This is a genomic window from Amphritea sp., assembly GCF_048266285.1.
Classification (GTDB): domain Bacteria; phylum Pseudomonadota; class Gammaproteobacteria; order Pseudomonadales; family Balneatricaceae; genus Amphritea.
Genome location: NZ_JBLWZV010000003.1, coordinates 1 through 57,671, shown reverse-complemented (window position 1 = coordinate 57,671; position 57,671 = coordinate 1). Strand labels below are relative to the sequence as shown.

At 48.2% G+C, this 57,671-nt stretch carries 45 protein-coding genes and 7 tRNA genes (1 of these 52 running past the window's edge); 35 read left to right on the top strand and 17 right to left on the bottom strand.

From position 1 onward, the window contains the following. The 16 genes from ACN0T0_RS05625 to ACN0T0_RS05550 form a co-directional block, all read left to right on the top strand. Nucleotides 1-2,477: the 3' portion of an ATP-binding protein gene (locus tag ACN0T0_RS05625; RefSeq protein WP_417224092.1), read on the top strand. The gene continues 1,018 nt to the left of window position 1, outside the view; the window shows 2,477 of its 3,495 coding nt (coding positions 1,019-3,495); its start codon lies beyond the left edge, outside the window; it ends in the stop codon at nucleotides 2,475-2,477. After that, a complete protein-coding gene (locus ACN0T0_RS05620) occupies nucleotides 2,474-3,397 on the top strand; it encodes a response regulator (RefSeq protein WP_417224090.1) in 924 nt (307 codons plus the stop codon). Before ACN0T0_RS05625 ends, ACN0T0_RS05620 begins: the two co-directional genes overlap by 4 nt. Before the next feature lie 533 nt (nucleotides 3,398-3,930). After that, nucleotides 3,931-5,217, top strand: coding sequence for an urea ABC transporter substrate-binding protein (urtA, locus tag ACN0T0_RS05615; RefSeq protein ID WP_417224089.1), 1,287 nt, complete (start codon nucleotides 3,931-3,933; stop codon nucleotides 5,215-5,217). A gap of 233 nt (nucleotides 5,218-5,450) precedes the next feature. Next, nucleotides 5,451-7,046 (top strand): urea ABC transporter permease subunit UrtB, encoded by a 1,596-nt coding sequence (urtB, locus tag ACN0T0_RS05610; RefSeq protein ID WP_320137151.1) that lies wholly within the window; start codon nucleotides 5,451-5,453, stop codon nucleotides 7,044-7,046. Continuing rightward, entirely contained in the window at nucleotides 7,043-8,236 is a 1,194-nt protein-coding gene (gene urtC / locus ACN0T0_RS05605) for an urea ABC transporter permease subunit UrtC (protein WP_417224087.1), read from the top strand. Before urtB ends, urtC begins: the two co-directional genes overlap by 4 nt. Then, nucleotides 8,233-9,066 carry an urea ABC transporter ATP-binding protein UrtD gene (urtD, locus tag ACN0T0_RS05600; protein ID WP_417224085.1) on the top strand — a complete coding sequence of 278 codons (834 nt, stop codon included), beginning with the start codon at nucleotides 8,233-8,235 and terminating at the stop codon, nucleotides 9,064-9,066. Before urtC ends, urtD begins: the two co-directional genes overlap by 4 nt. Then, nucleotides 9,063-9,758, top strand: a complete 696-nt coding sequence (gene urtE / locus ACN0T0_RS05595; RefSeq protein WP_417224083.1) for an urea ABC transporter ATP-binding subunit UrtE — start codon at nucleotides 9,063-9,065, stop codon at nucleotides 9,756-9,758. Before urtD ends, urtE begins: the two co-directional genes overlap by 4 nt. Nucleotides 9,759-9,761: 3 nt before the next feature. Next, nucleotides 9,762-10,664 carry an urease accessory protein UreD gene (locus tag ACN0T0_RS05590; RefSeq protein WP_417224082.1) on the top strand — a complete coding sequence of 301 codons (903 nt, stop codon included), beginning with the start codon at nucleotides 9,762-9,764 and terminating at the stop codon, nucleotides 10,662-10,664. A gap of 53 nt (nucleotides 10,665-10,717) precedes the next feature. Continuing rightward, on the top strand, nucleotides 10,718-11,020 hold the full coding sequence (locus ACN0T0_RS05585; protein ID WP_215953378.1) for an urease subunit gamma: 303 nt from the start codon (nucleotides 10,718-10,720) through the stop codon (nucleotides 11,018-11,020). A 12-nt stretch (nucleotides 11,021-11,032) separates the two neighbouring features. After that, entirely contained in the window at nucleotides 11,033-11,359 is a 327-nt protein-coding gene (locus tag ACN0T0_RS05580; protein ID WP_320137152.1) for an urease subunit beta, read from the top strand. Then, nucleotides 11,356-13,062 carry an urease subunit alpha gene (ureC, locus tag ACN0T0_RS05575; RefSeq protein ID WP_417224080.1) on the top strand — a complete coding sequence of 569 codons (1,707 nt, stop codon included), beginning with the start codon at nucleotides 11,356-11,358 and terminating at the stop codon, nucleotides 13,060-13,062. Before ACN0T0_RS05580 ends, ureC begins: the two co-directional genes overlap by 4 nt. Before the next feature lie 43 nt (nucleotides 13,063-13,105). After that, complete coding sequence (gene ureE, locus ACN0T0_RS05570) at nucleotides 13,106-13,552, top strand: urease accessory protein UreE (RefSeq protein WP_417224078.1); 447 nt, start codon at nucleotides 13,106-13,108, stop codon at nucleotides 13,550-13,552. Continuing rightward, a complete protein-coding gene (locus ACN0T0_RS05565; RefSeq protein WP_417224076.1) occupies nucleotides 13,530-14,210 on the top strand; it encodes an urease accessory protein UreF in 681 nt (226 codons plus the stop codon). Before ureE ends, ACN0T0_RS05565 begins: the two co-directional genes overlap by 23 nt. 52 nt (nucleotides 14,211-14,262) lie before the next feature. Continuing rightward, entirely contained in the window at nucleotides 14,263-14,910 is a 648-nt protein-coding gene (gene ureG / locus ACN0T0_RS05560; protein ID WP_417224500.1) for an urease accessory protein UreG, read from the top strand. A gap of 105 nt (nucleotides 14,911-15,015) precedes the next feature. After that, a complete protein-coding gene (locus ACN0T0_RS05555) occupies nucleotides 15,016-15,606 on the top strand; it encodes a HupE/UreJ family protein (RefSeq protein ID WP_417224074.1) in 591 nt (196 codons plus the stop codon). A gap of 193 nt (nucleotides 15,607-15,799) precedes the next feature. Then, nucleotides 15,800-17,356: a GSCFA domain-containing protein gene (locus tag ACN0T0_RS05550; protein ID WP_417224072.1), complete on the top strand. Its 1,557-nt coding sequence runs from the start codon at nucleotides 15,800-15,802 to the stop codon at nucleotides 17,354-17,356. Between the two features lie 79 nt (nucleotides 17,357-17,435). On the opposite strand, the gene ACN0T0_RS05545 is transcribed toward ACN0T0_RS05550, so the two are convergent. Continuing rightward, on the bottom strand, nucleotides 17,436-18,377 hold the full coding sequence (locus ACN0T0_RS05545) for a LysR family transcriptional regulator (protein ID WP_417224070.1): 942 nt from the start codon (nucleotides 18,375-18,377) through the stop codon (nucleotides 17,436-17,438). A gap of 107 nt (nucleotides 18,378-18,484) precedes the next feature. Here ACN0T0_RS05545 and ACN0T0_RS05540 point away from each other — a divergent pair, with 107 nt between their 5' ends. After that, nucleotides 18,485-19,495, top strand: coding sequence for an NADP-dependent oxidoreductase (locus ACN0T0_RS05540; protein ID WP_417224069.1), 1,011 nt, complete (start codon nucleotides 18,485-18,487; stop codon nucleotides 19,493-19,495). Nucleotides 19,496-19,584: 89 nt separating this feature from the next. Continuing rightward, nucleotides 19,585-20,265: a type 1 glutamine amidotransferase domain-containing protein gene (locus tag ACN0T0_RS05535; RefSeq protein ID WP_417224067.1), complete on the top strand. Its 681-nt coding sequence runs from the start codon at nucleotides 19,585-19,587 to the stop codon at nucleotides 20,263-20,265. 83 nt (nucleotides 20,266-20,348) lie between these two features. On the opposite strand, the gene ACN0T0_RS05530 is transcribed toward ACN0T0_RS05535, so the two are convergent. The 4 genes from ACN0T0_RS05530 to ACN0T0_RS05515 all read right to left on the bottom strand — a co-directional run bounded on the left by ACN0T0_RS05530 (nucleotide 20,349) and on the right by ACN0T0_RS05515 (nucleotide 24,971). After that, nucleotides 20,349-21,200: an ABC transporter permease gene (locus ACN0T0_RS05530; protein WP_417224066.1), complete on the bottom strand. Its 852-nt coding sequence runs from the start codon at nucleotides 21,198-21,200 to the stop codon at nucleotides 20,349-20,351. 4 nt (nucleotides 21,201-21,204) lie between these two features. Then, nucleotides 21,205-22,476, bottom strand: coding sequence for an ABC transporter permease (locus ACN0T0_RS05525; RefSeq protein WP_417224064.1), 1,272 nt, complete (start codon nucleotides 22,474-22,476; stop codon nucleotides 21,205-21,207). A gap of 177 nt (nucleotides 22,477-22,653) precedes the next feature. Next, a complete protein-coding gene (locus tag ACN0T0_RS05520; protein WP_417224062.1) occupies nucleotides 22,654-23,694 on the bottom strand; it encodes an ABC transporter substrate-binding protein in 1,041 nt (346 codons plus the stop codon). Nucleotides 23,695-23,870: 176 nt separating this feature from the next. After that, complete coding sequence (locus tag ACN0T0_RS05515; protein ID WP_417224060.1) at nucleotides 23,871-24,971, bottom strand: ABC transporter ATP-binding protein; 1,101 nt, start codon at nucleotides 24,969-24,971, stop codon at nucleotides 23,871-23,873. Nucleotides 24,972-25,743: 772 nt separating this feature from the next. Between ACN0T0_RS05515 and ACN0T0_RS05510 the strand changes: the two genes are divergently transcribed. Genes ACN0T0_RS05510 through ACN0T0_RS05500 form a run of 3 tightly spaced genes read left to right on the top strand, consistent with a single transcriptional unit; the run spans nucleotide 25,744 to nucleotide 29,615 of the window. Then, complete coding sequence (locus ACN0T0_RS05510) at nucleotides 25,744-26,640, top strand: HAD-IIB family hydrolase (protein ID WP_417224058.1); 897 nt, start codon at nucleotides 25,744-25,746, stop codon at nucleotides 26,638-26,640. Continuing rightward, nucleotides 26,633-27,859, top strand: coding sequence for a glycosyl transferase (locus tag ACN0T0_RS05505; protein WP_417224056.1), 1,227 nt, complete (start codon nucleotides 26,633-26,635; stop codon nucleotides 27,857-27,859). Before ACN0T0_RS05510 ends, ACN0T0_RS05505 begins: the two co-directional genes overlap by 8 nt. Nucleotide 27,860: 1 nt before the next feature. Beyond that, the gene (locus ACN0T0_RS05500; RefSeq protein WP_417224055.1) at nucleotides 27,861-29,615 is read left to right on the top strand and encodes a sugar phosphorylase; all 1,755 of its coding nucleotides are present in this window, start codon (nucleotides 27,861-27,863) and stop codon (nucleotides 29,613-29,615) included. Nucleotides 29,616-29,718: 103 nt separating this feature from the next. On the opposite strand, the gene rnr is transcribed toward ACN0T0_RS05500, so the two are convergent. The 10 genes from rnr to ACN0T0_RS05450 all read right to left on the bottom strand — a co-directional run bounded on the left by rnr (nucleotide 29,719) and on the right by ACN0T0_RS05450 (nucleotide 36,286). Next, nucleotides 29,719-32,067, bottom strand: a complete 2,349-nt coding sequence (rnr, locus tag ACN0T0_RS05495; RefSeq protein ID WP_417224054.1) for a ribonuclease R — start codon at nucleotides 32,065-32,067, stop codon at nucleotides 29,719-29,721. Between the two features lie 703 nt (nucleotides 32,068-32,770). Then, complete coding sequence (locus ACN0T0_RS05490) at nucleotides 32,771-33,694, bottom strand: sulfotransferase (RefSeq protein ID WP_417224052.1); 924 nt, start codon at nucleotides 33,692-33,694, stop codon at nucleotides 32,771-32,773. Between the two features lie 236 nt (nucleotides 33,695-33,930). Continuing rightward, entirely contained in the window at nucleotides 33,931-35,067 is a 1,137-nt protein-coding gene (locus ACN0T0_RS05485; protein ID WP_417224050.1) for a diguanylate cyclase, read from the bottom strand. Between the two features lie 451 nt (nucleotides 35,068-35,518). Continuing rightward, a tRNA-Pro gene (locus ACN0T0_RS05480) sits at nucleotides 35,519-35,595 on the bottom strand. A gap of 68 nt (nucleotides 35,596-35,663) precedes the next feature. Further along, a tRNA-Pro gene (locus ACN0T0_RS05475) sits at nucleotides 35,664-35,740 on the bottom strand. Next, nucleotides 35,741-35,817: transfer RNA gene (locus ACN0T0_RS05470), tRNA-Pro, on the bottom strand. Between the two features lie 48 nt (nucleotides 35,818-35,865). After that, nucleotides 35,866-35,942, bottom strand: a tRNA-Pro gene (locus tag ACN0T0_RS05465). Between the two features lie 79 nt (nucleotides 35,943-36,021). Then, nucleotides 36,022-36,098, bottom strand: a tRNA-Pro gene (locus ACN0T0_RS05460). An 11-nt stretch (nucleotides 36,099-36,109) separates the two neighbouring features. Then, nucleotides 36,110-36,185 (bottom strand) — tRNA-Asn (locus tag ACN0T0_RS05455). Between the two features lie 25 nt (nucleotides 36,186-36,210). Beyond that, nucleotides 36,211-36,286, bottom strand: a tRNA-Asn gene (locus tag ACN0T0_RS05450). 282 nt (nucleotides 36,287-36,568) lie between these two features. On the opposite strand from ACN0T0_RS05450, the gene ycaO reads away from it, so the two are divergent. The 4 genes from ycaO to ACN0T0_RS05430 all read left to right on the top strand — a co-directional run bounded on the left by ycaO (nucleotide 36,569) and on the right by ACN0T0_RS05430 (nucleotide 44,170). Continuing rightward, nucleotides 36,569-38,299: a 30S ribosomal protein S12 methylthiotransferase accessory factor YcaO gene (gene ycaO / locus ACN0T0_RS05445; protein ID WP_417224048.1), complete on the top strand. Its 1,731-nt coding sequence runs from the start codon at nucleotides 36,569-36,571 to the stop codon at nucleotides 38,297-38,299. A gap of 218 nt (nucleotides 38,300-38,517) precedes the next feature. Continuing rightward, a complete protein-coding gene (locus tag ACN0T0_RS05440; protein WP_417224047.1) occupies nucleotides 38,518-39,924 on the top strand; it encodes a Wadjet anti-phage system protein JetA family protein in 1,407 nt (468 codons plus the stop codon). Beyond that, complete coding sequence (locus ACN0T0_RS05435; protein ID WP_417224046.1) at nucleotides 39,924-40,733, top strand: DUF4194 domain-containing protein; 810 nt, start codon at nucleotides 39,924-39,926, stop codon at nucleotides 40,731-40,733. The genes ACN0T0_RS05440 and ACN0T0_RS05435 overlap by 1 nt, the downstream gene beginning before the upstream one ends. Continuing rightward, on the top strand, nucleotides 40,730-44,170 hold the full coding sequence (locus tag ACN0T0_RS05430) for an SbcC/MukB-like Walker B domain-containing protein (RefSeq protein ID WP_417224044.1): 3,441 nt from the start codon (nucleotides 40,730-40,732) through the stop codon (nucleotides 44,168-44,170). Before ACN0T0_RS05435 ends, ACN0T0_RS05430 begins: the two co-directional genes overlap by 4 nt. A 74-nt stretch (nucleotides 44,171-44,244) precedes the next feature. Here ACN0T0_RS05430 and ACN0T0_RS05425 read toward each other — a convergent pair whose 3' ends face one another. Next, nucleotides 44,245-44,982, bottom strand: coding sequence for a hypothetical protein (locus ACN0T0_RS05425; RefSeq protein WP_417224042.1), 738 nt, complete (start codon nucleotides 44,980-44,982; stop codon nucleotides 44,245-44,247). A gap of 65 nt (nucleotides 44,983-45,047) precedes the next feature. Here ACN0T0_RS05425 and ACN0T0_RS05420 point away from each other — a divergent pair, with 65 nt between their 5' ends. From ACN0T0_RS05420 to ACN0T0_RS05395, 6 genes are all read left to right on the top strand, one after another. Continuing rightward, complete coding sequence (locus ACN0T0_RS05420) at nucleotides 45,048-45,401, top strand: hypothetical protein (RefSeq protein ID WP_417224041.1); 354 nt, start codon at nucleotides 45,048-45,050, stop codon at nucleotides 45,399-45,401. A 93-nt stretch (nucleotides 45,402-45,494) separates the two neighbouring features. Beyond that, nucleotides 45,495-46,832, top strand: a complete 1,338-nt coding sequence (locus tag ACN0T0_RS05415) for a DUF3422 family protein (RefSeq protein WP_417224039.1) — start codon at nucleotides 45,495-45,497, stop codon at nucleotides 46,830-46,832. A gap of 17 nt (nucleotides 46,833-46,849) precedes the next feature. Then, nucleotides 46,850-47,167 (top strand): BolA family protein, encoded by a 318-nt coding sequence (locus tag ACN0T0_RS05410; RefSeq protein ID WP_417224037.1) that lies wholly within the window; start codon nucleotides 46,850-46,852, stop codon nucleotides 47,165-47,167. 66 nt (nucleotides 47,168-47,233) lie between these two features. Beyond that, complete coding sequence (locus ACN0T0_RS05405; protein ID WP_417224035.1) at nucleotides 47,234-49,018, top strand: ABC transporter ATP-binding protein; 1,785 nt, start codon at nucleotides 47,234-47,236, stop codon at nucleotides 49,016-49,018. Nucleotides 49,019-49,089: 71 nt separating this feature from the next. Continuing rightward, nucleotides 49,090-50,217, top strand: a complete 1,128-nt coding sequence (locus tag ACN0T0_RS05400; RefSeq protein ID WP_417224033.1) for a phospholipase D-like domain-containing protein — start codon at nucleotides 49,090-49,092, stop codon at nucleotides 50,215-50,217. Nucleotides 50,218-50,348: 131 nt separating this feature from the next. Next, the gene (locus tag ACN0T0_RS05395) at nucleotides 50,349-50,810 is read left to right on the top strand and encodes a glycine zipper 2TM domain-containing protein (RefSeq protein WP_417224032.1); all 462 of its coding nucleotides are present in this window, start codon (nucleotides 50,349-50,351) and stop codon (nucleotides 50,808-50,810) included. A gap of 126 nt (nucleotides 50,811-50,936) precedes the next feature. Here the strand turns inward: ACN0T0_RS05395 and ACN0T0_RS05390 are convergent, their stop codons facing one another. Continuing rightward, the gene (locus ACN0T0_RS05390) at nucleotides 50,937-51,530 is read right to left on the bottom strand and encodes a YecA family protein (RefSeq protein ID WP_417224031.1); all 594 of its coding nucleotides are present in this window, start codon (nucleotides 51,528-51,530) and stop codon (nucleotides 50,937-50,939) included. A gap of 128 nt (nucleotides 51,531-51,658) precedes the next feature. On the opposite strand from ACN0T0_RS05390, the gene recQ reads away from it, so the two are divergent. From recQ to ACN0T0_RS05370, 4 genes are all read left to right on the top strand, one after another. Then, a complete protein-coding gene (gene recQ / locus ACN0T0_RS05385) occupies nucleotides 51,659-53,800 on the top strand; it encodes a DNA helicase RecQ (RefSeq protein ID WP_417224029.1) in 2,142 nt (713 codons plus the stop codon). Between the two features lie 98 nt (nucleotides 53,801-53,898). After that, nucleotides 53,899-54,225 (top strand): YqaA family protein, encoded by a 327-nt coding sequence (locus tag ACN0T0_RS05380; protein WP_417224027.1) that lies wholly within the window; start codon nucleotides 53,899-53,901, stop codon nucleotides 54,223-54,225. 74 nt (nucleotides 54,226-54,299) lie between these two features. Then, a complete protein-coding gene (locus tag ACN0T0_RS05375) occupies nucleotides 54,300-55,085 on the top strand; it encodes a hypothetical protein (RefSeq protein ID WP_417224025.1) in 786 nt (261 codons plus the stop codon). A gap of 473 nt (nucleotides 55,086-55,558) precedes the next feature. Then, a partial coding sequence (locus ACN0T0_RS05370) for a retention module-containing protein (RefSeq protein WP_417224023.1) occupies nucleotides 55,559-57,671 on the top strand: 2,113 nt, incomplete at its 3' end.

The window sequence follows — 57,671 nt, the reverse complement described above, 5'->3', positions numbered from 1 at the left end:
ATGCCGGCTCGATCGCATGGTCGAACTTCTTCTCCCGCTTAACTCACAGTCACCCCGGTCGGGTTGTGTGGTTGGTGTTTAATGTCACCATCGCCCTGATTCTGATGGAGCTGGGTATCTATCAGGCATTGGAAGCGATTTTAGGAATCTTTGCCATTATCGCCATAAGCTGGCTGGCATCCCTATCGGCGGATCTGTTAATCAATAAACCGTTGGGGTTAAGCCCACCGGAAATCGAATTTAAACGGGGTCATCTATACGATATCAATCCGGTGGGGATGGGGTCGATGGTGATCTCCACCGCTTTGGGGATGCTCAGTTATCTCGGTCTGTTTGGTGAGGTGGCGCGTAATCTCTGCCATTTTGTTAGTTTGGCCAGTTGCTTTATCTGTGTGCCATTGATCGCTTGGTTAACGGGTGGGCGCTACTATATTGCCCGTACCAATGAAGAGTTAAACCAGTATATCCGCTTGGTGCCGGTGTCGGGTCAGGCGCGTAATGTTTCGGTGGTGAACTGCGGTATCTGTGAGAACGATTTTGAACGGGAGGATATGAGTTACTGTCCGGCTTATGATCTGCCGATCTGCTCCCTCTGTTGCTCGTTAGATGTACGCTGCCTCGATAGCTGTAAGCCGAAGGCGCGGATGTCCCGTCAGGTGATGGAGATGTTACATCTATTTTTGCCGCGCCGTGGCGTTAAGCTGGTGAGTTCCCGGTTGGGCAAGTTTATCGGCCTATTGCTGGTGGTGAATTTGGTATTGGGGGCTTTGTTAGCGGTTATCTATCGTCAGTTAGCACCGGAAAATCCAGAAGAAACGGCGCTGGTATTGCAGACTATTTGGACGCTGTTCTTCACTCTCTTTATCGCCTCTGGGGTGGTTACTTGGTTGTTTTTGCTCACCCATGAGAGCCGTTTGGTGGCGCAGCAAGAATCCAACCGGCAAACGATGAAACTCACCCGTGAGATCGAAGCGCATGAGCAAACCGATCTGGAATTGCAGGAGGCGAAAGAGCTGGCCGAACGGGCCAATGCGGCTAAGAGCCGCTATTTATCCGGCATCAGCCATGAACTGCGCACACCGTTACAGTCGATTTTGGGCTATGCCCAGCTGCTGCGGGAACGTTCAGATTTGCAGGAAGATCAGCAACGGGGGTTGGATATTATCCACCGCAGCGGCCGCTATCTAACCGATCTGATCGAGGGGTTGCTGGATATATCGAAGATCGAGGCGGGGCGGTTAGATCTTTATCGTAATCAGGTTAATCTGCCTGAGCTGATTGAACAGTTGGCCGAGATGTTCCGTTTGCAAGCGTTACAAAAAGGCATCGCGTTTAACTGTCATATTGCCAACCCGCTACCGCAACGGATCGTCACGGATGAAAAACGCTTACGGCAAATTCTGATTAACCTGCTCTCCAATGCGGTGAAATATACACCGAACGGGCAGGTGGATTTTGATATTCGTTACCGTAATCAGGTGGCCGAGTTTTCGATTCGGGATACCGGGCCGGGGATCGATGAATATCAGATGCAGCGAATCTTCTCGCCCTTTGAACGCATTCGTAACCGTGATACCGCACATCTGCCGGGTACTGGGTTGGGCCTCACCATCGTTAAACTGCTTACCGAGATTATGGGCGGCGATCTGCAGGTGGACAGTCACCCCGGGCAGGGCAGTTGTTTTCGTATCTCAATAATGTTGCCTTGGGTTAGCAGTGAGGCACTAACACCGATATTACAGGAACAGCGGATTATCGGTTTTGAAGGTTATCAGCGCACGCTGTGCTTGGTGGATGATGACCCTGTATTGCGTGGCTTGTTGGCGGATATTCTGGTGCCCTTAGGGTTTGCCATTCTCGAAGCGCAGGATGCTGAAGCCTGTTTAGATCTGTTGCAGCACAGTGAGCCGGACCTCTTTCTGCTGGATATCTCGATGCCGGGAATGTCGGGCTTAGAGCTGGCCGCGCTACTGCGCCAACGCAATGTTGCGGGGCGTATTGTGATGCTATCGGCGGATGCGCGGGAACTCTCGGTCGGTGCTGAGGGGCACGATAGTTATGATGATTATCTGGTTAAGCCGGTGGCGAATCATCGCTTGCTAGAAAGCTTGGGCCGTCACCTTGAACTGAAATGGATCTACCGGGGTGAATCCGAACCAAGCGCGACAGAATGCGTTGCGAACGAGGACGTAAACAGCTGCGATGCTCCTACATCCGGTATGAGTCACACAGGGCAGAGCCCTGTGACTGACGCCGGTGACAATCCCCCGAAGAGCTTGTTGCAGCCGGATCACCCGTTGCTGCAAGAACTAAAAAACTGTGCCGAATTGGGTTATCACAAAGGGGTTATGCAGTGTTTGAAAGAGATCGAACCCCTCGACATTTTGTCGCCGGGGGCATTAACTCATTTGCGACAACTGAGTGAAAACTTTCTGTTTGGTAAGCTGGTGATGTATCTGGAGACGCAGCGTCAATGAATATGAGTGAATCTGTATCAACCCGAAATGATGTGGTGCTGGTGGTGGATGATTCCCCCAATGCTTTGAGCCTAATCAACGATGCACTGGAAGGGGCTGGACTGGATATTCTAGTGGCCTTGGAAGGCCGTCAGGCATTGACCATCTGTCAGCGTATCCGCCCCGATATTATTCTTATGGATGCCGTGATGCCGGTGATGGATGGTTTTGAAACTTGTCGGGCGCTGAAAGCCGATCCCAATCTGGCCACCATCCCGGTGGTGTTTATGACCGGCTTGACCGACACCGATGATATTGTCCGTGGCCTCGATAGCGGCGGGGTCGATTATCTCACCAAACCGATCAGCCCCAATGAGTTGTTGGCTCGTATTCGGGTGCATCTCGGTAATGCGCGCCAGACCAGCAGTGTTCACAGTGCCTTAGACAGTACCGGGCAACACCTGTTAACCGTAACCCAGGATAGCTTGCTACGTTGGGCGACCCCTAGAGCTTATGCTCTACTTGGTCGAGCAGGGGTGACCGAGCAGCTGCAAGAAAGCTGTTTACTACCGCAAATTCGTCGCTGGCTGTCTCATAATCCGTTAGAGCAAGAACGCCTACCAGTGAAGGATATCGATTATCCTCTGATGCTTAAATTAATCGGCTATCAGAGCAACGGTGAGGTGTTGATGCAATTGATCGATGGCAATAAACCCACCGGAGCCGAACTACTAAAATTAGAGCTGGAACTCACCGAGCGGGAAGCCGAGGTACTGTATTGGCTGGCTAACGGTAAAACCAACAGAGAGATCGCTGAAATTTTGGAGATCAGCCCGCGCACGATTAACAAACATTTGGAACAGATCTTCCCTAAACTCGGGGTTGAAAACCGCACCGCGGCGGCAGGTGTAGCGTTGCGATTGATTGCCAGTCACGAGTAAAACACCGTTGCTCGAACGTAACAACGAGCGAGAAGGACGCTTGCCACTCACCTTGGTGTTGCTGCATCGACGTTAAACCCTGTCGTTAAAGGTAAGAGTGCTGTTACGTCGGAAATGGCGCTACGGTTATCTAAGGAACAGGGAGAACTCCAGAAAGTTGGCTCAGTATGCAAGGCAACTTTGAACTTTGGTAAGCGAAACAAAACGTCAATTTAGACAATATTAAACCTTTAGACTTGGATGCGCGTAATAAGATATTTCGATTAGTGGTGTAAGCCCTCAGCGCATTAATTTTCAACTTCCTACCTATAGCTCTTGGCTTTGTTTTTTCTAACAAGCGAAGCTAAGAGCAACTATCCACAAACGATGAATTCACCCCCTATACGTCATTTGACGTATAGGGGTGCGTTAATCACCCCATACCGCCGTGCAGCGTATTTCCTAATAATGATTGTGTGACGTTCATCAATGACCGGGGCTTTTAGTTCCACCCGGAAAAGAATTGAAGTTTAACCTCAATAAGGGAAGTGGATATGAAGATCAAACATCTGGTTACGGGTATTGCTTTATCGATGGGTGCTACGGTATTGAGTGTCAGCGCGATGGCAGGGGATACAATCAAAGTGGGTGTGTTGCACTCGCTGTCCGGCACCATGGCGATCAGTGAAACGACATTGAAAGACACGGTTCTGATGATGGTTGAAGAGCAGAACAAGAAAGGCGGTCTGCTGGGTAAGAAATTGGAAGCGGTGGTGGTTGACCCTGCCTCTAACTGGCCTCTGTTTGCTGAGAAAGGCCGTGAGCTTTTAACCCAAGAGAAAGTCGACGTCATTTTTGGTAGCTGGACATCGGTTTCCCGTAAATCGGTTCTACCGGTATTAGAAGAACTAAACGGTTTAATGTTCTACCCGGTGCAGTATGAAGGTGAAGAATCCTCTAAAAATGTATTTTATACCGGTGCGGCGCCAAACCAACAGGCCATTCCTGCGGTTAACTATCTAAAAGATGATCTTGGGGTTGAGCGTTGGGTGTTAGCAGGTACCGATTATGTTTATCCACGTACCACCAACAAAATCTTAGAAGCCTATCTGAAAGCCAATGGTGTGGCTGAAGAAGATATCATGATCAACTACACACCCTTTGGTCATTCTGATTGGCAGTCGATCGTTTCCGATATTAAAAAATTCGGTAGCGAAGGTAAGAAAACAGCGGTGGTTTCAACTATCAACGGTGATGCAAACATTCCCTTTTACAAAGAGCTGGGTAACCAGGGTATCTCGGCAGAAGACATTCCCGTGGTTGCATTCTCGGTGGGTGAAGAAGAACTATCCGGCCTAGACACCAAGCCTTTGGTCGGTCATCTAGCGGCATGGAATTACTTCCAGAGTGTTGAAAGCGATGCCAATACTGACTTTATCGCTAAGTGGAAAGCGTTCACGGGTAATCCTAAACGTGTGACTAACGATCCTATGGAAGCCACTTATATCGGTTTCAAAATGTGGACTCAAGCGGTCGAGAAAGCCGGCACAACTGATGTTGATTCAGTTGAGCAAGCGATGATTGGTCAGGAAACGGAAAACCTCACCGGTGGCATGGCTTATATGAATAAGAACCATCACCTGAGCAAGCCGGTATTGATTGGTGAGATTCAGGAAGATGGTCAGCTTGAAGTGGTTTGGGAAACCGAAGGCTTAGTGGCCGGTGATGCTTGGTCTGACTTTCTGCCGGGTTCTAAAGATCTGATGGCTGATTGGACCGCACCGATCTCTTGCGGTAACTACAATGTTGTCACTAAGACCTGTTCAGGTCAGACCTATTAATCTTTAGCGCTTAACATCTTCATCCGCAGGCTTCGTGATAGAAGCCTGCTTTTTTTCAAGCGTGAATCAACAGAGCTTATAAAAAAAGCTGACCTAGATGAATGGCGCTGCCTTTGATATGGGCTAACAGCCTTTTTTATAAGCGCTTTTAAAGAGCAAAAGTCAGAACGGACTCAAGCGCTGTGAGTGCTTATCCGCCTTAATGTGAACGGAGAACGCCTGTGAGATATTTAATGGCTATCGGTGGCTTCTTGTTTAGCTTGCTGGTGAGTACCAGTGCGCTGGCCGAGCCGCCATCCACGGCTCAGCAGCCTCTACTGATGCAACTGACCGAGGTGAAACTGAGCAAAGCGTTACCGGTTTTGCAGCAACTGGAAACATCAACCGGCGCCGATATGATGGTTCTGTTCAAGACGATGTTGGCCGGTAAACTGTACTATGTGAAAGAGGACCGCAGCCTGATCGTGGTCTCTAAAGAGGCGGGCGAGACGCGCTATAGCGACCTGTTCTCGGCGGAACCGCGACATGACCTGAGTAAAAAACAGGTCAAGAAGATCAAGGTGAATAACAAACTGCGGGGGTATCTGCGTGAATCTATTGCGCGGATGCAACTGCATCACACCGACCCAGAAGTGCGTGTCGAGGCGGTGCGTTCACTGTTTTCTGATCTTGATAAGCCGACCATTGAGTTAATTCGTACTGCTAGGCTAGATGAGCAGAGCCGTTCGGTGCAGGCGGTGATGGATGTGGCGCTGGCACTGTATCGCGTTAAACATGCCGAAGACGCCACCGAACGTTTAAAAGGTGTGAATGCGTTGCAAGGTAGTTTAGAGCCTGAAGTGCGCAATCAGTTAACACTGTTGGTGGCGAATGATCCGGCCCGTAGTGTCCGTAAAGCGGCGCAAAAAGGCTTGGATAAAATTGCTCAACAAGCTGAAATGTATGGCTTTATTAATCAGCTATTTTTTGGCCTGAGCCTCGGTTCGGTGTTGTTGCTGGCGGCGATCGGTTTGGCGATCACTTTTGGCGTCATGGGCGTGATCAATATGGCCCACGGCGAGATGATTATGCTGGGCGCCTATACCACCTATGTGGTGCAGCTGTTGCTGCCGGAGATGATTGAATATTCTCTGTGGATCTCAGTGCCGCTGGCCTTTTTAGTGTCCGGGCTTGCCGGTGTGCTGCTTGAACGCTTAGTGATTCGTCATCTGCACGGTCGTCCTTTAGAAACCCTGCTAGCTACCTTTGGTATTAGCCTAATTTTACAGCAGTTAGTGCGCACCGTGTTCTCGCCGCTGAATCGTCAGGTGGCAACGCCCGAGTGGATGAGTGGTTCTATCGAGATTAATCCATTGCTCAGCCTTACGCTCAACCGTTTATATATCATTGCTTTTGCGCTACTGGTGTTTATGTTGCTGCTGCTGGTGTTAAAGAAAACCTCGCTAGGGCTGAATGTTCGGGCGGTGTCGCAAAACCGAAATATGGCAAAAGCAATGGGGATTCGCACCGACCGGGTCGATGCGATGACCTTCGGGCTCGGCTCGGGTATTGCGGGTATTGCTGGTGTGGCGTTAAGTCAGCTCACTAATGTGGGGCCAAACCTTGGACAGGCATACATCATCGACTCCTTTATGGTGGTGGTCTTTGGTGGAGTAGGTAATTTATGGGGCACGCTGGTGGCAGCCTTTACCCTTGGGATCGCAAACAAGTTTTTGGAACCGGTTACCGGTGCCGTACTGGCCAGCATTCTGGTGTTGGTGTTTATCATTCTGTTTATCCAGAAACGGCCTAAAGGGTTGTTTCCACAAAAAGGGAGGGCTGCAGAATGAGTACCTTGTTGCAACATGTATTCGGCAACGCCAAGGGCTTTGCCCGGCTTAACGGCGAAAGTAAGGTGGCGCCCTTTGTGGTGTTGTTGCTGGTAGTCACGGTGCTGGCATCGGCCTGTAACCTGTTGCTGCCGCAGGATTCTATCTTTTATGTTTCCACCTACACCATCACACTGTTAGGTAAATATCTCTGCTATGCCATGTTGGCACTGGCGGTGGATGTGATTTGGGGCTTCTGCGGCATCCTCAGTTTGGGGCACGGCGCTTTCTTCGCCTTAGGCGGCTATGCCATGGGGATGTATTTGATGCGTCAGATCGGAGATCGGGGTGTCTATGGCAACCCGGAACTGCCCGACTTCATGGTGTTTCTTAGCTGGAATGAGCTGCCGTGGTTTTGGCAGGGGATGGATCAATTCTGGTTGGCGATGCTGATGGTATTGCTGGTGCCTGGATTATTAGCCTATGTGTTTGGTTGGTTGGCGTTTCGCTCTCGGGTCACCGGGGTGTATCTGTCGATCATGACCCAAGCGCTAACCTATGCGCTGTTGCTGTCTTTCTTCCGTAATGAGATGGGTTTTGGTGGCAACAATGGCTTAACCGACTTTAAAGATATTCTCGGCTTTGATCTGCAATCGGATAACACCCGAGTGACGCTGTTTATTATCACCGCGCTGATGTTATCGGGCTTGCTGGTGCTGAGCAAAAAAATCATGCAGACCCGTTTCGGTAAAGTGGTTGTGGCGATCCGTGATGGTGAAAGCCGGGCTCGGTTTATTGGCTATCGTACGGAAAACTATAAAGTCTGGTTGTTTGTCTATTCCGCCATGATTGCTGGTATCGCCGGGGCGCTCTATGTTCCTCAGGTGGGTATTATCAACCCCGGTGAGTTCTCCCCAATTAACTCGATCGAGATCGTTATTTGGGTCGCGGTTGGTGGGCGTGGCACCTTGGTTGGCGCGGTCATCGGCGCGATTTTGGTGAACTACGCCAAGACGAAATTTACCGCCATCATGCCAGACGGTTGGTTGTTTGCATTGGGGGCGATGTTTGTATTGGTTACGCTCTATCTACCCAAAGGGTTGATGGGGCTGTGGTCGCAGTTTAAAGGTGAGCAACCTGCAGCGCCGACACCCGTTAATCCGCCGAATGAAACACCGACAAGTCATAATCCAGAGGAGGGCCGCGCATGAGCTTACTCGATACCACCCGTGAAGTGATGCGCCGAGATCAGGTTTGGCCATTTTTACAGGACGATACCACCACGGTGGATATCTCCCATCAGGTGTTGCTCTATGTCGAAGGCTTAAATCTGAGCTTTGATGGCTTTAAAGCCCTGAATGACCTGAACCTGTATATCAATGATGGTGAACTGCGCTGTTTGATCGGCGCTAACGGTGCCGGTAAAACCACCCTAATGGATGTGATTACCGGCAAAACCAAGTGCGATAGCGGCACGGTGTATTTTGGTCAATCACTTAACTTGCTGGAAAAAGATGAGGCGGAGATCGCACAACTGGGTATTGGCCGTAAGTTTCAGAAACCGACGGTGTTTGAAGCCCATACGGTGATGGACAATCTTGAGTTATCCCTGAAAAGTAATAAATCGGTGATCCCAACTCTGCTGGCCACCCTGACCGGTGAAGAGTATGACCAGATGGATCAGGTACTCGAAACGATTGGCTTGAAAGGTGAACGGATGATGTTGGCCGGCTCACTATCTCACGGTCAGAAACAGTGGTTGGAGATCGGTATGCTGCTGATGGCTAATCCGCGCTTATTGCTGGTGGATGAACCGGTGGCGGGTATGACAGTGCAGGAAGGTGAGCGCACCGCCGAGCTGTTAACCTCCTTGGCTGGTGAGCGCACCGTGGTGGTAGTAGAACATGATATGGAGTTTGTTCGCAGTATCGCCCGCACCGTGACGGTGTTACATCAAGGCTCGGTACTGGCGGAGGGTAGTATGGATGAGATTCAGAATAATCCCGATGTTATTGAAGTGTATCTGGGAGAAGCGCCATGATCAGTATTAAGAACGTTAATCAGTTTTACGGTGGCACGCAGATACTCTGGGATCTTAACCTAGAGATTAAAGCGGGCTCGTGCACCTGCATTATGGGTCGTAACGGCGTGGGTAAAACGACCCTGTTGAAATGTCTGATGGGGTTGTTACCGGTCAGTAGCGGTGAAATTTTATTGCAAGGTGAGCCGTTGCAAAGCAAAAAAGCGGAATACCGAGCACCGGCGGGGATCGGTTATGTACCGCAAGGACGGGATATCTTTCCACTGCTGACCGTGGAGGAAAACCTAAAGGTCGGTTTGCCAGTGCGCAAAGATGGTGCAAAAGAGATTCCGGATAAGATCTTTGAGTTGTTTCCGGTGTTGCAAGAGATGTTGCAGCGTCGCGGCGGTGATCTTTCCGGTGGTCAGCAGCAACAGTTGGCTATTGGTCGGGCACTCGTGATTGATCCCAAGGTACTTATTTTGGATGAACCCAATGAAGGGATACAACCAAATATTGTTAAACAGATCGGCGATGTTATTCTAAAGCTCAATCAAGAAGAGGGCTTGACCGTGATACTTATTGAGCAAAAATTGGGCTTTGCCCGCCGCGTAGGTGAAGAGTTTCGACTCATGGAGCGGGGACGGGTGGTCGCCAGTGATCGGATGGACAACCTCAGCGAGGCGTTAATCCGTCAATATTTGGCGGTGTAGATGATGACCTTGGCACAACCAATAACCGAGATTGAAGCACCAGGCTCCGCCTCTGCTTGGAACGCCGAACTATTTCTGCAGTTTGCACGCACAGCCCGAGGCACGGTGCTACAGCGGGCTGAACATCAGGGGCCGCTCTATGTGCAGAAAGCGTTTTATCCCGAAGGGCCAGATCTGGCTCAGGTTTATCTACTCCATCCACCGGGCGGTATGGTCTCCGGTGATCGTTTACAGGTCAGGGTTGAGTGTACCGCGGACAGTCACGCACTGTTAACCACGCCGGGGGCGGGGCGGGTTTATCGGGCTAGGCCTGATCGCAGCCTGCAACATCAAACCAATACCCTCAATGTGAGTGCCGGCGGCTCGATCGAGTGGTTGCCGATGGAAACGATCCTCTACCCTGATGCCTGCACGCGACTAGATACCCATGTCAATCTGGCTGACAACGCCCACTATATTGGCTGGGAGGTCACCAGTTTAGGTATGCCCAACCGTGATCAGCCGTTTAGCACCGGTAACTTGGCGCAAACGTTGCAGATTAATCGAGGTGATCGAATTCTGTTGCGTGAGCGACTACAGATCGACGATCATAATCGTGCCCTATTAGAGGGCCCAGCAGGGCTGCGCGGGCACCCTGTGAATGGTTTGATGGTTGCTGGGCCTTTTGAAATGGCAGGTATGCAGGCGGAAAATACCCAAATAAGTGCATTGGTGGATAAGTTACGTCAGGTTGTGAGTGGTTGTGGTGCGTTAGCGTCTGTGAGTTTGACTGGTGAGTTTATAACGGTTCGTTATTTGGGACAGCAAACCGATCAGGCGATGCAACTGTTTATTCATTGCTGGCAGGTGATCAGGCCGTTATTACTCGGGCGTGAGGCGTGTGAACCCCGTATCTGGGCAACCTGAATGCAAGAGGTGTTAGTTGCGCCATCAATGAGATAGGTTAAAAAGGATAGATTATGGAACTGCTTCCAAGAGAGAAAGACAAGCTGCTGGTCTTTACCGCAGCATTGCTGGCCGAACGGCGTCTGAACCGGGGCTTGAAATTAAACTACCCCGAAGCGATGGCTTATCTAACCATGGAAATCATAGAAGGCGCACGGGATGGTAAAACCGTTGCCGAGTTGATGGGGTATGGCAAAACGCTACTGACCGCTGACCAGGTGATGCCTGGCGTGGTGGAGCTGATTCATGAAGTTCAAGTGGAAGCGACCTTTCCCGATGGCACCAAACTGGTGACCGTACACAACCCGATCTGCTGATAGGAGAATATGATGATTCCCGGTGAAATTCAGTCTGTTAAAGGCGATATCCAGCTTAATGAGGGGCGTAAAACGGTGTCTCTGCGGGTCGAAAACCGCGGTGACCGTCCGGTGCAGATCGGCTCTCACTATCATTTTTTTGAGGTTAACCCCGCGTTGGAGTTTGATCGCTCTAAGGCTCGAGGCTTTCGTCTTAATATTGCCTCCGGCACCGCGGTACGCTTTGAACCGGGGCAGGGACGCAATGTCGAGCTCGTCGAATATGCGGGTAGCCGCACGATCTATGGCTTTCGTGGTGAAGTGATGGGTAAGCTGGATGCCGAGGAGACAGACGTATGACTAAGATTGATCGGGCGGCTTATGCGCAGATGTTTGGCCCTACCACCGGTGACCGGGTACGACTCGGGGATACCGAACTGTGGATAGAGGTCGAGAAAGATTTCACGACCTATGGTGATGAGGTCAAGTTTGGCGGCGGTAAAGTGATCCGCGACGGTCAGGGGCAGAGCCAGTTTTGTAATGATATCTGCGTCGATCTCGTGATCACCAACGCACTGGTACTGGATCACTGGGGCATTGTGAAAGGCGATGTCGGTATCCGTGAAGGCCGTATTTTTAAAGTCGGTAAAGCGGGTAATCCAGACACTCAGGACAACGTCGATATTGTGATTGGCCCAGGCACCGAAGTGATCGCCGGAGAAGGTAGTATTCTCACCGCCGGTGGTATCGATGCCCATATCCATTTTATCTGTCCTCAACAGATCGATGAGGCATTGATGTCCGGTGTTACCACTATGCTCGGTGGCGGTACTGGCCCAGCGACCGGCACGAATGCGACTACCTGTACGCCGGGGCCGTGGAATATCGGCAAAATGTTACAGGCAACCGATTCGATGCCGATGAATTTTGGTTTTCTTGGCAAGGGTAATGGTAGTTTGCCAAAACCACTGGAAGATCAGTTGGAAGCGGGTGCCTGTGGTTTGAAGCTCCATGAAGATTGGGGTACTACGCCGGCCTCGATCGATAACTGCCTATCGGTGGCCGATAAATATGATGTTCAGGTAGCGATTCATACCGATACCCTGAACGAGTCAGGCTTTGTTGATGATACCTTGGCGGCCTTTAAAGACCGAGTTATCCACACCTATCACACTGAAGGGGCGGGCGGTGGTCATGCACCGGATATTATCCGTGCCTGCGCGTATCCCAATGTGCTACCGTCATCGACCAACCCAACTCGGCCCTTTACCCGGAATACCGTCGATGAACATCTCGATATGCTGATGGTGTGTCACCATTTGGACAGTAATATCCCCGAAGATGTGGCCTTTGCCGATTCCCGTATTCGGAAAGAAACCATCGCCGCTGAAGATCTCTTCCATGATCGCGGTGCGTTTAGCATGATCTCCTCGGACTCGCAGGCGATGGGACGCGTGGGTGAGGTCGTGACCCGTACTTGGCAAACAGCTCATAAGATGAAAACCCAGTTTGGTCTGTTGCCTGAAGATGAGGAGCGGGGCTGTGATAACTTTCGGGCACGCCGCTATATTGCTAAATACACCATTAATCCGGCGATTGCCCACGGTATTTCCCATGAAGTCGGCTCTATTGAACCGGGTAAACTCGCAGATCTGGTGCTATGGAAGCCCGCTTTCTTTGGCGTGAAACCCTCGTTGATTATTAAAGGGGGGATGATTGCCGCGGCGCCGATGGGCGACCCTAATGCATCGATTCCAACCCCTCAGCCGGTACATTACCGGCCGATGTTTGGATCCTATGGGCAGGCACCGGCTAAAATCTCAGTCACTTTTGTATCGGGTGCTGCATTGGAGCGGGATATTGGTACGCAGTTGGGCTTGAATCGTCGGCTGGTGGCCTGTTGTAACACCCGCAATATCGGTAAGAAAGATATGATTCACAACAGCTGGATGCCGACCATTACCGTTGATCCGCAGACCTATGAGGTGCGGGCGGATGGTGAGTTACTCACCTGTGAACCCGCCGACGTGCTGCCGTTGGCCCAGCTATATAACCTGTTTTAATCATGAAGACCGTTTTTAAGCGAATTAGCAGTAAGGAGATCGGATGCTTGAAGTATATGAGCGTTTAGGCGATCACTGTCATGGTGTGGTGTATACCACTGTGATATTGAATCAAGAACAACGTGATCGTGGTCGGCTGAAGTTGACCGGTGAGAATGGCGAAGAGATTCGGTTGTTTTTGGAACGGGGCAAGCCGTTACAGGTGGGCGAATATTTAAAAACCCGCTGCGGTAAATATATTCAGGTGGAAGGCGCAGTCGAAGCGGTCACCTATGCGGAGTGTGACGATTGGCATACCTTCGCTCGGGCCTGTTATCACTTAGGTAACCGCCATGTGAAACTGCAGGTGGGCGATCGCTGGTTAAAGATGCAGCCCGATCATGTATTGGAAGAGATGCTGGTGTTGTTGGGACTTAAATTGACCCATCAACAAGCGGTATTTGTACCCGAATCGGGAGCCTATAGTCATGGCGGCCATCACCACCACTGATACCTCGTTGTTACGGCTGATGCAGCTAAGCAGTGTCAGCCTGCCGGTGGGTGGCTATGCTTTTTCACAAGGGCTGGAATTCGCCATTGAACGTGGTTGGATTCGCAATGCTGTTCAGGTGTCTGAATGGTTAGAACAGCAGTTGCTTTATTCGGTGGCACAAACCGATCTGCCGCTGTTACAACGGGCGATGCTGGCGACTGAACAGCAAGATTATCAACGCTTGCAATGGTGTAATGATCTAGCTTTGGCATGTCGTGAAACCCGTGAACTGCGGTTGACCGATAGCGCGATGGGTGAGGCGATGAACCGCTTACTCGTTAGTCTCGGTCAGCCCCAGCCACTCCCCACCGCAGAAGATGTCAGCTTTGTCGTGCTGTTTGGTGTGGCGGCGCAAAATTGGCAGATTGATTATCCAACCACCGCCTTAGGATTTCTTTGGTCATGGTTGGAAAATCAGGTGGCGGCGGCCACTAAGCTAGTGCCACTCGGTCAGACACAGGCGCAGCAGTTATTAGTTGAGTTACAACCGCTGTTACCTCAAGCGGTGAGTCAGGCGGCGTTGATCGCCGATGATGGTATAGGTAATGGGCTACAGGCATTGGCGATTGCCAGTGCAGGCCATGAGACACAGTATTCAAGATTATTTCGTTCCTGATCGAAACACAGGGCGAGTGGTGATATTCAGGAGAGTGACAGTGAGCACACAGATAGCGACACCAAAACAAACTTTGCGGGTGGGGGTTGGCGGCCCAGTCGGTTCGGGCAAAACCGCATTGTTACGTTCACTCTGTTCGGCGATGCGTGAGCATTATGATATCGCCGTGGTGACCAACGATATTTATACTCAGGAAGATGCTAAGTTTTTGACCGAACATGAAGCGCTCGATGCGGACCGGATTATCGGTGTTGAAACCGGTGGTTGTCCACATACGGCGATTAGAGAAGATGCCTCAATGAACCTTGCGGCGATTGACCAGCTGATCGCACGCCATGGTGAACTCGATGTGGTGTTTGTTGAGAGCGGTGGGGATAATCTCAGCGCAACCTTTAGCCCAGAACTGTCGGATTTAACGATCTACGTTATTGATGTGTCTGCCGGTGATAAGATTCCCCGTAAAGGTGGCCCGGGTATTACTCGTTCAGATCTGCTGATTATCAACAAAACGGATCTAGCACCGCTGGTAGGTGCGTCACTAGAGGTAATGGATGTGGATGCGAAACGGATGCGCGGTGAGCGTCCCTTTGTGTTCTCCAATCTTAAAAAAGCTGAAGGGTTGCAACAAATCATAGAGTTTATCGTCTCTGAAGGGATGCTGGATTTGAAGCCTTTACCTCCGGTTAAGGCCGTTGTTTGATTGCATTAGAAATGTTTAATTATTGTTAGAAAACTTGGTTGTTATAAACCAGTTTGATTGTTATTAGCATGTTTAATTGTTACTAAAAAGTTTAAGGATCACATCATGAATAAACGCAATCAGTTACGTCTGTTAACCTTAGCTGCGGGTCTAGTACCGCTGTCAGCAATGGCGCATACCGGCCATGAAGTGTCTGGTTTTGTACAGGGGATGCTGCACCCCTTGTCTGGCGCTGATCATCTGTTGGTGATGTTAGCGGTTGGATTATTGGCGGCGGGTCGCACTCGTCTGAGCCACAACCGTGCCGGTATGGCGATGGCCGGCGCATTTCTGTTAACAATGGTGGGTGGAACCTTGCTGGGACTGGCCGGCGTTGCGGTGCCGTTAGTCGAGCAGGGAATTTTAGTCTCTGTGATAGCAGGTGGTATTCTGTTAAGCCTTGCTGTGCGTCTTTCATTAACCACCGGCATTTCCGTCGCGGCAGGCTTTGCGCTGTTTCATGGATTGGCACATGGTGCGGAATTGCCGTTGGCTGCCAGCCCATTCGCTTATATTGCCGGCTTCCTTATCAGCACCTCCGCATTGTTATTTGTGGGCACTTGTTTAGGGCAACTGGCTGATCACTACCGTATGGGAATGTTGACCCGGCTAGCGGGTATCGGCATGGCGACCTTTGGTGTGTTAGCGGCACTGTGATTAGTGGATAAACTCCCCGCGCCTAGCGGGGAGCTTTTTACTGTAAGATGCATGCATCTTTAATGATAAGCAGGGTTGGTCATGCCGTTTTGAACGTTGGTGAGTCGATTCAGTTTTTAGGACATTGAGTCTAATGCCTGTTAATATCCATCAGGTTTTTGAAATTTATTACGTTTATAGATCTAGGTAAAAAATGGCGATTGAAATCATCTCTGGTGAAACGGCATGGTTAAGGAATAACCAGCGTAACAAAACTCAACGTTGGCCTACTAGGCGAGATCCAGACCGTATTTATCCTATAGCGACACCCGTCGCAAAGACTAGCTTTAATATTAATCTGGATGAAAAAGTGTTTTGTATCGGCTCATGTTTTGCTAACGAAATAAGCCAAGCATTGCATCGACTTAATTATGATGTATTGTCGATATTTCATGATCTGCCAACACCATCTGACCGTCAGCTTAATACTGATTCAGTATTCCATAAATATAATGTTGCTTCTATCTACAATGAGCTAGCCTGGGCGTTAGATTCATCGAAGCCTTACAGCCATGATCAGGCATTAATTCATGCAGGTAAGGATAATATTCAGGATTATCAGTTAACAGGAAAGCAGCGTAGCTATAGTGAAGAGTTTGCCAAAACTTTTCGTAATTCTTTTAATTCAGCTTTTGCAAAAGTTAAGGATGCTGATGTTGTTATATTAACGTTGGGTGTCAGTGAAGTCTGGTACGATAATGAAACCGGACTGTATTTGAATGTTGCTGTCCCCCACAGTCTAATAAAAAGTTATCCAGGACGTTTCGAGCTCCATGTGTTTGATTACGAAACGACATCGTTTTTTTTGACGGCAATTTATGACCTGCTTAAAGCTAATTTGAACTCAGGTTTTAGGTTGTTAGTGACTGTTTCACCTATACCATTGACTTATACTTTTCGAGAGCAGGATGTTTTTATATCGAATAGTTATTCAAAAGCGGTATTACGTGTTGCTGTTGAAGAGCTCGTTAGTGAACATAATAATATTAATTATTTTCCAAGTTATGAATTTGTTACTCTGAGTAACCCTTCATCCGTTTGGCGTAGTGATGATTTTCGCCATGTAGACTCTAGCTTTGTTGATTACATTATGGGTAATGTAATGGCTCAGTTTACAGAGGATTCAGATGCGGTGAGAGGAAATAATTTATTGTTAAAAGTGAAGTCTTTGTATTATGGAGGCTTTGTTAAAGAGGCGAAGGTATTATTACGATCTCTAAGAAACAACGATAGTGTTAGTTCTAAAGAAATGCTTATGCTTTGGCTCGCGATGCAAACGGGGCTTAGTGGGAAAGTTAAAGTATTTTTACTAAAATTATCTACATATTTTAAGACATATAGCCACCTGAGTATCGTTCAACATATTTATTCTGTTCCGGACTTTTTCAAAAAAATAGCTAGGGATGCGTTTGTTGGGCATGTTGATCAATGGGATGGTCAGTGTTTGAGTGGTTGGGCATGTAACCAAAAAAGCTCTAAACCTATAAAAGTTAAGGTTTTATTGGGGAGTGACGTGATCACAACGGCGACGGCAGAGGTTGCCCGTCCAGATGTTGCTCGACATTTGGGTGTTAAAAGTGCGCAGCTAGGTTTTAAAATCCCATTAGACTTAAGCAAAGTTGAAGGTCAACTTGTGCGTGTTGTTTTTGCTGAGACCGGAGAAGATTTGAATTTAAGCCCTATTTATATTGATGCCAAGGCTAACGACTAAGGGTTTTGCTACGTTTGGAATTAAATTCTAAACTATTTTTTATTTTGGCTGACTGTGCCTGTTTTACTGCGTTATCGTTTTACGAGACTCTAAAGCCGACATTGAGCGCTTCTAAAGTGTGGGTTAACTCTTCAAAAACTAGATTTCTTAACCACATATGCGCTGGATCTTTGATGTAGCGCTCATGCCAGATAATCGAATAGGTAAAGCCTTTTTGTGGCATCGGAAAGGGCAGAATTTTTAACTGATATTGTTTGGCGAAGCTGCTCGCTAAGCCGTAGGGCACGGTGAGAATCATGTCACTTTGTGAAATGATGGCCAGCGCCGCAACAAAGTGCGGCACGCGCAGGGCGATACGTCGTTTTAGCCCACGTTCCTCCAATAGATAATCGATAGCGCCTTTGCGTGCTCCGCCCATGGTGATTAAAGCATGGGGATAGTTAGCGTAGTGTTCTAAATCCAGTGGTTGTTCAGCGGCGGGATGGTTGTCTCGCACCACACAGACAAACCGATCACTTCCCACACCACGGCCATGAATCGCGGCCGGGGCATCTTCCACCGTGCAGGTGGCCAGATCAATATCATGTTGATACAGTTCCTGTAAGAGGCTCTCTTGCCAGGGCACAATTTCTAAATTGACCCCCGGTGCTTCAGTGCGCAACCGTTTTATGACCGGTGGTAAAAGTACCTGTGCGCCGTAATCGGTGGTGGCTAATCTGAAGTTTTTGGTTGCGCTTTCAGGTGTGAAAACGGCAGGGCTGATTAGGTGACTTAAGTCTTGTAACGATTGGCGTAACTGCAATGCGAGCATCTCTGCGCGAGGTGTTGGGATTAAGCCTTTTGGAGTGCGGGTAAATAACGGGTCGTTAAAGAGTGTTCGCAGCCGCGCTAGGTTGCGGCTGATAGCGGGTTGGGTCAGGTTTAGTCGGCCTGCCGCTCGAGTGACACTGCGTTCTTCAAGGAGCACTTGAAAAACAGGCAGAAGGTTGAGGTCGGTAGTCGTTAGGTTGTTTATGTTCATTCATGATTTCTATTTATGTTAGATATTTACCCAATGCATTGGATGCATGTAGAGAGGAAGCATAGACTAATCGACATTATCAGACAATGTTCTACGTAAGGTGCCGCATGTATATTGAATCTAATCGTGAAATCCAACTTGTTCGTCGTCCTGTCGGTATGCCGACTAAGGATGATTTTCAGCTCGTTAGCCACCCGGTACCTGAGTTAAAAGAGGGTGAAGTGTTGGTTAAGAATCTATGGCTGTCGGTGGATCCTTATATGCGGGGTCGGATGATGGAGCGTGCAAGTTATATCGAACCTTTCGCTCTGAATGCCGCACTTGGTGGTGGTGCGGTAGGTGAAATTGTTGAATCTCGTAACGCTGATTTTACCGTGGGCCGTAAGGTGTCCAGTATGAATGGCTGGCGGGAATATTTTACCTCCGCTGGTGATGATATTCAGTTGTTACCGCAAACTGAGATTGCCGATCAAGCTTTTCTAAGTGTGCTGGGGATGACGGGTATGACGGCATTTACTGGATTGACTAAGATTGCCGAACTCAAGGCAGGAGACCGAGTCTTTGTTTCAGCGGCGTCTGGTGCTGTTGGTGCGATGGTGTGTCAGATCGCTAAACTGAAGGGTTGCTACGTGGCTGGCAGTGTAGGTTCTGAGGCTAAAGCCCGTTATCTGCTAGATGAACTGAATGTCGATGCGGTGGTTAACTATAAAACCACTGACGATCTGCAGGACAGCATTGCCAAGGCTTGCCCTGAAGGCATTGATGTCTATTTTGAGAATGTCGGCGGTGCTCACCTAGAAGCAGTATTAAACCTGATGAATGATCATGGGCGTATCGCTGTTTGCGGCATGATCGATCAGTACAACGCCACCACGCCACAGGCTGGGCCAGTGAACTTATCCCAATTGATTATTAAGAAACTCAAAGTTCAGGGCTTTATCGTGTTTGAGCATTGGGATGGGTATCCCGCGTTTGTTGAGCAGATGACTCAGTGGATCGAAGCGGGAAAAATCACTTGGAAAGAAACGGTTTATAACGGTATTGAACAAGCGCCCGATGCGTTTATTGGCCTATTTAAGGGTGAGAACACCGGCAAGATGTTGGTAAAACTGGCTTAGGCAGTCTGTGGTTCAGTTGAGCATTCGATGATTAATTAAAGTGTGGGCTGGTCTGAAATTTGATCGCCCGACAGAAAGGAAAGATTACGATGAATATTTTATTTGTACTGACGTCACATGATGAATTGGGTAATACCGGTGAGAAAACGGGTTTCTGGGTTGAGGAATTTGCTGCACCTTATTACGTTCTAGCGGACGCTGGCGTTAATATTACCTTGGCGTCGCCTGCCGGTGGTCAACCACCGATCGATCCTAAAAGTGCACTGGAAGATTTCCAGACCGAGGATACTCGTCGTTTTGATCAGGATGCTGAGCTGCAACAAAAGCTGGCCAACACGTTACCATTAAGCAGCGTTTCTGCCGATGATTACGATGCAATCTTTTATCCCGGTGGCCATGGGCCAATGTGGGATCTGACTCAGAATAAAGCTTCTATTGCCTTGATTGAAACCTTTGCTCGTCAAGGCAAGCCTGTGTCAGCAGTCTGTCATGCACCGAGTGTTTTGTTAAACACCAAAGATGAAGCGGGCGAACCGCTGGTTAAGAACAAGAAGGTTACAGGCTTTACGAATACTGAAGAAGCAGCGGTAGGCTTAACAGAGGTAGTGCCATTCCTGTTAGAAGACGAGCTGAAACAGCGCGGCGGTGTTTATTCTCAGGGACCAGACTGGGGGCCCTATCTGATTGAAGATGGTTTATTGATTACCGGCCAGAACCCAGCCTCTTCAACGCTGGTAGCGAAGGCAGTGTTAGCCCGCTTGAGAAAATAGCTATTTAATAACGTGGTGATATAAAAAAGTCACTGGGAGCGAGAGCTGCCAGTGACTTTTTTGCTTTAAGCTGAAATCAGTGATTAATGCGCGCTGATACCGCGAATCGCTTCGGAGCGACGACGTAGGTATTCCACAGTGCTTAGCAGCAAGATAGACATACAAACCAGCAAGGTTGCAACAGCCAAGATCGTTGGGCTAATTTGCTCACGAATACCTGCCCACATCTGCATCGGTACAGTTCGCTGTTCAGCGCCCGCAATAAAGATCGCGACAACCACTTCATCCACTGAAGTCATTAGGGCGAACAAGCCGCCTGAAATAACACCGGTCATAATTAGCGGTACAGTGATTTTAAAGAATGCATAGGTTGGAGAAGCACCAAGGCTGTTAGCTGCTCTGACTAAGTTATAGTCAAAGCCGCTGAGTGTCGCTGTCACCGTAATCACCACAAAAGGAGTACCTAGTGCTGTATGAGCAAGGATTAAGCCCAGATAGCTCTGTGATACACCCATTGATGAGTAGAAAAAGAACATACCTGCAGCTGAAATAATCAACGGTACGATCATCGGGGAGATCAGTAATCCCATGATCAGACCTTTAAAGGGTAGTTCTGAACGACTCAAGCCTAATGCAGCCAGGGTACCCAGCACCATTGAGAGGAAGGTCGAGCAGATCGCCACAATAAAGGTGTTCTTGATCGCTGCCATCCAACGCTCACTGCCAAAAAACTCCTCATACCAACGAAACGAATAGGCATCAGGGTCGAACGCCAACATCCCTTCAGTAAAACTGAAGTAGGGCTCGATATTGAATGACAATGGGATGATGATCAGCAATGGCGTGATCAGAAAAATAAACACCATGCCGCAAAAAACACGAAACGCATAGTACCAGAATGTTTCTAAGGGGCCGGCATATGATGGAAGAGCCATAATCTTACCTCAACGTCATCTGATTGTTTCCGCCAAAGAGACGGCTGTAAAGGGCATAGATACCTAAGACGAGTGCTAGCAGTACCACACCGAGTGCGGCAGCAAGACCCCAGTTAAGCGAACTTTGCATATGGTATGCAATCATATTGCCGATAAACTGTCCGGTTTGACCACCCACCAATGCAGGGGTGATGTAGTAACCAATCGCGAGAATAAACACCAAGATGGCACCCGCAGAAATACCGGGCACTGATTGAGGTAGGTAAACCTTAACGAATGCGGTAAAGGGGGTTGCACCAAGGGAACGGGCGGCCCGCATATAGCTTGGTGGAATCGTCTTCATCACTGAATAAAGAGGCAGAATCATAAACGGCAGCAGTATATGAGTCATAGCGATGACGGTACCGGTGGCGTTGTAGATCATACTCAGCCGGCTCTCATCATTGACTAGGCCGAACCAGACGAGAATGTCATTAATTACCCCTTGGCCCTGAAGTAACGCGATCCAGGATGAGGTTCGTACCAACAGAGAGGTCCAGAAGGGGAGTAGTACCAAGATCATCAGGGTGTTGGCTACGCGCATGGGAAGTGATGCCAGCAGATAGGAAACCGGATAGCCGAGCAGCAAGGTCAATAAGGTGATGACCACGGACATCCAGACGGTTCGCCAGAGCATCTGCAGATAGACACGCTGATTCTCCGGTAGCATTCTGATTTCACCCTCGGGGGTGGTTTCCATATCGAATGCTGCAATGTAATACGACGCGGTATAGGGTTTAGATTCGCGTTTAATGACTCGCCAGTTGTCAATATCGCCCCAACCTTTGTTGATTTTGATCAGTTGGGCTTTGTATGGCGGTTTGAGTCTAGCAGCTTTACGCGCGGTGCCTGTTAACAGGCTACGCATCTGGCTTTTTTCATAATTAAGTCGGGTAGCCGCTTTACCAATGGTATGGTTTTTACGACCCACTACCAAGTCTTCAACCAGTGCGGCATAGGTTGCTTCATCTGGTAGTTCGTTGCTATCACCATCCCAGTCAGCTAATGCTGCGGTGGTGTTCGGCATATACTCGGAGACCTGAGGGTTATCTATCGACCGGAATAGCATGGTTGCGATAGGTGAAACAAAGGTGACCATGATAAAGATAAGCAGCGGTGCTACCAGAAACAGGGCGCGGATTTTTTTGCGGCGCAGTGAGCGATGCATATCCGAGGTTAAGCGTTTCTGTTCGTCCGGGGTTAATTGGCCTTCGGCCTCGACAGTATTTGCCATCATGAGGAATACAAACCCTTTTTTGAAGATGAATTAAAATGGCGGTTGATTGTGCGTCTTATCGTTGATAATAATGAATCATCATCTGATCGTGTGGTTAGATGATCGATCAAATCATGACTCGAAAATCAGCCTTTAACTCATAAAGGGGGGCTTGGCAGCCCCCCAACATTTACGTTCTTATTGTACTAACCAAGCGTTAAAGCGTTGACGTAGTTCGTCACCGTTATCAGCCCAGAATTCAGCATTTTTCTTAATAGGAGTCTTGAAGTTAACTGGCGTAGTTGGCATGTGGGGAGCCATTTCTACACCGGTTTCCGCATGAGTAGAAACCAGTGGTGCAGAGGATTTACGCGCTGGACCGTAAGAGATGTATTTAGTCTGGTCGGCTAGACGTTGCGTGTCAGTAGCGAAACGTAAGTAGTCCATTGCCGCTTTCTTATGTGGCGCACCTTTTGGAATAATATAGCCATCTAGCTCATAAACCTGACCGTCCCAAATAATAGTGAACGGCTGGTTTTCTACAACTTGAGCGTTAAAGATACGACCGTTATAAGCAGACGCGATTGCAACTTCACCATCGGCTAGCAGTTGTGGTGGTTGAGCACCAGCATCCCACCAGATGATAGAATCTTTGATGGTATCCAGTTTAGCGAAAGCACGTTCTACGCCTTCAGGCGTGCCGAGTACATCGTAAACTTGATCATAAGGTACGCCATCAGCGGCGAGAGCCCACTCTAGGTTAGCATCAGGTTTTTTCTCAAAGGCGCGCTTACCTGGGAATTTTTTGACGTTGAATACATCAGCAATCGTTTTCGGCTTTTCACCTGGGAATGCTTTATCGTTGAAAGAGAACAGTGTGGCGTAAACGATAGTTGGAACGTAGCAACCAGAAAGAGAACCTTCAACAAAGTCTTCCATTACTGGCGTGCCGTCAGCACCAGGGTTTAGATCTTTTTCATAATCCAATTCTTGTGCAATACCTTCATCACACGCCAGAATTGCGTCACCTTCCAGAATATCCAGTACATCCCAGGTTACATTGCCGGCTTCTGTTTGTGCACGAAGACCCGCTAGACCATTACCTGATTTATCTTCATCGACAATCTTAATGCCTGTTTTTGCAGTGAACGGATCACTGTAGGCCATCCGTTGGGATTTTGTGTACGCTCCACCCCATGATACGACCGTTAGTGGTTCGGCTGCAGTTGCAGAGCCCACGCATACAGCAGCACCTAGTGCTAGGACAGATGATAGTTTGGAAAATTTCTTCATTTGGCATTTCCTCTCGGGCTTTAATGACATGACATCTTCTTCATGAAGACGCTGTTTATTCGCTCATCATAACTATGATGTAGCCTTTATTGTTTTTCAGTAGCAATGACATTTGATCCTGGTCAGATCGTATCCAACGCCCTACAGTCTTTAGACGACCAACCGATAGGGGCGGTGCCGCCAACTTGCAATCCTTTATGGTCTGTAGAATTCGGTACTTTGACGATAAATTCATCGTGGCCGCAGACATTCATACGAACCCGCTTATGATCTCCTAGGTAGATAACTTCCTCGACTTTACCCGTGAATACGTTGTCACACTGACCTTCAACCGGATCAAGAAAAACGCGCTCAGGTCGGAGTGATAGAGTGCTTTCTTTACCAATATCGTCGGTGTTGATATCCAGGGCGGTAACTAACTCGCCACTAGGTAGACGAACGGTGCAAATGCCGTCTTGTGTAGATTGTAAAATACCGGATAACTTATTGTTTTCACCAATAAACTGGGCAACAAAGGAGTTAGTCGGTTTTTCGTAGAGTTCGGTGGGTGGGGCGAGTTGTTGAATGATACCGTCGTTGAAAACGGCGATTCGATTCGACATCGTGAGTGCTTCAGATTGGTCATGGGTTACATAGACGACGGTTACGCCCAATCGTTCATGAATATGTTTGATTTCGTATTGCATCTGTTCCCGCAGATTCTTATCCAGCGCACCGAGTGGTTCGTCCATTAGAATCAAATCGGGTTCAAATACAAGGGCACGTGCAACCGCGACTCGCTGTTGTTGACCTCCGGATAACTGTGCGGGACGACGATCGCCAAAGCTACCGAGTTCAACCATATCCAAGGCTTTATTAACGCGCTCTTCGATCTCCGATTTACCCATGTTACGAACTTTAAGAGGAAAGGCGAGGTTTTCTGCCACGGTCATATGGGGAAATAACGCATAGTTTTGGAAAACCATGCCGATGCCGCGTTTATGGGGCGCTACATTGTTGATTGAACGGCCATCCAGATAGATATCACCATGGGTCGCTGTTTCAAAACCGGCCAACATCATCAGCGATGTGGTTTTCCCTGAGCCGGATGGCCCAAGCATGGTTAAAAATTCACCGCGTGGGACATCAATATTCAAATCTTTTACTACGAGAATCTTGCCATCGTAGCTTTTCTGAACTCCGTCAAACCGTACAAAAGCCTCATTGGAAGCTGAATTTTCCATTTGTTATTATGCCTCTCTACAATTTATGGGTTGTGATCCGCAAGCTTAAAATCTGTCGTTGGTTCTTGTTGATTACTGTTTCGCGTCTGTTTATACCCTACGATAATTTGAAGTGAGAGTGCAAACATTACCTTTCAAAACTGAGGATTAAGTATTTTTACTCTGTTTTGATGTTTAAAAATCGTCAATTTGTCCACGAATATTGACTGTTTACGACATTTCACTAATTTTGTTTTACGCCAACTATCTTAAAGTAGCCAAATTCAACCTGCTTTAATTTAGTGCGGGCCATTACGTCTATCGCTCATTTCTTATCTGTGTTGTTTGTCTAAGTAAAATGGGTGCCCCATTCTGGTTTAATCTAAGGCCATTCTTTGTCCCGCCTCTATCTGCCTTGTTTCGCCCGCCTACTTGGATATATTGCTGGTTCTACGCACACAGTAATCGGGTTGTTTCATCAATCTCGACGTAACTCGTTATTTTTTGACTGTATTTTCGCTGTTCCTGAGGTCATTAAGTTGGTATTTCAGCCTTGTTTATTGCTTAAACGGCGCTGTATCGGCGATCAAACTGTCCTTCGACATGGATAAAGCATAGCTAGAGTCTGGGTAATTGCACTGTCTCTATTGGTTTTTATAAATCGGTATGTTTCCTGCAGTGTCCGATGTATGGATAAAGTTTTCTGCTTAAAAGGCTGCTATATGGTCAATATTGGTGCGTTTTTGTTGTTGCTTAGACCGCTGTGCACTGCCGTTGCTAAGGGGAGTGAGAGATGACGACTAAGGTTTTAATTTTTACCGATCTCGATGGTTCATTGCTGGACCACTTTAGCTATCGTTTTGATACAGCAAAGCCGCTATTGGCGTTATTAAAAACGGTTAAAATTCCGGTTATTCCTGTGACCAGTAAGACCCGTGCTGAACTGTCTGTTTTACGTCAGCAGTTAGCTAGCGAAGACCCTTTTGTCGTCGAGAATGGAGCCGCTATTTTCATCCCCGTTGATTACTTTTCGCTGCCGCCGAGTGGCTGCTCTATCGTAGATGGTTTTTATTGTTACTCATTTTCTAAACCTCGTGAACATTGGTTAACGCTGTTAGCAGCACAAGCGACTGAGTTTGCGGGCGAGTTTGAGACTTTCACCTCCTTAGGGGTTGAAGGAATAAAAGTATGTACTGGACTTTCGACAGAGGCTGCCTCGCGGGCCAATAATCGCGAATTTAGTGAGCCGGTCAAATGGCTTGGCTCTGAGAGCCGTAAATCGTTATTCGTAACAACATTAAGGCGAGCAGGGGCGACGGTGCTACAAGGTGGGCGTTTTCTACATGTAACAGGGGGTTGCAATAAAGGGAAGGCGTTGCAATGGCTTTATCAACAATACCGCGACTCAATTTCACATGAAGTGGGTAAAAGCGAATTTTTAACCATAGCGGCTGGTGACAGTGATAACGATGTCGATATGTTACAGGTGGCTGACTGTCCCGTGTTGATCCGTTCACCGGTGCAAGAGCCTCCTGTGTTTGAGCATCTCAATGTTTATCGAACAAAACAAACCGGGCCGGATGGTTGGGTTGAAGGGGTGAGTTGGTTTTTAGGTGCCTCAGAGCGACCGCAAGAGATGAATTCAATTGAATACCTGCAAAAGAAGCTAAGGAGTAATGTGTATGGGTGATTTCTATCAGAATGGCATTATTACAACGTTACATCATCTAGCAAACAGACCGATTGAGGAGGTTGAAGAGGAGTTAACACGTTTCGGTCGTAAAAGACCATTGGCCCTGATTCTACCGTCGTTATTCTCTGAGTTGGAAGGGCCTGCGCTGGCGCATATTATTGATGAAATAAGCCAGGTGCCATACCTGTCTGAAATTGTGATTGGACTGGACCGGGCCAATGAAGCGCAGTTTCGTTATGCCCGGCAGTTTTTTAGCAAGCTCCCTCAGCATCATCGTATTCTTTGGAATGATGGACCGCGTTTACGGGCATTGGATGCCGAGTTGCAAGCCCTAAAGCTAGCCCCAAAGGAGGCGGGCAAAGGGCGTAATGTGTGGTATTGCATGGGGTATATTTTGGCCTCAGGGCGGGCCGAGTCAGTGGCATTGCACGATTGCGATGTCACCACTTACAGTCGTGAGATGTTGGCCCGGTTGATCTATCCGGTAGCCAATCCGCAATTTAACTATGAGTTCTGCAAAGGGTTTTACGCCCGAGTATCTGATGGCAAGATCAATGGGCGAGTGAGTCGTCTATTGGTGACGCCACTGCTGCGAGCGTTGAAGAGGGTCTTCGGTGAAATCGAATATCTGCAGTTTCTCGATAGCTTTCGTTATCCGTTAGCGGGGGAGTTCTCTTTTCGGCGTGATGTACTGAGTGATATCCGTATACCAAGCGACTGGGGTTTGGAGATCGGTGTGCTGTCAGAGATGCACCGTAACTATGCTAACAACCGACTCTGTCAGGTGGATATTGCCGACCAATACGATCATAAGCATCAAGATCTCTCCCTTGATGATATGCAGGCGGGCCTGTCGAAGATGTCGATCGATATCACCAAATCATTGTTCCGTAAGCTAGCCACTCAAGGGCATACTTTTAATAGCGAAACCTTCCGTTCAGTCAAAGCGACCTATTACCGTATCGCCTTAGATTTCGTTGAAACCTATCACAATGATGCGGTGATGAATGGCCTGCAACTGGATATTCATGCTGAAGAAATGGCGGTAGAGATGTTCTCTCGCAATATCATTTCCGCCGGTGAGAAGTTCTTGAGTAACCCGATGGAAACCCCTTTTATTCCTAGTTGGAGTCGGGTTTCCAGTGCCATGCCCGATGTGTTTGATCGTTTAATCGAAGCGGTTGAGTTGGATCATCAAGAGTTTATGGCGGAGTAATATGGATAGCGTATTCAATAATGCCAGTGATCAGCTAGTCAGTCAGATTGAAAATCATCTGCATAATATCTATTGCTCATTTGAAGCGCAGGAGATCACTCACCTGGTATCGGACCTAATCTCTATCATGCGTCTCGGCAGTGTCGAGCAACTTCCTATGCCGTTTAAAAACCATTGGAGTCAGCAAGATATTATTATGATCACCTACGGTGATAGCCTCCATCGACCTGATGAGCGGGCGATGAGTACTCTGCATCATTTTCTCAATGAGCAGTGCGACGGGGTTATTAGTGGTGTACATGTGCTACCGTTTTTCCCATATAGCTCGGATGATGGCTTTGCCGTGAGTGATTATTATCAGGTACGGGCATCGGTGGGAGAGTGGCAGGATATTCAGCGGCTCTCAGGAGAATACCGATTGATGTCAGATCTGGTTATCAATCATGGTTCAGGTGAAAGTGAGTGGTTTGCCAACTTTATTAAGGGGGAGGGTGTTGGTCATGATTACTTTTTCACCGCTAGCCCTACGGATGACCTTTCACAGGTTGTAAGGCCGCGTACCAGTCCACTGTTGCGCGCAGTTGAAACCGAGGAAGGAGTGAAGCATGTGTGGTGTACCTTTAGCCACGATCAAGTGGATTTTGATTTTCGTAATACGGCGGTGTTAAAAGAGTTTGTGCGCATTATTCGCTTCTATCTCGATCAGGGGGTGAATATCTTTCGCTTGGATGCGATAGCGTTTCTGTGGAAAGAGGCGGGTAGTCGTTGTCTTAATTTGGAACAAACCCATGAAGTAGTGCGGTTGTTTAGAACATTGATTGAGTATGCTTGCCCGACGGCAATGATTATCACCGAGACCAATATTCCCAGTCGGGAGAATTTATCCTATTTCGGTAATGCCAACGAGGCTCACTGTGTCTACAACTTCTCACTGCCGCCGTTATTGTTGCATGCTTTAATCACGGGCCAGAATTTCTATCTAAAGCAGTGGATGATGAGTATGCCACCGGCGCAGGATGGTACCTGTTTCTTTAACTTTATTGCCTCCCATGATGGTATTGGGCTTCGCCCGGTGGAGGGTATTCTGCCTGATAGCGAGGTTGAGCTGATAATCGAAACGATGCAAAACTTTGGTGGGCATGTCTCTTGGCGGGCGTTGGATGATGGCGGTAAAAAACCTTACGAAATTAATATCGCCCTATTTGAGGCATTACAAGGAACGACGGAGGGAAAAGATAGCTGGGGCGAAGCACGTTTTATCTGCGCCCATCGTATTATGTTGGCGCTGGAAGGTATTCCGGGTATCTACCTTCACAGTCTGCTCGGCACGCTGAACGATCATGACCGGGTTGCCATGACTGGCCACTCCCGCTCGATTAATCGCCATCAGTGGGACTATAGTGCGTTAGAGGTGTTGTTGGCTGATAATACAACCCATCATTACCGGGTGTTTAATGCCCTAAAGTCGTTAATTGCTATTCGTGCGCGACAGAAAGCATTTCACCCTAATGGGACGCAGTTTACGCTGCACTTAGGTGAGCAGGTGTTTGGTTTTTGGCGCCAGAGTGTTGATCGAACGCAGAATATCTTTTGTTTGAATAATATCAGTGCCGAACCGGCCACTTTATCACTATCGGATCTGAATTTGATTAGTACCCAGGACTGGTTAGATTTACTCAGTGGACAGCATTATACCGACCTTCTGGGTGATCTTGAGTTAGCCCCCTATCAGAGTGTTTGGTTGGCCAACGGGTAGGTTTTTAAGAACGTTAGGATATGAACCGGAGCAAGCGAGACCTGTTATCGCATTACTAGATTAACACCGGGAGCCTATGGCAGGCTCCCTAGCGATTAGCCGATTACTTCTTGCTGTATTTACGATTACCTTTGCCGCGGCCTTTACGAGCCTTCGGTTTAGTGGATGCAGCGGCATCGTCTTTGTAAGCTAGTTCAAATTCGATCTTACGCTGATCCATATCGACCCGTACCACGCGAATTTCGATCTTGTCGCCAATACCGAAGTTAACTCGCGTGCGTTCACCAACTAAGCGTTGCTGGGCGGCATCGAACTGGTAGTAATCGTTGTTCAGCGCGGTGACATGCACTAAGCCTTCCACCTGAGTGTCATCCAGTTCGATAAACAGACCGAAGTTGGTGACCGTACTAATGACACCACTAAAGACATCACCGACATGGTCTTGCATGTATTCGCACTTCAACCAAGCTTCAACATCCCAGCCGGCTTTATCGGCGCGGCGAGATACCAGTGAACAATGTTCAGCCATACTCTTCATGGCTGTGAGGTCATAAGGGTAGCTTTTAGTTTGCTCAAGAGGCGCGGCGCTTTTTACGCGGTGAACCGAGTCAGCGGTGCCGGTCAGTTTTTTCAGCGTGCGACTTAAAATACTACCTGTTTCACTGCGACGAATAACCGAACGAATAGCACGGTGAACCAGTAGATCGGGGTAGCGGCGGATCGGTGAGGTAAAGTGAGCATAGGCTGGGTAAGCCAAGCCGAAGTGGCCTTGGTTGTCAGAACTATACTCGGCTTGACTCAACGAGCGCAGCATCATTGTACGGATAATCTGAGCATCCGGACGGTCGCCAAGGCTTTTCAGCAACCGGTCGTAATGGGCCGGTGTTGGTTTTTCACCACCGGCGAGGTTGAGGCCTCTTTCACTTAGAAAAGCTCGGAGGTTAGTCAGTTTTTTCTCGACCGGACCTTCATGAACCCGGTACAGCGCAGGCAGGTTCACTTTTTCGAGGAATTGTGCCGTGGCTACGTTGGCGCAGAGCATAAACTCTTCAATCATTTTATGCGCATCGTTACGCACCACCGGTACGATCTGATCGATCTTACGGTCTTCGGTAAATTTGAACTGCACTTCCTGCTTTTCAAAATCGATAGAGCCACGTTTAGTGCGGGCTTTTCTTAATACCGCATAGAGGTGATGAAGGGCGTGTAGATGCGGCACCACGTCAGCATGTTTGTGTGCGACGTCTTTGCCAAGCCCGGTTTCTGGCGCAGATACGAGTGCACCAACCTGGGTATAGGTTAGGCGGGCATGGGAGTGAATGATCCCTTCTGAAAACGTATAGCTGGTCATCTTGCCGGCATTATTGATCGACATTTCGCAGACCATGACTAGACGGTCGACATTGGGGTTCAGTGAGCATAGGCCATTGGACAGTGCTTCAGGTAGCATGGGTACTACATGGCCAGGGAAGTAAACTGAGGTGCCTCGTTCAGCGGCTTCGACATCTAACGGACTACCGGGCACAACATAGTGTGACACATCGGCAATCGCCACAAATAGACGCCAGCCGCCAGATTTACGCTTTTCACAATAGACGGCATCATCGAAATCTCGTGCATCTTCACCATCAATGGTGACGAAAGGCAGTGCCCGTAGATCGGCGCGGTGCTGTTTATCAGAAGTGCTGACTTCATCGCCTAAGGCGTCGGCTGCATCCAGTGCATCCTGAGGCCACTTGTGTGGGATGTCATGGTTACGAATGGCAACATCAATTTCCATACCCGGCGCCATAGAGTCGCCCAATAGTTCAACAACCTTGCCTTCGGCATTAAAACGATTACAAGGGTATTCGGTAATCTCTACGGTGACATACTGTCCCGCTTCAGCGCCATTGAGTTGATCATCGGGAATATCGATCTCATTGCGCATACGGCTATTTTCAGGCTGTAAAAAGTATTCGCCATCATCAACCCGTAAGCGACCAACGACCTGAGTCATATTTTGTTCAAGCACTTTTATGATCTGGGCTTCTTGGCGTCCACGACGGTCGATGCCGCTAATACGAGCTTGTACGCGATCACCAGGGAAGGCTTTCAGCATCTGACTTTCGTGCAGATATAGATCATCGCCAGGGCCGTCTATCGATAAGAAGCCAAAGCCATCGGGGTGACCAATAACCGTACCTTCAATCAGATCGTCTTGGGTGAGTAGGCTGTAGCCTTTACGTGGATCAAAATTGAGTTGGCCATCACGCTCCATCGCACGCAAACGGCGGCGTAGGGCTTCTTTTTCTTCATCTTCAAATAATTTAAGGGTTTTACCGAGCTGCTCTCGGTTGAGGAACTTTCCTGGTTCATCGAACAATCCCATGATGTATTCCCGGCCAGGAATTGGGTTGCTATATTTTTCAAAATCTTCGGCATTGATGGCAGTTTTAATATGATTACTCATTCTTTTCTCAAATAAACCAGCGCTTGGCTATCCGAATGGCTCGAACTCACTGCTGATGCAGCTTATCTATAACCGGGAAAGTGGCGCTGGTATCACTCATTTCGCAGAGTGAATTAAATTGGGCTGGTGTTCAGAACGGCTCTGTTTAGCCGAATATTTAGCGCGAAGCTGCAACTCACGGTTGCGGCCTCCGCCTGAAAACCAAAAATATCATGCAGAGATGGGTTATATCGTATCTCCGACAGATGACAAAACTATGTATTGCTGCGCAGTACCCGCGGCACTGTTATTCAGCAAGCGACCTTTATTTTGATCCAATGTTGTAACATTAGAAACAGTCAATACTCACGGTTTTAGTCGCTCTGTCACAACGTGGGCATTGATCGGGACAATTCCTGAGATCCTGAGAATTTAAGCGGCTGTATTCGATATTGATTCAGCGTTTTGATAGACGCAGGATTGATGCTCAAATGCAGGGCAGGTTTGGCCTGATAGCTAGCGAAAAAATAAGACTGGAATTTAAAAACAGTGGGACGAGAATACTTAAGTAAAATAACGAGAGTAATACAACGACAACAAATGGTTAAAAAATAGACTTTTTCTAAGCTATTCATCACTATATAGAGTTATGAGACTTTGTCAATGGGCACTTTGGTTTGTTGACCATGAAAGATGATAGCGGCCGGTTTGATATCGCGCATTATTAGAAATGCCCCCATAGGCTGATATCTGCCCCTTTAGGCTGAAGTTTGACATGGTCGCCACTGTTTAACGTCACATTTGGCAGCTCAATATTAAAACCTGCATTTCCGGTGTTGCTTTTACCTGCTACAACCAGATCTCCTCGAAACTCATCGCAAACGAGATCAGTGATAAATTGATTGTTAACGAAGAGGTCTACAGAAATAGGACTATCTGAGTTTTTGTTAATAATCCAGCCTGAAATTCGGTTGGTCGATATGTTGTCGATAAAGCCATCATAGCCCGCCTCGCTTAAAGTTGTAATTTGTCGTGATATGTCTACCCATTGGTTATAGCGCTGTGGTGAAGGTTCAATGGCTTCGCTAACTTGATTAATTAAGTCCTCTGATGCCTGAATATCGCAAAAATCAGCTAATTTTATCAAGTGAGCCTTTTTCTCTAATAATAACTTTTCATAGGATATATGCAGTGCAGGATAGTCATATTTGTCACTAAATTTTATGATACGACTATAGGCAGAAAGGCCTGTTTGCATGGCTTCGATGAGTTCAACATCCGCAGCGGTTTGTTTGCGACTAGCAATGGCAAAGATGTCTCGATAGATATAGATAAAACTGGGATTTGAGAAGAGCTTCGAAATCCTTCGAAGTTGAGTGTTGCTGTCAGGAAGTTTCCAAGCAAATTTTGTGTGTTTTAGCTCATGTGCAACTATTAGTTTTTTTAGCTTTTTCCAGTTTTTGGCGCGAAATGCGGCCGCCATATCTAGGTCTTCATAAATAGGTTCATGAAAATTATTTCCCAGAGATATACCTAGTGCCTGAAGGGCCAATGCTATTGCAGACGTTCCGCCTCTCTGGACGCCGACGACAATAAATTGCCTGCGTTGATTGTCGCTATTGATATTTTTTTTTGCTGAGAAAATCATATTTTTTCATTACTCGTGGTGACTGTTTTTTTATAGATATAGATATTGTGCCCCGAGAGGGATGCTGCTAGGTAAGAATGACAATGATAACAAATATTTTATGGTTTTTTCTTAAATAGAAAATGTATTGATTGCATCATGGATGAGCAGATACCGCTATCTTGGTTTATTAAATTGAAGTTTGGTCTGTGGTCAGAGTGTAGGTATAGGTAGCACTGTTAGTAAGTTGTATTGATTCAGCATGGGGACGCTAACAGCGCTTGGTTGCGGCCATTGTTTTTGGCTTGATAGAGTGCGGCATCGACGGCCAATAGTAGTTCGCGAATATTTTTATAATTTTGCTTAGATAGCGTAGCAATGCCCGCACTCACGGTAACCCGCTCGAAGGGGGAATGCTGATGGCTTATGTTGAGCGCTTCAATGGATGTGCATATCTTTATGGCGATATGTTGGGCGGTAACACTATCGGTATCGGGAAGGATGAGTAAAAACTCTTCACCGCCATAGCGTGCGGCGATATCTGTCGCACGCTGTCCTGATTTGAGCAGAACTTGAGCAACCTGTTTTAAGCAGTCATCGCCGGCTTGATGGCCGTAATGGTCGTTATAGTGTTTAAAAAAGTCGATATCTAGCATCACTACGGACAAGCATCGTTGATGGCGATCTGCTCTTGACCATTCCTGTTTGAGGGCTTGATCCATACTGCGTCGATTAGCCAGCCCCGTGAGTTGATCGGTACTAGATTCTTTTTGGAGTTTGAGTTGAATGTCTTCGGTAAAGCTTAACAGAGTAAAAACACCACTGATAACGCTAAATGCGGGCCATATGATTTGTGAGGCAATGATGGTGGTGGTAAAAATGTTCGGTGCGATGATCAGCAGCAGTGAGCGGGCAGCAACAATGATCCCCATTAGGCCGCAGGCGTAAGCCATAATGACGTCGGAGGAGTTTCGAGGCTTTTTTATGTTAAGAAACAGGTAGGCCATGATAAATAGTGCTAAGGGGACAAAAATAGCGCTAACGTGGAGTGCATTGTAGGGCTGCGTTGTATAGGTGAAGTACCCTAATGCGAAGCAGTTGAGTATGAAGAGGAAAGCTATCAGTACGCTAGGTATAGGGGATTCGCATCGTCGATAACTAAATACCACCATACCCCAAATAAAGGTGGTTGATAGGATGGCGGAGACAATTTTCAGCGGTACGCCGATATCGAATACATATAGAAACCAGCTTAGGCAATTTGCAGTAATCGCCACCGTGAAGAAGAATGTAGAGCGTTGTTTGCCTTCCGGGTTTTTGATTCGCGTGCCTGAAAAAGCTAACACTAGATTGATGAGCGCTACGGTAAAGAAATAAGCTTGCTCTGTTGTCATATCTTATCCTTGATATGCAGTCTTTGACGGCCTAGGTTAGGCGGTCGACCTGAGTGTTTCGCAATGATTATATTAGACATAAATGAAACGCTATTGTCAGTCTAAATCGTTATCAAGGCTACTAATTATCTATTAATGATAAGTAAGGCATCAGTCATGGCTGTTTGGCTTGAGCATCTGCAATGATCAGGCGTGGCTAAGTCTAACGAATTTGATAACAGAGAGCGCCGAGAAGTCATGTTGAATAACAGAGAGTGTATGAGAAAAAAATCCGGAGTAGCTGTATACAAGATAAAACAGACGGTGATGTATACCCCGGTGAATAACGAAATAACTTCGTTAAGGTTCAGCGAAGGGGAGGTGCTGAAAAACAGTATTGTTTGTATGAAAAATCATATAAACGAAAAAAGGGAGTGTAAATCATCTAGTCGTTAGAGCAGTAATATATAAGTGGTCGGGGCAGCAGGATTCGAACCTACGACCCTCTGGTCCCAAACCAGATGCGCTACCAGGCTGCGCTATGCCCCGACTAAGGGTTGTATCTGGGTAGATACAGTGTTGCTCAATACCAGTAATAAAATAAGTATTACAAATTATGGTCGGGGCAGCAGGATTCGAACCTACGACCCTCTGGTCCCAAACCAGATGCGCTACCAGGCTGCGCTATGCCCCGTGGTCGGGGCAGCAGGATTCGAACCTACGACCCTCTGGTCCCAAACCAGATGCGCTACCAGGCTGCGCTATGCCCCGACTAAGGGTTGTATCCGGGTAGATACGATACTTACGTTAAACTTTAAATGGTCGGGGCAGCAGGATTCGAACCTACGACCCTCTGGTCCCAAACCAGATGCGCTACCAGGCTGCGCTATGCCCCGACGAAGAACGATGTTTATACACGAACGATCAAACGTGTTTCAGAAACTAACCACTCAAAGTTTTAGGGAAACTTTAAAGTGGTCGGGGCAGCAGGATTCGAACCTACGACCCTCTGGTCCCAAACCAGATGCGCTACCAGGCTGCGCTATGCCCCGTTCTGAGTGAATGGCTCCTCGAGCTGGACTCGAACCAGCGACCAATAGATTAACAGTCTACTGCTCTACCAACTGAGCTATCGAGGAATGTCATTCATTACGGTTAAGAGGTTGGCTCCTCGAGCTGGACTCGAACCAGCGACCAATAGATTAACAGTCTACTGCTCTACCAACTGAGCTATCAAGGAACGTCTCAACCGTGGCGGCGTATATTAATGATGAGGTGGGTATGCGTCAAGTGGGTTAGGTAAATATTTTACTGTTTTATTAAGTGGTTAAATAACGATCTAACTAGTAGCGCTTTTCTTTTTTGGGTTCATAGGGGGATAATGCCGTAGTGATTTTTTAGTTGTTGTTTGTTTGTCGCTCAAACAAACCTTATAACCAAGCTAGATGGGCTTAAACGATGCTTTTTTGCCGTTCTAAAATAGGTTTTCACTCACAACGGGCAGCAAAGGTCCCTTATCTTTATGAATATGATTCCCGGTAAAGATGTATCGCTGAAAGATATGGTAGCGCTTATGAGTGCCCGTTTACAGGCATTAGGCTTTGATGTTGAAGTGGAGCAATGTCAGAACCCGGTAGTGAATGTCTGGTCCGTGCAATTACAGGATCGTCGTTGCTCTATCTGTTGTACCCGCGGCAAGGGCACTTCCAAAGAGGCGGCATTGGCGAGTGCGTTATGGTCTTTTTTTGAGCGTTTGAGCAGTGGCTATTTCTTTAGCGGCTATTATTTCGGACAGGCGGTAGCTGCGGGTGATGTGGTTTACGCACCTAATGAGCGCTGGTTTCCGGTGAGTGGTAACGATTTACCCGATGGTTTGTTAGATCAACCCACACGGTTGCATTACAACATGAATGGTGAACTGAAAGCGTCGATGTTGATGGACATTCATGCGAACCATCGCGCTTCAGCTATCTGTGCCATTCCATTTGAACATCAGCGTAGTGGTGATCAGGTGTGGATCCCGGTAAATATTATTAACAACCTTTACGCAAGTAATGGCATGGCGGCGGGGAATACTGCTACTGAGGCTAGGGTGCAGGCGCTGGCGGAAATTTTCCAACGGCATATCAAAAATACGATTATTTCATCCGGGATTAGTTTGCCGACTATTCCTGCTGAGGTGCTGGGCCGTTATCCCACCATCATGGCGTCAATTGAAAGTTTGCGGCGTGATGGTTACCTAGTGTTGGTGAAAGATGCCTCATTGGGCGGCCAATTTCCATTGGTGAATGTAACCTTAATTAGTCCTTTGGATGGCGGCTGTTGTGCCGCGTTTGGTGCGCACCCTAAATTTGCCGTGGCGTTTGAACGAGCGGTGGCTGAGTTGCTGCAAGGGCGCAGTCTGGATGATCTATCTGGGTTCTTACTGCCATCATTCGATCTTGCTGAGGTGGCGGATCAGCATAATTTAAATGCACATTTGATAAATTCGAGTGGCTCAGTAGCGTGGGATCTGTTCGCTACCGAAACCGATTATGACTATACCGAGTGGAATATCGAAGGTGATGCGCAGGCTGAATTTGAGCGTTTGTGTTATTTGATTCATAAAGTTGATATGGATATCTATATCGCCGATTACGATCACTTAGGTGTGCCCTGTTGTCACATTATCGTGCCTGGCATGTCGGAGGTGTGTCCTGTTGATGTGTTGGTGCGAGATAACTGCAATGCCGGTGTGGTATTGCGTCAGCCATTGCTGAATTTGTCGATGCTAAGCGATGCGGCCATCGAGGCGTTGTTAGTCGCGCTGGAAGAAGGCGGTTTTGATGATGGTCAGCGGGTCGTTGAGGTCATCGGTATTTTGCCTGACGACGGTAGTGCTTGGGGGAGTCTGCGGGTAGGTGAGCTTAAATGCTTGTTAAACCTACGCTTAGGTGAACTCGATGAAGCACTGATTTGGAGCGAGTGGATACAGCAATGTAGGCCACAAGATCAAGGTCTTGAGCGTTTATATCGCTGTTTGCATCAGTGTTTGATGTTCCGTCTTGATGCTGAGCGGTCATTAGAGCAATACCATGATCTGCTGAATCAGATTTATGGTATTGAGCGGGTCAATCAGGTATTGGAGATGGTCGATGGCCACGGTGTTTTTGTTGGTTTAGTCTCATCAACGTTAGCGCTGGAGTCTTTTCAGACGCACTTGGCAATGGTGTCGGTTTATACTCACTTACTCGATGTTAAAAAAAGTTCTTGATCAAACATTAATCAATATTTTATCTGTTTGATTTTCAATGTTTTTTGGCCGGCTTTTCGAAAAATTGAAGGGCTTTGATTGAGCCGTCTTGTTTGCCACTTGGTCAGTGTGGCTATTTCCGCTATCATCGGTAACCTTATTAAGGAAGTGGTCCGCCAAGAACTTATTTGGACCTATTTCTACCTTCCCCGACAGCGTGCCCGGAGATTTTAGCTGAGATGCTTTTTAAAAAGCTTCCCGAAACAATATTTGTCCCTTTATCGGGGCAAAATAAACATATCTACGAGGCAGTTCTACTGGATCTTGCTGATCAGTTCTTCGATGAAGACCTGGTTGATCCGTTCGTGCCTAAAGATCTGATTCGTTCCTGTATCGAGGATACCGTGGTGCGCCTTGGCGTGCGTCGTTGGGAGCCAGAAGAGGGTGAGTCTGAGGCTGAACGGCAAGAGCTTCCTCGTTCAACGGCGGAATATACCAATCGTATTTATCGTCGTTTGGTGGATACCGGCTGGCTTGAAGAAGAGCAGCGGATCTACCGTACTTTTGTGCTGTTGTCGCCGGCCATTAGTTATCTGCTGCGGACGCTCGTGGGCATTAATGAGTTGGAAAAGCGCAGTTATGGTGGTGCGGTTCTCAACGTCTTGAGCTCTCTGGAATCCGCGATTAGTGATCCAGCGGGGCGTGGTATTACCTTGCAGGAAGCGGCGCAAACTGCGGCAGATTTTAGCGCTCACCTGACCGATATGATGTTGGGGTTGCGGGAGCTTAAAATCAGTCTCGCGGCGACGTCGAATCCTCAAGAAATTGTGCGTAGTTTCTTCGATCGCTTTGTGGCCCACATATTGGTATCTGATTACAAAACCCTGAAGACTAAGAACAACCCGTTCCGTTTTCGGCGGCAGATCCTCTCTATGCTGCGGGATCTTCAATTTGACCCGCTCAAGGTCGAGAAGCTCACTAAGCATTATCAGGAACAGTTTGAACTGAACTTTGTTGATGCCGAAGCGATGGTGCATAGCCATATCAATCGGATCATCCGTATTTTTGAGTCGGTCGACCAACGTTTAGCCACGATCGATGATTTCCGTTACCGTCTCGAGAAACGGGTGGCGGATACGGTTCGCTATATGGATAAGACGACGCCGGGCATGAGTTCACGGCTATCGCGCCTAATCTCCGATGTATCTAAGCTCGATGATCGTGTCATACCGCATATTGATACCCTTGACGGTGTGGCGTTCTTGGCGCCGGGTAGTGTGCGTTCGCCGATTAAACGTCGGGTTGAAACTAAACCTCGAGTAATTCGCCCCGTAGAGATCGATCCGCGGGTGCTGGAGATGCGCCAGCTGTTTAAAGAGTATAAAGCGCGTCGCGAAGTGAAGCCGGAAAATATCGAACTCTATGTCGAACGCCATCTTTTGGATAGAAAAGTGATCTCCGCCACCGATTTCACCATTGAGTGTATCGAGGATTACATCTGCTTCAGTTATCTGCGGCATATGCGCTCACTGGGTAAAAAAGGGCGGGGCACGGCCAATAAGTATGAAATTAAGTTTGAAGATAATTATGTCAATGTCGCGGATATGGTTGAGTGTCGCGATTTCAGTATTCAGAGGAAAGTATAATGCTGGGTGATCTGCAGAAAATCATCGGTCGTAGCGATCAGTACCAGGAAGACGACTTTGTTCATGCGGCCAATATGCTGCTGGTAAATCAGTTTCTTTATTCTGAACGCTCTGGGCATCGTGATAGCTATTTCCTTGTGGCGTCCCATATCGATTACTTCACCAATCTGTTTGCGGCTATTGGCTGGTCATTGATTTATCAACCGGATGAAGCCTATTTAGGGATTCTGCCTAAAGGTGAAGAGCGCTTTATGCGGCTGAAGTTGGATGAGTCTCTGTTTCTGTTGTGCTTGCGTCAGCAGTATGAGCAAAAGCTGGAAGCCTTTGATGTAGAGGCCGGTCGCGCTTATATCACCACCAACGATCTGCTAACCCTGTATGAAAACCTCACCGGGCGTGAAATCCCTAATGAGACGCGGTTAAAAGAGCTGTTGTCGTTATTCAGTCGGCATGGGGTTATTGAGCGGGGCAAGCCGCATGAAACCGATCCGAAGAATATTCCATTAACCATTAATCCATCTATTCGTCAGGTAGTGGTAGAGGACTTTATCGGGCAGCTCGAAGCACTGTGCGAAGAGCGGGATGATGAGTTACCCCCAAAAGTGGCGGCAGAGGATGGTCAAGCACAGCCAGAGGTGCAAGCCGATACTGCGGCTGATAACGCGACTGGTGAGGCAGACGCGTCAACGCCTGAGGCCGTGTCTACCGTTGAAACTGATGCCGCTGAAACTAATGAAAGTGCAGATCGTGCCTCTGAAGAAACTGAAGACAATAATACCGACACGGCCGCCGAGGAGAACCGCTCATGAAACAGCTCAATAGAATGGTGCTGGTGAACTGGTATGTGCTGGGTGCCGTCGAAATTCCGATTAAGGGTAATGTGGCAGTGATTGGCCCGAACGGTTCGGGTAAATCCTCTTTGCTGGATGCGATTCAGACGGTGTTGATGGGCGGCAACAAAAAGTTTCTCAGCTTTAACGCCAGTGCTGGTGAGAAGAGTGAGCGTAGCCTGCGCACCTACTGCCTTGGCTTTATGGATGATCTAGGCAAAAAAGAGAATGCTCGACAGGATTCCGTCAGTTATCTGGCGCTCAGTTTCTTCGATACCGAAACCGGTAAAGAGACTTGCGTAGGCTTGGCGATCAGTGCTTCGCTCTCCTCCCCTGAGGAAGATATTTTAGGGCGCTTTATTCTGCCTGATTTTTCCGTCAGCCTCGAAGATTTTACGGTGAAGCAGGAGGGCGGTCGCTTACCTAAAGAGTGGCCGGTGGTTAAAGAAAGCCTGCTGAAGCAGTGTCCCGAGATGAAGTTAGAGAAACGGGCTAACCGTTTTATTCGCGAGCTGGTGACAGAACTCAGTTACGATCAGCAGATGCCCAACGATGATGAAAAGTTTGTGAAAAACTTTCGTAATGCGTTGAAGTTTATACCGATCAACAGTCCTACACGGTTTATTCGCGAATTTGTCCTCGATGAGAACATTGTCCATGTGGGGGGCTTTCGCAAATCGCTGGATGAATACCGAGCGATGGAGCAGAAAACCCGCGAAGTTTCAAACCGCATTGATGAACTGGAAAAGGTTCAGGAGCAGTGTAAAGGGATCGATCGTAACGTTAAGAACTCGGTCGAGTATGAATGGGTGGTGCATGAAACCCGCTTTGAACACGCCGATCTGAAAAAAGAGGAAGCGCAAGAGCGGCTTGAGGTTAATCAGGTCAAAGAGACCACGCTGCAAACCAATCTTGAAACGAAGAGTGAAGAGCTCAATGAGATTATGCAGTCGCTGGCGAATACCCGTGCCGAGCTGAATAACACGGACAGTGCACATAAAGTCAAAGCGCTGGAAAACTCCATCGATGCGCGTCAGCATGAGCTGAATGTAGTGAAAGAGAAAGTCCAGCATGTGTATTCACTGCTGCGTTCGGCCGTGAGTTTTGCTAACTATCAGCAATACCTGCCGGATAGTTTTATTCCGGTGGTTAAAGATTCGGTTGAGCTGTGGCGTTCCGGTGAAGATATGATGGCCGAAACCTGGCCTCAGGCGCCGGTGGATGTGGATAACAATCTGAATCAGCTGAAAGCGTCGGTTGATTCGGTTCGTCGTGAAATTGCACGCCGTTTTGAATCCTCGGTGATTCGTATGAATGAGCTGCGCAGTGAGATTCAGAATCAGAAAAGTGCCGTTGAACAGTTAAAAGAGGGGCGCGCGCCCTTACGCCGTAATACCCGTGAATTGATGCAGCTGTTAAAAGATTATGGCATCGATTCCACGCCTATCTGTGAGTTAGTCGACATCAATGATGAAAAATGGCGCATTGCGATCGAAAGTTTTCTCGGTGCGCGACGTGAAGCGTTAATTGTCGATCCCGATCGGGTGAAAGAAGCAATCACTCTTTACCGTCGTAAGGGTCGTCATCTGAAAGGCTGTCGAGTCGTTAATACCACTAAGTCCCATGAGTGGCTTAACCGTTCTAAACCTGGTTCGCTAGCGCAGTTTGTTGATTGTCAGAGCGACGATGCCCTGGCCTATATGAACCGTGCGTTAGGCGGCGTGATGGCGGTTGAAACCGAAAGCCAACTGCTTAAACAAGAGCGAGCCTTGACCTACGATTGCATGCTGCAAACCGAAGGCACCACCACTTCGATCCGTGAAGAGGCGCCGATGATGGGCAGCGGTGGTGGTCGACGTCAGCATCAACTGCAGCAGCAGGATCGTCAAGTTGATCAGATGATGGCTGAGTTCAGTGCGCTGAACAAGGATCATGAAGCCTTGGATAGTCTGCGGGAAAATCTAATCCGCATGACGGCGGCGCTGACTGGAGTGACTGAGCGCACCTTTGATCTAGTGAATCAGCGGGAGATGCTGCAAACCGAGATTGAAGGTTATCGTCAAGGTATTACCGATCTGCGTAACCAAGATGACAGCGGTATCCAAAAACGGATAAGTGAGCTGGTCGAGGCGCAAAAAGCCACCCAGCTCGCCCAGAAAAAACTGATGGATCAGTTGCAGTCTACCCGGACTAGCTTGATTAAAGACAATGCCTCCCTAGAAGTGTTGGATAATGAGCTGGGTGATCATGCGAGTGCCCGGACACGATGCGAAGCAGATGCGAATTTTGACGCCCAGTCGGCCCAAGAGAAGCGCGATTATATGGATGAGTCTTGTTCTGGTGACTTGGATCGGATTATCTTTGAGTCGGCCAAGAAAGCGCAATCCGAGCTGGCCTTAGTCGAGCGTAAAAAGAATATTGTCCGTGATGGTGTGGCTCAGTATAAGGCTCGTTACCATGGCTCAGGCCTGAGTCATCAGGACTTGGATAAAGTGAGTGAAGATTCATCCCATGAGCAGTTAGCACAGTTTGTTGATGACACGATTCAGTCGTTGCGTGATAGCGAGCTGGCGGAATACACCGAAAAGGCTGAGCGCGCGAGACTCGAGGCTGAAACCTCATTCCGTTCAGACTTTGTGGCGCACCTTAAAGATCAGATCGATAAGATTAAAGAGCTGATTCGTGAACTGAATGCACACCTTAAAAATCGTCCATTCCATCGTGAAATGTATAGTTTTGAGATGATGCCAAACCCCGAATTGAAAGATATTCTTGAGTTGGTCGAAGCCTATACCCGCATGGATCAGGCGAATGTCGGTTCACTGTTTGACTTCAAATATGATGAAAAACGTCCGCACCAAGACGCACTGGCTAAGATTCATGAAGTGTTGAAAGATGAGGGTGAAAGCAGCCTGCTGCAGGACTACCGTAACTTCTATAACTTTGAATTGGTGGTTAAAGATCTTGATGGTAACCGCAAAACCACCCTGTCTCAGCGGATTAAAACCGGTTCCGGTGGTGAGCATCAGGTGCCATTTTATGTGGCAATTGCTGCTGCAATGGGGGCAACCTATCGTCTTCGGGATAGCGCTGATGGTGTCACGTTGGGTGGTATTAGCTTGTCGGTCTTCGATGAAGCCTTCAATAAACTGGATGCGGAAAACACCGTGACCTCATTGGGCTTTATGAGTGACTTAGGCTTGCAGACGCTGATTGCGGCACCGGATGATAAGTATTCGCTGATGGCGACCACCATGGATACCATTATCAATGTGTGTCGGGATGGCCGGATTGTGGATATTGATGTGGAGTTCCCAACCATCAATGGCAAGGAGCTACTTAACTCCGATAACCCTTATCGACTGATTGAGAAATCGACCGATATTGATGATGTTGAAGGATTAGTGCCCGCCTAAGTGTTCGCTTAACAAGTGCCTGGATCAGCGGTAATGGTTCAGGCGCTTAGCGCTTACTCATGGTTTAGCTCGTCTTAGCCATTCACTGCACTTGTCCAGCGGGTTCCTCGTTGGGCAATTTTTGGTTTTGGGGTGTGAAAATTCGGCTCGAAGCTACACAGTGGTGTGTTTTGGCGCAGAATAGTCAGGCGGCTCGAGTCATTTGGGTGTGGTCGCACCTGCCACAGCTGTGGTTGGTTGATTATCTCTGCCAACATGCTCTGTATCTCGGGTGTCGGTATGCCTCTAAACTCAACCATAAATTGATCGTTGCCGGGCAGTGCTAGCTGTTCGGTACGCATATCTTGGTATTGTTGGTTCGCCAGTAGGCAGGCTAGATGGCGCAGCTCCCAGTGCGCTGGCGGGGCGGTGAGAGGGATCAACCGTCCAAGGTTGCCCGGTGAGATGATTGATCGATCGCGAGAAAAAAACTTGCGCACCGTCAGGTCGGTATGAGCTTTCAATAGTGAGTTGTCGCGCACATTACCATCAAAGTTAATCTGCGCCAGCCCGTCGATCATTATTTCGAGATTAAAATCACAGGCCTTAATAAACTTCCATGCCGGTGCCATCGAGGAGCGAGAGCCGAGGCTATATTTCATCGCCTGTTTGCCGTGCCGGGTGTTTCGTTCCAGTACGGTGATCATCAGATAGGTGGTTTGAAAGTCGACCATCGCCTCGGGTTGTTCGGTAAAGCAGCAGGAGACTTCTCTTTTGCAGAAGTTAAGCCAGGCTTGTTTGGTATTCAGATGGGGCAGGCAGCGGATATTCATTCACATCTCAAAGGCTGGGGTTATAATGCTGGCCTCTAGTTTAGCTGAAGTTGGGAGAAGCCTCTATGAAACTGATTAATCGTTCGGGATTTGCGGTGCTGCCACGTCAGCCGTTTGTTGAGTGGGCCAACCAGCAGCAGGATGAGTTGAATCAGACCATGAGTCTTGCCGATCATCGCGCTGAGGGGAGTGTGTATTTAGCGGAAGAGTTTCAGAGTGAGGAGGATATCACTGAGCAACTGGCCCAGCATTATGGCAGCATCTTTGAGAATGAGTTGGCCGCATGGGATGAGTTCGGTGATCATTGGCCCGAGCAGCGTACGCTTGCGCTGTTTCACAAATGGTTTGAGGTTATCCCTCAAGTTATGGCGGTTGATTTGTTACAGGAACCCCTATTGTTGGCTCCTTTGGCGGATTAACATCACCTTTTCGGTGTAGGTCTTCAGGATGGTTGCTTTAATAAGCGGTAATCGCTGAGAATAGTAGTTTGTTAATGGTTAACAGGTAGTTCGATGTCGGCAAGTTCTCTTCAGCTTAATATGCATCCGTTGCGCGAATCACTCTATGAAGAGATGCATTCACGGCCGTTCCAGGTTATCCCCAGTCCGGCACGCATTACCCATCTTTCGGTTGTCTCTAGTGAACAGCAAAAGGCTGAGCAGTTCAGTCATTTGCAGCAGTTGTGTAAGGTGCTTGGCGGTGCTGTACCCAACGAGGATCTGCCCTGCTTTCAACAGCAGTTTGGTGATCTTCAGGTTCGCTGGGAAAAGCATATGGAGTTTGTCTCCTATACCTTTATCTGGTTGGGCGGACAGTCGAGTGACCCCTTTGCTGAAACCGGTATTAGCCATCTACCCGAGGGGTGGCTAGAGGGAATTTGTGGCGAGGTGGTGGCCGCGTTCCATATGTCCATTGAAGATGTCCGCAGTCGGGGTGAACCGGCGCTTCCTGAAGTTAAAAAGCACTTCGAGTCGATGCGTCTGGTCGGTAGCCAGCCGTCCCAAGGGGCGGCTCAGGTGTGGACCAGCTACCGTATGCACAGTGATGGTTATGGGCGGTTTTTGATCTACAATCGGGAGATGAGTGACAGTCAGTTAGGGCGCTTGATTCAGCGTTTACTAGAGATCGAATCCTATCGCTTAATGACGTTGATGGGCTTGCCAATGGCGCGTTCCATCGGCCCGCAGTTACAGTTGATGGATCAGCAGTTGGCTGAGTTAACACAGATCTTGTCGGTCGAGGAATATGATGATGAAAAGTGTCGTGATGAACGGGAACTGTTAGGCCGCTTGATTCATTTAGCCTCACGCGTCGAAGCCTATCGCGCGCGCTCTACCTTTCGCTTTAATGCCACCAATGCATACCAAGACTTGGTGATGCAGCGTTTGGCTGATCTACGCGAAGACGAGGTATCGGGTCACCTGACACTGCATGAGTTTATTACGCGGCGGATGATTCCAGCCGTTCGGACCTGTAAAGCCACCGCCGAGCGATTAGAAGATCTGTCACGCCGTATCGACCGGGTGAGTGATATGCTGCGCACCCAAGTCGAACTGTCGATTCAGGGGCAAAATCAAGAGTTGCTTAGTTCGATGGACCGGCGTTCGCGGATTCAATTAATGATGCAGCACACCGTCGAAGGGTTATCGGTTGCGGCGATCAGTTATTACACCATTGGTCTGGTGAAAATTTTTATCGGCGTGTTATATGATCAGGGGCTGCATATTAACAAAAGCCTCTCGCTGGGGATCTCGATGCCTCTGGTCATTGTGACGGTGGCGCTGCTTACCCGACGAATTCATTCCAAATTTAGTAAATTAGCTGCCGATTCGGCGGATAAAACCAAATAAACCAGATCAGGATCGATATGAGTATTGCAACCGCGATTGAGCAACGTTTGACCCAAGGGTTAGGGTTACAGCATCTTGTGATTGAAAATGAAAGCCATATGCACAGTGGTCCTGCCACGGAAAGTCACTTTAAATTGGCGGTCGTGGCGGATGATTTTGAGGGAAAGCGGGCTGTCGCTCGCCATCAGATGATTTATGGGTTGCTGTCGGAATTGATGAATAACCCCATTCATGCATTGGCGCTGCATCTGTATACCGTGGCTGAATGGCAGGAAAAAAATGGTGCGATTCCGGCTTCACCTAACTGTATGGGTGGCTCAAAAAGCGATGCTTGATGGCAAGCTTAAGTCCGCATCCAGCGATAGACTCCCTCGATACACAGCCTAGAGATATGACTCTGCATGAATCAGCCGACCTATAATTGGAAGTATATTTTCAGTGTAGCGCTGGAATACCGCCCGTTATTGATTAAGGCCAATCTTATCGCCTTGCTGGCGACCTGCGCCAGTGTACCGTTGCCGTTGTTGATGCCGATGTTAGTTGATGAGGTGTTGCTGGATCAGCCCGGAGCCTTGGTGCGTTTATGTCACCAACTGTTTCCCGATGATTGGGCCGGACCGGTGTTATATATCAGCGCAGTGCTGTTGTTGACGATTATTTTACGCGGTGCGGCGCTGATTTTTAATGTCTGGCAGGGGCGGCAATTTTCGATTATTTCCAAGGAGGTTATCTTTCGCATCAGGGCTGGTTTATTGCAACGGCTCAAGCGGATCTCTATGGCTGAATATGAGTCCTTGGGGAGTGGCTCGGTTAGTTCTCATTTTATTACCGATCTGGATACCGTTGATCGCTTCGTCGGGGCATCGGTCAGTCGGTTGTTAATCGCACTGTTAACCATTATTGGCACGGCCATCGTCTTAATCTGGATGAATTGGCAACTGGCACTGTTTATTTTGCTGTTAAATCCGTTGGTCGTTTGGCTAACGATGCTGATCGGCAAGCAGGTGAAAGAGCTTAAAAAGCATGAAAATCGTGCCTACGAGCAATTTCAGGGTGGCTTAACCGAAGTGTTGGAGGCGATCTACCAAATTCGAGCCGCCAACCGAGAAAACCATTATCTGCAACGGTTAATCGGTGATGCTCGTTCATTGCGTGATCACTCAACCCGCTTTGAATGGCGCAGTGAGGCGGCCAACCGCTTTAGTTTTATGGTGTTTCTGGTGGGGTTTGATCTCTTTCGAGCCTTATCGATGGGAATGGTGGTGTTTTCCGATCTCAGTATCGGCCAGATGATGGCCGTATTTGGTTATCTTTGGTTTATGATGGGGCCGGTACAGGAGGTGCTAGGGATCCAGTATGCTTTTTATGGCGCGAAAGCGGCTTTGCAGCGTATCAATCGGTTGACGGAGTTGGATGAAGAACCCGATTATCCGCACCAGAAAAACCCTTTCTCTGGCTCGGCATCGGTGTCTATCGAGTTGAAAGATATCTATTTTAGCTATATTGATGGGCAGGAAATACTCAAAGGTCTATCGCTTAAAATTCCGGCTGGGCAAAAGATTGCTTTAGTGGGGGCGAGCGGTGGGGGGAAGTCGACATTGGTGCAGGTGTTGCTGGGGCTTTATCAGGCGGAGCGCGGGCAGGTGCTATTTAATGATGTGCCGGTGGAGCAGATCGGCCTTGACCGGGTGCGGGAAAATGTCGCGACCGTTTTGCAGCATCCCGCACTGTTTAATGATTCGATCCGGGGTAATCTTACACTCGGGCGAGATTTCAGTGATCGACAACTGTGGCAAGCACTCGAGGTGGCGCAACTGGAGCCTTATGTCCGTCAGTTAGATGAGGGGCTAGATACCATGGTGGGTCGCCAAGGCGTGAGATTATCCGGTGGTCAGCGCCAGCGTCTAGCGATAGCAAGGATGGTGTTGACCGATCCTAAGGTGGTTATTTTGGATGAAGCGACCTCAGCTTTAGATGCTGAAACCGAATATAACTTACACCGTGATTTAGCGCACTTTTTACAGGGGCGAACCACCATTATTGTTGCACATCGATTAAGCGCAGTGAAGCAGGCTGACCATGTGTATGTTTTTGAAGATGGTCAGGTGGCAGAGCAGGGTGATCATGATGCGTTGTTGCAGCAGAATGGATTATATGCTCGGTTATATGGTCAGCATCAACACTGACCGCTGAACGATTGTCGGTCCTCATGTTTGAACTTATGTTTGTGCTCTTATCTGTGTGAAGGGAGATCCGTATGCGAGGTCGATATCGTTGGTCTGGAGGCAATCGGGTTGAACTGCTGGTTGAAGGTGAGCGGTTTTTCCCGCGTATGTTACAGGTTATCAACGAGGCCCAAACGACGCTGCTACTGGAATTTTATATGGTCAGCTCAGGTGAAGTGGCTGATCAATTTATTGCCGCTTTGATCAATGCCGCCCGGCGAGGGGTGAGTGTCTGCTGGTTGATTGATGACTTTGGTGGTCGCCACTTTAAGCAGCAGGATAGCGAAAAGCTTCAGCGGGACGGGGTGCAGGTGCTGCGTTATAACCCCATTAGTCTGTTCAACAAGCTAGACAGCAACCTAGCGCGAGATCATCGGAAACTGATGATTGTTGATCAGCGTATCGGCTTTATCGGCGGTACTGGTATCAGTGATGAATACCTTCGTACCACACCGGTACATGGGGCGCTTGCTTGGCACGAAGTGATGCTGCAGGTTGAGGGCGCGGTGGTGGCGGATATGGTACAACTCTTTTCTCGTCAATGGCTTAAAAGTGGCGGTGTTATGCCGGCGATTAGCCCTCCAGATATGTTGCGGCAAGGCGATGCTTTGGCGCGGGTGACCGAAGTCGAAGGGCTGAAAATACAGCAGATTAAACGTAGTTTTGTGCATCATATGAATCAGGCAAGCGAACGGGTCTGGTTGGAAACCGCGTATTTTATTCCGGCTTTTTCAGTGCGTCGAAGTCTGCGGCAAGCCGCCCTGAGAGGGGTAGATGTCCGCTTGGTTGTTGCGGGCCCCGATACCGATCATCCTTGGGTTTACCATGCGTCAAAGCGCTATTATCGGCGTTTATTGCAAGCCGGGGTGAGAATCTTCGAATATCAAACGACGTTTTTGCATGCCAAGTTAGGGTTGTGTGATCAGTGGGTGTCCATCGGTTCTTGTAACTTGGATCATTGGAACCTGCGTTGGAATCTTGAAGCGAATTTAGAAGTTGTGGAACCGACGTTAACCGCCACGGTCGAACAGCTGTTGCTCAGTGATATGCAGCGAAGCCGTGAGGTTTGTTATGAGCAGTGGTCACAGCGTCCTTGGTATCAGAAACTCAAAGAGGTGTGCTGGTCGATGTTATGTCAGTTGTTGTTAAAGATACGTTAAGCTGATAGCTGCTATCTTTTTATATAGCCTTGGGGTTTTCATATTACTTTCGGGCTATAGTGCAGGGAGTGGTGAGAGACGCTAATAAGCAACCCGCTTTTATATTTCAAAGTAAGTTTAGGATTGATGATATGAACAGAGTAACCATTATTGTATTTACCGCGGTAATGCTGATGCTTCAAGGGTGTGCTTCCTCATTGAGCGGCGATACCTATTCTCGGAGTGAAGCACGTAAGGTGCAGAATGTTGAATACGCTTGGGTTGATGCGGTTAAACCGGTTGTTATCGAGGGTCGTTCAGATAGTCCATTAGGTGCTGGTGCTGGCGCTATCGTAGGTGGTATTGCCGGTAGCACGGTCGGTGGTGGTAAAGGTAGCAGTATTGCCACGGTTGTAGGCGCCATTGCTGGTGGTATTGTTGGCCAGAAGGTCGAAGAAAGCTCTACCCGCAAGCAGGGGCAGGAAGTGACTGTAACACTTGAAAGTGGTCGGACTATTTCAGTTGTTCAGGAAGTCGATGGCGATGGCTTCTTTCAGCCCGGCGAACGGGTGCGTGTGTTACGTCAAGGTTCAACCGCCCGAATTGTTCGTTAACCAAGGCTTGGCTGCCTGCTAATGCTTTCCTTGTGTCGATATGACTCGCTGGCGGTATTGTTGAGATGTAAAAAAGCCCGCTATGTACAGCGGGCTTTTTTTGATCGAAATTATTAATGGCGGAACTTATTTTTTGTCAGCAGGTGCGTGGAACAGCAAATACAGATCTACCAGCAGGTCTGGGATAGTACGGCACATCTCGTCGCATAAGGGTGTGTCGGCGCGCATTTTAACGAACTCTTCATCATCAAACAGTTCAGAGGCGATCATGATCGGTAGCATCAGTTCAGCGACTTCCTCTTCTGCCTGATGGTTAAACCACTCATCTTCTTTTAGGAAGACGCCTTCCATAAAGGCTTGGGACCAAGTGGTTAGGGCGCTTTGTTCTTCGTCATCTTCTGTCTCCAGGGTCAGATCGCAAGGTAGCAGCATGTCTTGGTCGTTATACAGATCGCTGCCGATACTAAAATAGAGTCGACGGAGCAGGCCTTCAATCCGGGATTTTTCTGTCTCTGAACGGTATTCAGGGGTGCCGTCAAACAGCTCCTGTAGCCATTGTTTCTCAGTGATTTTAACTGGGCTGATGTTCAGCGCACAGAAATAGCCATGAGTCCCTATCAGATCCAAAGCATCCTCAGACACAGTTTCTGAGAACAAAAACGCTTCAAGCTCATCCAGTTCCTCATCGGTGAGTGGTGTATTCAGCATCGCATTTTGCATAGGTTCGGGTCCGGCTAATAAAGTGTGAGCCGATTCTATCAGTGAAAGGGCTTTGATCGTAGTGTTAATCTGCCCGAATCTTATAAATCTGGATGACAGTCTGCAATTCATACCGGATAATGCCGGGCATGATAGAAAAGGCGCAACAACTCTTAAAACAAATCTTTGGTTATGACCAGTTTAGGCATCCGCAGCAAGACGTGATTGAGACCTTGCTTGGCGATGGTGATGCACTAGTGGTAATGCCAACTGGGGGCGGAAAATCGCTCTGTTATCAACTGCCGGCACTGATTCGCCCTGGGGTTGCCATCGTCGTATCACCGCTGATTGCGTTGATGCAAGATCAGGTGCAGGCATTGTCCCAATGGGGCATTAGTGCGGGTTATCTGAACTCATCCATGGATTACAGTATGGCGCAGGAGGTGGAGCACCAGCTGCGCAGCGGCACGCTGGATCTGCTCTATGTTGCGCCAGAGCGTTTGCTGCAACCTCGCACCTTGAAAATGCTATCAGAGTGCAAGTTAGCGCTGTTTGCGATCGATGAAGCCCACTGCGTTTCTCAGTGGGGGCATGATTTCCGACCAGAATATTTACAGCTCAGTTACTTGCAAGAGTGTTTTCCCGGTGTGCCTCGCATTGCTTTGACCGCGACCGCCGATGAGCGCACTCGAGATGAGATTTGTGAACGGCTTGGGCTACAGAATGCACGAAAATTTATTCAAGGGTTTGATCGGCCTAATATTCGTTATCGTATCGGCCAAAAGCACCGTGCTAAAGAGCAGTTGCTGAAGTTTCTGAAAGCGGAACATGCCACCGACTCCGGCATTGTGTATTGTCTATCGCGTAAAAAAGTCGAAGACACTGCCCAGTGGCTGCAGGAACAAGGGTTTAATGCTTTGCCTTATCATGCAGGCTTGCATGCTGAGCTACGCCGACATAATCAGCACCGTTTTCTAACTGAAGAAAATATTTTAATGGTGGCGACGGTGGCCTTTGGGATGGGAATTGATAAACCAAATGTGCGCTTCGTCGCCCATCTCGATCTACCAAAAAGTGTTGAAGCCTATTATCAAGAGACCGGGCGGGCGGGGCGTGATGGCCTGCCAGCTGATGCGTGGATGGTCTATGGTTTACAAGATGTAATTTTCTTGCGGCAGATGCTCGAAAGCTCGCAGGCCGATGAGCTACATAAAAGCATTGAGCGGCAAAAACTCGAAGCGATGCTAGGGTTGTGCGAAATTACTAGTTGTCGGCGACAGACGTTATTGACTTACTTTGGTGAGCCGCTGCCGGAGCCCTGTGGTAATTGTGATACCTGTTTGGAGCCAGTGCCTGTTTGGGATGCTACTGAGTCGGCCCGTAAAGCGTTATCGGCCGTATATCGCTGTGGTCAGCGCTTTGGCGTTAACCACGTGATCGAGGTGCTGCTGGGTAAAAGCAGCGATCGAGTGAAAGAGCTTAAACATCATGAGTTAAGCACCTTTGGTATTGGTAAAGAACTGGATCGTAATCAGTGGCGTTCGGTGTTTCGTCAGTTAGTGGCGCGGGGCTATCTCAGTGTGGCGGCGAATAGTCATGGCGTACTCTATTTGACCGATAGTTGTCGGCCCTTGCTGAAGGGACAATTGCAGATTGAGATGCGTCAAGATAAGCGCAAGCAGGAGTCGTTCAGTAAACGTAATGATCCCCAACAAAAGCTCGATGTTGAAGATTATGGTCTGTGGAATGCGCTTAAAACGCTGCGTATGGCGTTGTCGAAAGAGCAGGATGTGCCGCCTTATGTAATCTTTCATGATGCAACCCTCATGGAAATGGTGATGTATCGCCCATTGACGCATCAGCAGATGGGGCGGTTGAACGGTATTGGTGAGCGAAAGCTTGAGCTGTACGGCGAACAGTTTTTAGAACTCATTCGTGAATACCAGACCGAACAGCAGCAGCCGCAAAATAAAGATCTGCAGGTGCAGCAATCTGTTGCCCTGTATCGCTCCGGCATGACGGTTGCGCAAGTTTCGAGGCAGCAGCACCTGTCTGAAAATGTGATCTATAACCACTTGGCAGAGGGGATTGGTTCTGGGGAGTTGGGGCTGACGGATGTGGTAGTGCTAACGGCAGAACAGTTACAGCAAGTGCAAAATGTGATGTGTGAATGTATGGCCTCTTATGGTGTATCTCTGAAGCCTGTCCATGAGGCGTTAGACGGACTTTATGAGTTTGGTGTGCTGCGCTGTATTCGGGCCGATATGGAGCGTCTTGAATCGAATCGTTAATAGGCCTTATCGATCCCGCGTTATGGGGTTTGTTCTTTAGTAGTTTTATTGCTTCAACCTTAATGCCCGGCGGCTCAGAAGTGTTGCTGGGTTATCTTTTGACTCAGCCAGATGCACAGCCTATTCTGTTGCTGCTGGTGGCCAGCTTAGGAAATAGCTTAGGTGGCATCCTAACTTACTTGATGGGGTGGTGGATCAGCCGGCGCTGGTCGGTGCCTGAGCCGCACAAAAGAAACCAGCAGCGAGCATTGGTTGTCATCAAGCGGTTTGGTGTCATCACCTTATTATTTTCATGGTTACCTCTCATTGGTGATCCTCTCTGTCTCGTAGCCGGTTGGCTTCGTTGTCGTCTGTGGCTATCGGTGCTGCTGATTATCATGGGTAAAACGCTACGCTACCTATTAATCGTTTTAGCTATTCACTAATATGATTGGCCAGTGCCCCGAGTGTGCTAAGCGTGTGTATAGGGGTAAATGTCAGCATTAAGAGTGGAGGCACTATGCTGAAATCGTCTCGCTTTCGTTTATTGCGGATTATCCTGCTACTGATTGTGCTGTTTGTTGTTGCAATGAATAGCTGGTTAACAGACATGCGGATACAGGCTTGGGAGCGGCCAGTCTGGGTTGTCTTGTATCCGATTAATGCTGATGGCCGGGCTGATACTCAAGCCTATATCGATGCGCTGCGCGCGGATCATTTTGCCGAGATCAGTACTTTCTTACAGCGAGAGGCGTTGCGTTATCATCTTGCCCAGCAATCGCTTGCTGAGTTTTACCTAGCCCCCGTACTGACGACGCAGCCTCCTCAAATCGAGATTGGGGCTGATATGTTGGATCGCATAATCTGGAGTCTTCATATGCGCTGGTGGTCATGGCGAAATGATAATTGGGTTGGGCCTGAGCCTGATGTCAGAATCTATCTGCGCTATTTCTCACCACAGAAAAACCAACAGTTATCTCATTCCTTAGGGTTGCAGAAAGGTATGATTGGGTTGGTGAATGGTTTTGCCGGTGTCGATTATATGGGTACCAATAATTTTGTGATAACGCATGAGTTGATGCATACCTTTGGTGCATCGGATAAATATAATCTTGACACAAACGAGCCGCTTTACCCTGATGGCTATGCCGATCCGCAGCAGGAACCACTTTTGCCACAAACGCGGGCGGAAGTGATGGCGGGTCGTATAAAGGTTTCTCCGGGTTGGCTATTGATGCCGCAGAGCTTAGAGAGTGTTGTTGTTGGGCCTAAAACAGCCAATGAAATTGGTTGGGCTTCCTTTTAACAATTTTCGCAATAGAAATTGACGGATTTGATACGCGGCAACTGAGCAAATGAGAGAAATACCCATAATAAGATAATGGTTATTCGCTGGGTGAGCATATTAAAGCTAGACTATAACGACTGTATGTGGTTATTCTAGCACGATAAAAACGTTGATAATCAATATGTAAAAATGCTTAACAAGCACAGCTGGCGGTTGATTGGGGCCTTTGTGGTTATTTCAAAGTGGCGAATTTAAACAAGTTTGACACTTTCATGGTTTAACCGGAATGAGTACTAAACCTTTACTTACCGCTATTTCAGCTGATTTTCCTATGTTACTATCGACTAAATTTAAACAAATTGATGCTTGCGCCTGTATATCCTCGAAAGCCATGCTTTTGATGTCACTTGAATGCAACGAAAACATCATATTTTGATGCAAGAGTCTTATTGAATACTCTGAATCAGCAAAATATCTTCTGGGGGGAAGTTATGGAAAATGTAGAAACGACCAAAGGAACAGTGGTTAATGTATCAGGCGAAGTGGTTGTAGTTGATACCAAAGGCGCTGAGCATGCTTTACAACCTGGTGAACAGGTTAGCCCAGGCGATATGCTGATTGTTCGAGCGAACAGTGAAGCAACACTTGATCTGGGTAAAGCGCAACCCGAAACGGTACCTGAAGATACGACCGCTATTCTTGAGGTAGACCCGAATACCGGCGAAATTACACTCGTTTTCCATTCTGTCAGCGCAGAAGCGCTTGACGTTGCTGATATTCAGGCTGCAATTCTTGCGGGCCAGGATCCAACTCAAATACTGGAAGAAACAGCTGCCGGTAATACCCCCCCAACATCGTCCGGCTTCTCTGAATTTCAGGCAGTCGACCGTACCGCTGAAGAGGTTTTAGCGCGCGCAGGATATGATACGGATCCAGAGAATTGGCAGCGTGACCCTTATGTCGATCACGAAGCTGACATCTTTATCCCTCCTTCGCTTTACAGCGTTGCTGATGTCGAAGTTAGTGAAGGTGGCATGATGACCTTCACCGTTACCCGTACTGGTGGTACGGGGGCTGCGACAATTGATTATGCTACCAGCATTGAAACTACTGATAATACTGAAACTGAAGATTTTACGGCCACGAGTGGTACTTTGACTTTTGCTGCCGGCGAAGTGAGTAAAACCTTTACCGTACAGACTACTCAGGATGATGTTTTTGAAGGGCCAGAAAGCTTCAGCGTTAACCTGAGTAATGCCAGTAATGATGGCGAGATTGTTGATGGTACAGCAGTCGGTACTATTGTCGATGATGGCACCGGTCCAGGGCCAAACCCAGACGATGATACAACGAGTTTTAGTGTGGCCGACGCGAGCGTTAGTGAAGGTGGTTTGATGACTTTCACTGTTACTCGTACGGGTGATGCGGCTGAAGATCAGACGGTTAAATTTACTACCAGTATTGAGTCTAACGATAATACTGACACGAATGATTTTACCGCTAATAGTGGTACGTTGATCTTTGCCCCAGGTGAAATGAGCAAAACTTTCACGGTGCAAACCACGGGTGACTTAATAGACGAAGCGGATGAAACCTTCACTGTAACGTTAAGTGATAATTCACCCGGTAGCGCTATTGGTGACGCTACAGCTGTCGGTACTATTGAAGATAACGACGCGCCGACTTTTAGCTTTGTTAACCCTGCTGATGAGTCTCAGAGTGGTATTATCGTACCAGAAGGTCAGGATGCAGTATTCGGGGTGAAAGTGACCGATGCTGCTGCCGGTTCGACTTTAGTTCTGAGTCTTGCTGATGGTACAGCGTTAGATGCCGATTACTTTAATAGTCATTCGCTGACGTCTAATTCAGTTAGTAGTTTTGCTGTTGGTGCACCAGCGACAGGTTACTTTCAGTACAGTACCGATGATGGTGCAACTTGGACTGATATTAGCGGTGCTATTAATGTGCCAGAAGGTGATACTGACCTGCTAGTGCGTACTGATACCATTATCGATTTCATTGATGAGCTAGATGAAACCTTTACCCTGAACGGCACGCTAACGAGTGTTGGGGTTGATTACAGTGATACAGCCGTCGCTACCATTGTCGATGGTGATGTTCCTACTGTCACTTTAGGCGATCCTGCCGACATGACGCAGGGCGGGATCAATGTCTCAGAAGGTGATGACGCGGTGTTTGGTGTAGAGGTGACTCACGCCGGAGCCGGTTCGACCCTGACCCTGAGTCTGGCGGACGGCACGGCCTTGGATGCGGATTACTTCAGCAGCCCAGCGGCGGGTAACTTCCAGTACAGCACCGACGGCGGCACCACCTGGACCGATGTAAGCGGCGCCATCAGCCTGAGCGAAGGCGATAGCAGCCTGCAGGTACGGACCGATACCATTGATGATCTGCTCGACGAAGCGGATGAGACCTTCAGCCTGAACGGTACGTTGACCAGTTTAGGAACGGATTATAGCGCCAGTTCTGAAGCGACTATCGTTGATAATGATGAGCCAGTAGTGACCTTCGGTGATCCTGCCGACATGACACAAAATGGTATTGCTGTACAAGAAGGTGATGATGCCATCTTCGGCGTTGACG

Coding starts and splice junctions, on each gene's coding strand:
- ACN0T0_RS05620 (WP_417224090.1), top strand. CDS start 2,474: ATGAATATGAGTGAATCTGTATCAACCCGAAATGATGTGGTGCTGGTG.
- urtA (WP_417224089.1), top strand. CDS start 3,931: ATGAAGATCAAACATCTGGTTACGGGTATTGCTTTATCGATGGGTGCT.
- urtB (WP_320137151.1), top strand. CDS start 5,451: ATGGCTATCGGTGGCTTCTTGTTTAGCTTGCTGGTGAGTACCAGTGCG.
- urtC (WP_417224087.1), top strand. CDS start 7,043: ATGAGTACCTTGTTGCAACATGTATTCGGCAACGCCAAGGGCTTTGCC.
- urtD (WP_417224085.1), top strand. CDS start 8,233: ATGAGCTTACTCGATACCACCCGTGAAGTGATGCGCCGAGATCAGGTT.
- urtE (WP_417224083.1), top strand. CDS start 9,063: ATGATCAGTATTAAGAACGTTAATCAGTTTTACGGTGGCACGCAGATA.
- ACN0T0_RS05590 (WP_417224082.1), top strand. CDS start 9,762: ATGACCTTGGCACAACCAATAACCGAGATTGAAGCACCAGGCTCCGCC.
- ACN0T0_RS05585 (WP_215953378.1), top strand. CDS start 10,718: ATGGAACTGCTTCCAAGAGAGAAAGACAAGCTGCTGGTCTTTACCGCA.
- ACN0T0_RS05580 (WP_320137152.1), top strand. CDS start 11,033: ATGATTCCCGGTGAAATTCAGTCTGTTAAAGGCGATATCCAGCTTAAT.
- ureC (WP_417224080.1), top strand. CDS start 11,356: ATGACTAAGATTGATCGGGCGGCTTATGCGCAGATGTTTGGCCCTACC.
- ureE (WP_417224078.1), top strand. CDS start 13,106: ATGCTTGAAGTATATGAGCGTTTAGGCGATCACTGTCATGGTGTGGTG.
- ACN0T0_RS05565 (WP_417224076.1), top strand. CDS start 13,530: ATGGCGGCCATCACCACCACTGATACCTCGTTGTTACGGCTGATGCAG.
- ACN0T0_RS05555 (WP_417224074.1), top strand. CDS start 15,016: ATGAATAAACGCAATCAGTTACGTCTGTTAACCTTAGCTGCGGGTCTA.
- ACN0T0_RS05550 (WP_417224072.1), top strand. CDS start 15,800: ATGGCGATTGAAATCATCTCTGGTGAAACGGCATGGTTAAGGAATAAC.
- ACN0T0_RS05545 (WP_417224070.1), bottom strand. CDS start 18,377: ATGAACATAAACAACCTAACGACTACCGACCTCAACCTTCTGCCTGTT.
- ACN0T0_RS05540 (WP_417224069.1), top strand. CDS start 18,485: ATGTATATTGAATCTAATCGTGAAATCCAACTTGTTCGTCGTCCTGTC.
- ACN0T0_RS05535 (WP_417224067.1), top strand. CDS start 19,585: ATGAATATTTTATTTGTACTGACGTCACATGATGAATTGGGTAATACC.
- ACN0T0_RS05530 (WP_417224066.1), bottom strand. CDS start 21,200: ATGGCTCTTCCATCATATGCCGGCCCCTTAGAAACATTCTGGTACTAT.
- ACN0T0_RS05525 (WP_417224064.1), bottom strand. CDS start 22,476: ATGATGGCAAATACTGTCGAGGCCGAAGGCCAATTAACCCCGGACGAA.
- ACN0T0_RS05515 (WP_417224060.1), bottom strand. CDS start 24,971: ATGGAAAATTCAGCTTCCAATGAGGCTTTTGTACGGTTTGACGGAGTT.
- ACN0T0_RS05510 (WP_417224058.1), top strand. CDS start 25,744: ATGACGACTAAGGTTTTAATTTTTACCGATCTCGATGGTTCATTGCTG.
- ACN0T0_RS05505 (WP_417224056.1), top strand. CDS start 26,633: ATGGGTGATTTCTATCAGAATGGCATTATTACAACGTTACATCATCTA.
- ACN0T0_RS05500 (WP_417224055.1), top strand. CDS start 27,861: ATGGATAGCGTATTCAATAATGCCAGTGATCAGCTAGTCAGTCAGATT.
- rnr (WP_417224054.1), bottom strand. CDS start 32,067: ATGAGTAATCATATTAAAACTGCCATCAATGCCGAAGATTTTGAAAAA.
- ACN0T0_RS05490 (WP_417224052.1), bottom strand. CDS start 33,694: ATGATTTTCTCAGCAAAAAAAAATATCAATAGCGACAATCAACGCAGG.
- ACN0T0_RS05485 (WP_417224050.1), bottom strand. CDS start 35,067: ATGACAACAGAGCAAGCTTATTTCTTTACCGTAGCGCTCATCAATCTA.
- ycaO (WP_417224048.1), top strand. CDS start 36,569: ATGAATATGATTCCCGGTAAAGATGTATCGCTGAAAGATATGGTAGCG.
- ACN0T0_RS05440 (WP_417224047.1), top strand. CDS start 38,518: ATGCTTTTTAAAAAGCTTCCCGAAACAATATTTGTCCCTTTATCGGGG.
- ACN0T0_RS05435 (WP_417224046.1), top strand. CDS start 39,924: ATGCTGGGTGATCTGCAGAAAATCATCGGTCGTAGCGATCAGTACCAG.
- ACN0T0_RS05430 (WP_417224044.1), top strand. CDS start 40,730: ATGAAACAGCTCAATAGAATGGTGCTGGTGAACTGGTATGTGCTGGGT.
- ACN0T0_RS05425 (WP_417224042.1), bottom strand. CDS start 44,982: ATGAATATCCGCTGCCTGCCCCATCTGAATACCAAACAAGCCTGGCTT.
- ACN0T0_RS05420 (WP_417224041.1), top strand. CDS start 45,048: ATGAAACTGATTAATCGTTCGGGATTTGCGGTGCTGCCACGTCAGCCG.
- ACN0T0_RS05415 (WP_417224039.1), top strand. CDS start 45,495: ATGTCGGCAAGTTCTCTTCAGCTTAATATGCATCCGTTGCGCGAATCA.
- ACN0T0_RS05410 (WP_417224037.1), top strand. CDS start 46,850: ATGAGTATTGCAACCGCGATTGAGCAACGTTTGACCCAAGGGTTAGGG.
- ACN0T0_RS05405 (WP_417224035.1), top strand. CDS start 47,234: ATGAATCAGCCGACCTATAATTGGAAGTATATTTTCAGTGTAGCGCTG.
- ACN0T0_RS05400 (WP_417224033.1), top strand. CDS start 49,090: ATGCGAGGTCGATATCGTTGGTCTGGAGGCAATCGGGTTGAACTGCTG.
- ACN0T0_RS05395 (WP_417224032.1), top strand. CDS start 50,349: ATGAACAGAGTAACCATTATTGTATTTACCGCGGTAATGCTGATGCTT.
- ACN0T0_RS05390 (WP_417224031.1), bottom strand. CDS start 51,530: ATGCAAAATGCGATGCTGAATACACCACTCACCGATGAGGAACTGGAT.
- recQ (WP_417224029.1), top strand. CDS start 51,659: ATGATAGAAAAGGCGCAACAACTCTTAAAACAAATCTTTGGTTATGAC.
- ACN0T0_RS05375 (WP_417224025.1), top strand. CDS start 54,300: ATGCTGAAATCGTCTCGCTTTCGTTTATTGCGGATTATCCTGCTACTG.